Below are 57671 nucleotides of genomic sequence, written 5' to 3' on the forward strand. Positions count from 1 at the left end.
GGTTCGGTGTGCCCCGTCGATCCGGTCCGCCCCGCCGGTGCGGTCCGAGCGGTCTTTCCAGCCGGCCTGGTGTACCCGGCTCGCGTGGTCTGTCTGATCGGTGGGCTCTGCTGTGTCGTCGGCCCGGCCCGCCCGCCCCAGCCCATCGGTTCGTTTCGTGCGGTTCGCCCGGTCGGTGTGGTGGGTTCGGTCCGCCTGCTTGTTTCGGTCGGTGTGGTGCGCTAGGTCGGCCCGGTCCACCCAGCCGGTTCGTTTCGTGCGGTCTGCCCGGTCGGTCCGGTCGGCCCTGTTCATCTCGTCGGTCCGGTCCGGCCGGTCCGACCGTCCCGCTCTGTCGGTTCGGTGCGTCTGGTCAGTTCGGTCGGTGTTGTTTATCCGGTCCGGCTGTCCCGGCCTGTCGGTTCGTTCCGTGCGGTCCGCCCGGCCGGTTCGGTGCACCTGGTCCGTGGAGTCTGTGTGGTGCGTCCGGTCGGTGCGGTCGGCCCGTTCCGCCCCGTCGATCCAGGGCGTCCGGTCGGTGGGGTGGGTTCGTTCCGCCTGGTTGGTGCGGTCCGTGCGGTCCGTGCGGTCCGCCCAGCCGGTTCGGTGCGCCTTGTCCATCGGGTCTGTGTGGTGCGCATGGTTGGTGAGGTTGGTGAGGTTGGTGAGGTTGGTGTCTACCTGGTCGGCTCGGTCCGACCTGTCGGTCCGGGGTGCCTCATTGCTGCGGTAGGGCCGGTTCGTATGGTTGGTGTGGCCGGTTCGTCCCGCCCGGCCGGTTCGGGGTGTCTGGTCAGTTCGGTCGGTGTCGCCTGTCCGGCCCGCCCCGTGCGTCTGGTGGGCTTGGCCGGTGTGGGCGCCCGCCCCACCGGCCCGGTCGGTGCGGTCCGCCCAGCCGGTCCGGTCCGCCCAGCCGGTGCGGTCCACCTCGTCGGTCCGGTGTGCCCGTCCTGTCTCGTCGGTCCGGTCCGTTCGTCCCGGCCTGTCGGTTCGTTCCGTGCGGTCTGCCCAGGCGGTGCGGTCTGCCCGGTCTGCCCGGTGGGTGGGGTCGGTTCTGTCTGCCCGGTCTGCGTGGTCTGCCTGGTGGGTGTGGTGGGTGTGGTGGGTGGGGATTCGTGGTGGGCGGGTCCGGACACGGAGGTGTGGTCTCCCGCGGCGGGCGGGCCGTTGTCGTTCCCATTCCTTCATCAGCGTGCCGCGCTCACCGTCATCGGGAGCCCGCCACGCATCCGTAGCGACAGCATGGGATCCGCGATCGCCCGGTGTCCGGGAACGGTACGTAGATCGAGGTCCCGGGTGATCAACGCGGTCACGAGGACCGCTTCCATCATGCCGAGGTTGCTGCCCACGCAGAAACGCGGTCCCGCACCGAACGGGATGTAGGCATACCGGGGGCGGCTGGCCACCGCGTGCGGAGCGAAACGTTCGGGATCGAAACGCCCGGGGTCCTGCCACAGCCCGGGATGCCGGTGCATGATGTACGGGCAGACCAGGACGTCGGCACCCGCCGATACGGTGTATCCGCCGACTTCGTCGGCCTGTTGCGCTACCCGGGGCAGGACCCATACCGGCGGGTAGAGCCGGATGGCTTCCTGGACGACCATGGTCGTCCAGGACAGCCGGTGCAGGTCCTCGGCGTCCGGGAGGCGGTCGCCCAGGACTTTTCTGGCTTCCTCGCGGACAGCGGCGCGGGCCTCGGGGTGACGTTCCAGCAGGTGGAGGGTCCAGCCGAGGGTGCTGGCCGTCGTCTCGTGCCCGGCCAGGAGCAGGGTGACCAGTTCCTGCCGGAGCCGGTCACGGGCCTGCCCGGGCGTGCTGCCCGCCCGGTCGGCCGCCTCGATGATCCGTGACAGGGCGTCATCACCCGGGCCCTCGGCGTGTATCCGGGCACGCCGGCCGGCGACCAGCACGTCCGCCACCCGGTACAGCTCACGGCGGGCCCGGCGGAAGCGGGCCTGCGCGGGCAGGGGGAGCCAGCTCGCCACGAGGCCCTGGGAGACCATCTCCAGCATCGCCTGGTCCTGGACCTGTTCGAAGGCGGGCGCGAGGGTGGTGTGGGGGGTGAGGTCGGAGTCGAGCAGGGTGCGGCCCAGTACTCCCAGGGTGAGGGTGGTGACTTCCTTCAGGACGTCGAGGGGGCCGCGTCCTTCCTGGGCGCCGAGGAGGGCGACCAGTTTGGCCGCTTCCTGCGCGACGGCGTGTGCCTGCCGGTTGATACGCCCGGGCTTGAACGCGGGCTGGACCGTCTGGCGCTGGGCCCGCCATACCTCGCCGTCGCTGGTCAGCAGGCCCTCGCCCAGGACCCGGCGGGACTGTACGAGGCCGATGCCTTTGTGGTAGTTGGTGCTGTTGTCGGCGAGGACGTGTTTGGCGTAGTCGGGCCGGTTGAAGATGTAGAGCTTCTTGGGCCCCAAAGAGACCCGTACGGCGTCGCCCAGAGCGGCCGCGTCCTTCATCATGCCCAGGCGGTCGACGGCGAACTTCCGCAGCAGCCCGGGCAGGGCACGGGCCGGCGGGCCCGGTGGGTCGGTCCTCATGCCGCTTCGCCTTCGCCGGGTTCGGGAGAAAGCCGCCGGAAACGGCCGCCGGAGAACAGCAGCGCTTCGCGGAAGGGCCAGCGCACCGCGCACATGACCTCGCCGAGGAAGATGGTGTGGTCGCCGCCTTCGTACAGTTTCTTCTTCCGGCATTCCAGATGGGCCACCGCGCCGGTGATCAGGGGTGACCCGGACTCGGGTCCGGGCTGCCAGCCGACGGTGTCGAACTGGCCGGCCCCTACGGGGCGCGAGTGGTCGGCGAAGTGGCGTGCCACGGTTTCCTGGCCGGCGTCCAGTATCGATACCGAGAACGTCTGTGAGCGGTCCAGGCTGTCGTGCATCAGCGCGTCCTTGCCGACGCAGATCAGTATCAGGGGCGGGGACAGGGACACGGAGGTGAAGGAGTTGGCCGTCATGCCGCGCGGGGAGGTCCCGCCGACGGTGACCACGGTGACTCCGGTGGGGAACGTGCCGAACGCGCCCCGTAGTTGCCTGCGGTCCTTCAGGTCGACGCGTTCCATGGACGGGACGGTTGCCGGGCTCATGTCTGCCTCCCTGTCGGCGGCCGGGTCCCGGCCGCGCAGGACGCCGACGCTCGTGCCGGCGTGTCGGGGATCGGTGCGGGGGGCCTGGCCGGTACCGGGGGCCCGGCCTGGGTGGTGGCCTGCCGGGCCGGTCACGGCCGGGTCCTTGCGGTGGCGTCCTCGCCGTCGACGAGGAAGGCGAACACCGCGGGTTCCAGCACGTCGCGCAGCGCCGTGACGAACGTCGCGATCCGTAGTGCGCCCATGCTCAGGACCACCCAGTTCTCCCTGTCCGGTGGCATCAGGGTCAGGGATGCCGGGGCCGTCAGCCCGGCCTTCTTGAGACATTCGACCGCACTCCACACACGCGTGGCCGCGGTGTCGGGGGCCTCGCCCGTCTCCTTGGCGACCAAAGCGGCCAGCTCCGCGTGCTCACCGAGGAGTTCCGCCCACCGGGTGGCCTCGCGTACGCTGACCGCCTCGATGTCGCAGGCCACCTTCTGCGCGGCGTGGACCCCCAGGGTCACGCCCAGGCCGTGCGCGGCCGAGATGTGCCGGCCGTCGGCGAGTTCGGGGCGCCCGTCGGGCCGGTAGCGCACCTTCACGCTCTCGCCCAGGGCCCGCTGCAGGGCCCGCCGGGTGGCCGCGCGCCGCTCGCGTGGGGACTTGCCCGCGCCGGGCAGGTCCGGTTCGACGGCGATGTCGAGGTGGGTGCCCAGTACCTCTTCCACCGTCCGCTCCAGGTAGGAGCCCAGCAGCGGGGCGACCCACGGCCCGGCGCCGTCCGTCTTGCGTACGGCGTGCAGGGTGAGCCCCTCCCACCGTTCCACGACGGTGCCCTCACCCGTGCGGACCACGATGTCGTACACGTAGGTGTCGCCGTCGCGGTGACGCTCGGTGGCGCAGTAGCGGACCTCCTGCGGCAGATCCGGTCCGGCGGCCATCGGGTACAGCCGCTCGATGCCGGAGGGCAGCAGGGTCGCGTCGGGGACGCATACCTGGTTGCCGTGCATCAGCGCGTCCCGCATCCCGGGATCGGCCAGCAGCAGCGTGTCCGGCAGGAAGCCGGCGAACCAGCCCGACGGTGCGCCGATCGCGACATCCGCGTCGACGTGGCGGGCTGCTGCCCGGTGGAAGTGGCGCAGCCGCTGGAAGCGCTCGCCCTGGAAGAGGACACCGCCGTACAGGTCGCTGGCCGGGTCCAGCGGTGCGGCCGGGACGTCCGGGCCGGTCCGGTGGGGTGGCCCGTCGGGGATCGTGGCCTGGCGGTAGACCAGCCGGGCCCGGAAGTGTTCGGCGGCGAAGCCGGTGTCCTGGGCGTGGATGGCCACGTCCACGGTGTCGGTGTCGGTGACGGTGGCCGCGATCCGGATACGGGTGGTGCCCGCGGGCGGTACCACGATCGGCCGCAGGAACCGGGCTTTCTCGATGACCGGTACGTCGCCGCGTCCGGTGAGCGCGGCCCCCACCTGGACCATGGCCTCCATCCCGATCACCGCGGGCAGCAGCAGGTTGCCGTCCAGGAGGTGGTCGGTGAGGTAGAGGTCGGTTCCGGCGTTCAGTTCGGTCTCGGTGACGAGTTCGACACCGTGGTAGCGCACCAGCGGGGTTCCGGTGAACCGCAGCAGCGGCATCGGCGGGAGGTCGCGGCGTACCGTCGCGATTCCTTCGGTGCGGGCGCTGACCACCGTGACCACCGGGGCGTCGGGGTCCGCGATCAGCCGCAGCAGGATCTCGACGCCCTGGTCGGGGGAGAGGGGGACGATGCCCTCGCGGGACAGGGACTCCACCACGGAGAGTTTCTCGCCCATCCCGACACCGGACCACACCGACCATTCCACGCACCGGGCGCGGCAGCCCGGATGGTCGCGGGCGACCTGTTCGGTGAGGTCGGCCAGCCATTCGTTGGCGGTGGCGTAGTGCGCCTCGCCCCGCAGTCCGGACCGGCCGATGATGCTGCCGAAGGTGACCAGGAGTTTCAGGTTCTGCGCGCCGACCGTCTCCAGCACGGTGCGCAGCCCCTCGACCTTGGGGGCGAACGTGGAGCGGAAGTCGTCCATGCCCAGGCCGGTGAGGGCGGCGGGCTCGTTACGGCCCGCCCCGTGGAGCACGGCGGTGACGGGGCCGAGCGCGGCGGTGAGTTCGCCGACGGCCGCCGCGACGGCTGCCGGGTCGGTGACGTCGGCGGCGGCGTAGCGCACCGTCGCCCCGCTGTCCGCCATCCGTTGCAGGTTCGCGGCCAGGTCCTCGTCGTGGGCCGGGTCCGAGCGGCCCAGGACGGCCAGCCGGACGCCGGTCTGCCGGGCCACGGCCAGGGCGCACTCGGCGGTGATGCCCTTGCCTCCGCCGGTCACGAGCAGGACGTCGCTGTCCTGCAGTACCTGCTCGGTGCGCTGGGCGCGTACCGGCAGGGCGCGCAGGGTCGGGACATGGCGGGTGCCGTCCTCGGTGAGATGGACCTCGCTGAACCGGGTGGTCGCCGCGACCTCGGCCGCCACGCGTGGGGGAGCGCCCTGGGTCACCGGGGTGTGGACGACGGTGGTCCGCAGGTGGGGTGCCTCCAGGTGGAGGGTCTTGGCGAGGCCGGCCGCGCCTGGGCCGTGCTGCACCAGGACGAAGCGGCGTTCGCGGTCGCCCGCGAGGGCGGCCCTGGCACCGTTCAGGGCGTGTTCGATCTCCCGTGGGGTGCAGTGGGGCGGCAGGCAGACCAGCACGCCCGGGCCCACCGCGGCGTTCTGAAGGGCGTTTCGCACGTCCTGGGCGAAGGGGTGGCCGGGGGTGGTGAACACCTCCCAGGGCCCGTCGGTGCCGCCCGGCAGGGGGGTGGGCGGCGGGGCCTCGTCCAGGTCCACGGCGAAGGGGCGGGCCCATGCGGCGGAGCCCGTCACCACGGGTGCGGGGCCGGGTGTGCTCTCGCCGGTCCCGGCGAGCGTGGTCAGTGCCTCGGCCAGTTCGGCCACCGTCGCGGTGGCGAAGTTGGTCGGTACGTGGGCGGCGGTGAGGCCGAGCTGGGCGGCGGCCTGGTTGACGATCTGGCCGACCGTGATCGAGCTCATGTGCAGGTCGTCCAGGAGACTGCTGTTCTCGTCGACGAGTTCGGGCGGCAGTTCCGCCCGTCCGGCGACCAGGGTGCGCAGCACGCCGAGCGCCGACTGCGGTGCCTGCCCGCCCGCCTGCGCGGTGGCGTCGTCGCCGTGGCCGTGGCCGTGGCCGTGGCCGTGGTCGTGGTCGTGGCCGCTGCGTGGTCCGCGGGGGGCGGGCAGGGTGATGTCGGGGGCCTGCTCGCAGGGGCTGGCCAGGAAGCTGAACTCGGTGCCGATCTCCAGCGGCCGGGTCAGGCGGTCGTTGAAGAGCCGCTCGTGGATGACCGGGGCGCCCAGCACGTAGGCGGTGCCGACGACCTGGAGCAGTGCGCGCAGGGACTCGTCGTCGGTGTTCAGGGCGACGGCCGGTACGTCGGCGGTGGCCCTCGCCATGGTGGTCAGGACCCGGCCGGGGCCGACCTCGACGAACAGGTCGGCGTGGGGGGCGGCCGACCGTACCGCCTGGGTGAACAGGACCGGTTCGGTGATCTGGCGTCGCAGCAGGCCGGGCAGGTCGGTGCCGTGTTCCAGTTCGCCGCCGGTGACGGTGGACACGACGCGGCGCTTGACCGGGCCCGTGCGGGCCGTGGCGAGCCAGGCGCCGAAAGCGTCGGCGGCGGGCGCGACCAGGGGGGAGTGGAAGGCGTGCGAGACCGCGAGGCTGGTGCAGGTGACACCGGCCCGCCCGGCTCGTTCGGTGACGGTGGCGACGGCGTCGGGGGTTCCGGCGACGACGGTCTGGTGGGGGCCGTTGTAGCCGGAGATGACCACGGGCAGGTCGTGGATGAGTTCCCCGGCCTGCTCGGGGGTCGCGGCCAGGGAGACCATGGTGCCCGGCGCGCTGTGCTCGGCCATGGCCGCTCCGCGGGCCCGGGCCGCCTCCAGGACCGTGGTGGAGTCCAGGGCGCCCGCCCAGTGCAGGGCGCCCAGTTCGCCCAGGCTGTGGCCGACGGCGATGCCGGCCTCGATGCCCAGCGCGTCCAGGACACGCAGTGCGGCGGTGGAGGCGGTGATGATGCGGGGCTGGGCCACGTCGGTGGCGACCATGTCGCCGGTGGTGGGCAGGCCGGCCTCGCGGTACACGTCGGCGGCCTCGGTGAAGCGGCGGGCGAGCGCCCCGCCGTCGGTCGAGGTGCCCGAGCCCTGGCCGGGGAAGAGGAAGCCGATCCGGGCATCGCCCGTCGCCCGGCCCAGGACGGCCCGGCCGTCGGCCAGGAGGGTGAGGCGTTCCCCGCCGTTCGGTGTGCCGGCTGTTTCGGCCAGCCGGTGCAGCCGCAGCTGCGCGTCCTGCGGTGAGGTGACGACGGCGGCCGCCCGGTGGGGCAGGTCGCGCAGTTCACGCTGGAGGGTGGCGGCCAGATCGGCGAGCTGGGCGTAGGAGAGTGTGCCGGCGAAGTCGGCGACCCGCAGGAGGCGTTCCTTGAGGGCCGTGGGTGATTCGGCGTCCACCAGCAGCAGTTCGGCGTCCTGGAGCGAGTTGGCCAGGGTGGTGGAGCGGCGGCTGGGGGCCCGGCGCCCGGCGGGGGAGGCCTTGTCGAGGACGACATGGGTGTTGATCCCGCCGAAGCCCATCGCGGTGATCCCGGCGCGCAGCGGTGCCTTTTGGGGCCAGGCCTCCGCCTTGCGCAGGACCCGTAGGTTGGCCGACTCCCCGGTGAGCAGCTCGTGGGGATCGACGCAGCCGATGGCGGGCGGCAGCGTCGCGGAGTCCAGCGCCATCGTCGCCTTGATCAGCCCGGCGATACCGGCGGCGGCCTTGGTGTGCCCGATCATGCCCTTGATGGAGCTGATGACGGCGCTGGGGGCGTGGGGATCGGCCTGGGCGCGGGCGCCCATGATCGCCCGGAGTTCGGTCGCGTCGCCCACGGCGGTACCGGTGCCGTGCCCCTCGAAGAGCGGCACCGTCTCGATGCCGAAGCCGGCCCGTTCGTAGGCGCGGGCCAGGGCGAGCTGATAACCGGCCACCTCGGGGCGGGTGATGCCACCCTGCCCGTCGGAGGAGATACCCCAGCCGGCGATGGAGGCGTAGATACGGTGCCCGCCGGCCAGGGCGTCCTCCTCACGCATCAGGACGACCATCCCGCAGCCCTCACCGGGCCAAAAACCGTTGGAACCACGGTCGTAGAGACGCATCTCGTTCCGGGCGAGCGCCCCGGTCTTGGCGAAGCCGATGATCTCGAACGGGTCGATGGACAGGTCCACACCCCCGGCGACCGCGACGTCGAGGTCGCCGTGCAGCAGCGACGTCGCGGCGGTGGTGACCGACAGGAGCGAGGACGAGCACGCACCGTCGACGGTGTATCCGCCGCCGTTGAGGTCGAAGTGGTTGCAGATCCGGCCCGCGATCGTGTTCGACAGACCGCCGGCCAGGGTGTCCTCGTCGACGGAGGGGAACGGCTTCTTGTAGGCGTCCTCCACCCCCTGGAGGAACTCACCCACACGCTCCTGGTCCCAGTCCTGCCCCTGGAGCGCCTGGGCCAGGACCCGGCGTACGTACGGCCAGCGCAGCCGCATCATGTTGGCGCGGGCGAACTCACCGGTCAGGGTGTTGCCGACGACGACGCCGGTGCGCTGCCGGGGCAGCCCCTGCCCGGCCGGGAACCCGGCGTCGGCCAGCGCCCGGGTGGCGGTGTCCAGCGCCAGCCAGTGCGTGAGGTCGGTGGAACGGTAGGTGCTGCCCGCGATGCGGTGGGCGACACGGTCGAACTCCCACCCCTCCAGCACAGCGGCGTTGGAGGCGTAGAACGTGTCGGGAACCGTGGGATCGGGGTCGTAGTAGTCCTCCAGACGCATCCGCACGTCGGGCAGCCGGCGAAACGCCCGCCGCCCGGCCACCGCGTTCTCCCACAGTTCCCGCGGCGTCGTGGCGTCGGGATACCTGCACGACACGCCGACGATCGCTATCCGGCTCATTCCGGCACCGCCATCTTCTTCTCCTGCGCCGCCGCCCGCAGCGACGCGCACTTGCCGTGGAAACAGGTACCGTCCTGGCACGGATCACCGGTAGGTGCCGCGGTGACCGCTCCCGCGCCCACAACAGCGGGAGCCGGGGCCGCGACAGCCCCCGAAGCCGCTACGGCGGCCACCTGCCCCACCGGCTGTACCGGGGACGGCTCCACCGGGGCCGCGGCCGCCTGAAGGTCCGCCGCCGCACGCTGCTTCGCCAGGAAGTGCAGGCCCCACAGGTAGCCGCCGCGGATCAGGCAGACCAGGGCGGTGGCGAAGAAGATGCCGTAGGCGATACCGAGCCCGGTCAGCACCCCGTACATCGCGGCGACCCCGGCACCGAAGGCGATCTGGGAGGAACGCTTGGAGGGGGAGGTGCCGGGGTCGGTGACCATGTAGTTCGTGAACAGGACGAACGCCACCCCCGTCATCATGCCCAGCGCCGCGGGGATGGAGGTCCCCGTCACCAGGCCACGGACGACCGCCTGCACGACGAACCCGACCAGCCAGGCGCCGATCAGCCACATACGGCCCGTCAGCTTCGCGTTCAGCATCGTGCCCAGGACCAGGATGATCGCCGGCAGGACCCAGTCGGCGGGCCCGTACAGGTACTCGGTGAAGTGGTAGGGCGGTGCGATGCTGGCCCACGGGAAGAGCAGCAGGATCACCGTGATGCCGAAGTTCGACGGGTTCATGAAGTGCCGCATACGCCCCTTGAGCGGGGCTCGCAGCACCCACTTGGTGCCGACGGCCACGATGACGCCGAACACCAGCACCCACACACGGTCGTTGACGTAGGTGAGCATGTTCACCGCGAGACCGGTGATGTGCGCGGGGAAGAGGAACTCCACCATCCCCTTGAGGCCCCCGCCCGCGAAGCGCGGTGCGCGCCCGTCACTTCGGGCACTGACCATCTCCAGCCCGATCTCCACCACGTAGGCGGTGAGGACCGCGACGAACGGCCACAGCCAGGGCTGCTCGAAACCGAGGAAGGTGTACCCGGCGATGTTGAGGACCGAGATCGAGATCGCGAACCGGCGCAGTGCGGTGATCACCTTCACGTCGTGCCGGGGGGCGGCAGACGTGTTCGCCTTGGATGGGGGCACGGTCACTTCTCCTTCACGTCGGCGCCGAGTTGAAGCGAGTGCCGGCCGGGAGCCAGCCTCAGGTCCTTGCTGTGCACCTGACCCTCGCGGTCACGCCAGGTCACCCGGGTCACGAGCGGGCCCCCGGCCTTCGCGCCGAGCCCGATGTGCACGTCCTGGCTGCGCTTGCCGGAGTGGCCGCTGCCCCCGTCGACACGGCCCATACGGGTACTGCCGTCGGCCAGGGTCACGGTGACCTGGGCGCCGATCACGGGCGAACCGGCCTCGTCGGTGAGATCGAGGTTCAGGTAGGCGCCGGTGCCCCGGCTCATGTTGCAGTAGAAGACCGGGTCCTCCCACTGGCGTGCCACGACCATGTCCAGGCGCCCGTCGCCGTCGGCGTCGCCGGTGGCGATGCCCCGGCTGGGCACCGGAACGGCCAGGCCGAGCCGCTCCGACAGGTCACTGTACGATTCGCCGTCCTTGTCCTGGACGTAGAAGCGCAGGTGCTGGTCACCGGCGAGGTCGTCGCCCTCCTCCACACGCGGCCAGAAACGGGGATGCCTGAGCAGCGAGTCGTTGGCGGTGGCGAGCTCCTGGAGCTGGACCCAGCGATTGCGCTTGCCCTTGACGAAGCCGACGGCCTGGGTGATCTCCTGGATCCCGTCGTTGTCGAAGTCACCCATCTTCACATCCCAGCCCCACCCCGACCACGCCAGATTCCGCGGTGCGCTCTCGTCCTTGTAGGGGGCGACGCCCTCCCGGAAACGGGCACGCAGCTGCGAGGTGTCACCGGCCGTCGCGACGAAGGCGAAGTTCGACTCCTGGATACCGAAGGACGTGGTGATGTTGGAGACGAACGCGTCGTACAGGCCGTCGTTGTCCAGATCACCGAAGTCGACGCCCATGCCCTTGAAGGAACTGCGCCCGATCTCCTTGGACTTCGGAGTGGTCGCCGTGTGCACGGCCTTGACCTGACTGAACCTGAACGTACCGGGGACCGACCTGTTGTACAGCAGGGCCGAGGTCCCGAAGTCGTGCGCCAGGTACAACTCCGGCCGCTGGTCCCCGTCCAGGTCGGTGGCCGAGACCGCCAGCGTCCAGCCCCGGTCGATGCCCTTGGGCAGCACGTCGTGGACCTGCTCGAAACCCGAGGGCGTCCAGCGCAGGAAGTGGCCGCCACCACCGTTCTGGGCGTGCGACAGCGAGTCGTTCATCGTCACACCGCCGTCCGCACTGTCGTCCAGCACGGGACTGTCGGGGAAGTAGTTCCCGATGAAGATGTCGTTGTGCCCGTCACCGTCGAAGTCCGCGACCGTCGCGGTGTTGGAGTTCCACAACGGGCCGGTGTACTCCTGGCCGCCCTCGCCCGGGACGAGCTCGACGGGCTCGAAACCCGTCCGGTCCATGGTCGTGGTGTCCCTGCCCGGCTCCCTCTTCGCCTGGAAGATCACCGGCGTACGGCCCCAGTAGTAGACCAGCAGGTCCATCGCACCGTCCTCGTTGAAGTCACCGGGGACGCAGCCCATCGGGGCCATGATGTCGCTCCTGGGCAGCGGCGCCACGTCGAGCGTGAACGGCGCGTACGACGCGCTCCTGCGGCCCGGCGCCGGCGCGGGGGTGACCACGGCCTGGTCGATCTGCGGGTCGCTGACGCACAGATCGTTGGGCAGCCCGTCACCGTCGACGTCGTTCATCGCGACGCCCGCACCGACCGAGGAGATCCACGCCTCGATATGCTTGTAAGCCTTGTTGACCTTGCGGACACTCTGCCTCGTGTATCCGCCCGGCATAGCTATCGCCATCGGCTCGAAGGCGAACTTCTTCGCCATCTCCGTTTTATCGGCAGCACTCGACTCATGCGGCTTCACCGCATAAAAGGTGCCCACCATGAGAATGAGTGCAAGGACTCCGGGCGCTTGCTTACGCAGCCAGGAAATCGGGTGTGTCATGCCGGCACCTCTCTACGCGTGCGGAACAGAAGTGATCTCTGCGGCGATGTGCTGCCGCCAGGTCTCGAATGCGGGAATATCGCCGCCGTCGCACCCCTCGGGCGCCGCGTCCGTACACACCCGGGCGGCCTCCCCCGGCGTCCGGCCCCCGCACAGCACACGGGCGGCGACATGCGTGTGCGCGATCGTCGTACCCGCCCGCTCCCGCGCCTCGCAGGCGAACGCGGAACCCTGCGCCAGGTTCGGCCGGTGCTCACCCGCGTGCTTGGCCAACCGCCGCAGCTCGTCCTCGTCGGCACTGCCCGCATAGGTGCAGGCGAGCCCCGCGCCGGCGTACATGTCACCGTGACGGTGGGCGGGAAAGGCATCGATGAGCTCGGCGACGACATCCGGATCGGTGCCGCCGACGAACCACAGGGCACGGCCGATGCCCTGGTCGATGACGCGGGCACTGTAGGCATCCGGCCCCCCCTTCCAGCTGAAAGGGTGTTCCAGGCCGGGATCACGGACGTAGGCGTCGGTCCTGAAGTACGCCTGGTGGAAGCCGTACCCGTCCAGGATCAGCCAGCGCAGCACCGGATCGAAACCACTCACGTCCGGCCACAGGAACCGCGGCAGCCTGGCCATCGCCCAGCCGACACCGACATGGACCATGTAGGTGTGGCGCCGGCCCCCGCCCTCCAGGATCCCCACCAGCCGCCGGCCCCCCGTCAGCGCATCCAGCATGACGGCCCCCATACCGGCACCCTCGTAGGCGAAACCCCGGAAAGCCACCGGCACCGTCTCCAGCCAGCCGGCCGCCTGCTCGGCCGAGCGCGCCTCGACCGCGTACGCATACCCCTGGAGAAAACTCACCCCGACCGTTTCCAGCTGCTGCTTCGCCTCCGCGTTCTTGACGTGGAACCCGCGTGTTTCCAGTTGCGTTTCCCGGACACTGGGCGTGAGGACTCGGCGCCTCAGCGCACGCATCATGGACACCTGAAATACCGCCCCTCGATCCGCTGCCTGAATTCCCGTTCGTAAGACGATATTCGACAGGCGCACCCGGACGGCTACTCCAGGAATGCTTGACGGGTATGCGGGAGAAGCCGTTCACGCACCGCACGGCGCCACAATTCATACGTCGGAACCCCACCGGCCCCACCCGAAACGGGAGCGGCCGCATCGGCGAGCGCGGCCGCCGCCTCGACGCTGATCCCGGCCAGCGCGTGCAACGCGGTCCGCGTGTGCTCGGGGACCGTCCCGGAGAAATGACGGGCCTTCGCCGCGAAGACGGCCCCCTGCGCCACATGCCCCCACAGCTCACCCGCCTCGGCCCGCAGCACGCCCAGTTCGGCGGCCGTGGAACACCCCGCGAACGTGGCGGCCAGCCCCACACCCGCCCACAGATCCGGCTCACGCTCCGAGGCGAACGCCCGCACCGCGGAACTGACCTGACCCACCCGCGCACCGTGGATGAACCACAGAGCACGCCCGACACCCTGGTCCACCGCCCGCCGGAAATAGTCCGCGTCCCCCTCCCACGCGTAAGGGGTCTCCCGCCGCTGCTCCTGGACCCGGCGCACCGGATCGAAATAAGCACGGTCGAAGCCGTACCCGTCGACGGCCAGCCAGCTCATCGGCGGATAGAACTCCTCACCCACCAGATCACCGGGCACGACCTTCTTCCACAGCACCCGGGGCAGCCTCGCCATCGCGAACCCGATACCGATGTAGTTCAAGAAGATGTGCCGCCGCCCCGCACCCTGCAGCAACTCCCGGGTGCGCCCACCACGGCCGGGCATCGCGTCCCGGATCACCGACGCCATCGTCGCCCCCTCGTACGCGAAGCCCCGCACCTGCGGGTCCACCAGCGCCAGCCGCCGCTCGATCTCCCACAGGTCCCTGGACCCCACACCCCATTCGAAGCCGGCCACCACCGCCTGCGGGATGGACTCCAACTGCCGGGTGGCAGCGGTCTCGGTCACCGGGAACCCACGCCCGGCGAAGCTCACGTCACGCAGCGACGGAGCCATCAGAAAACTACGCAAAGAGCCCATTGCCGTTGCCACGTGGCGCCTCCTCGGCCGGCCACCGAACGGAAGGGGTGGCGGGGGCCTCATCGTCGGCCGACGGCCAGGACCGGGGCATCTTCGGTCATGCGCACACCCCCTCCCGGCCCGCGACCACCCCCACCGCCGTGCGCCCAGCCCACCCACGACGCAACCGGGCACCAGACGACGGCCTCCACACCCGCAAGGACCCTGACACCCCCTACAGGGACGGTGAACAACCCGCAACGACCCCGGCCACCACACACGAACACCACCGGCCCGGCCGCCGCCCACCCCGACAGCCCGCCACCGGCCACGCCGCCCCCCCACACCCCTGCGCCGTCCCCGCACAAGGCACCCCGGCCCCCGAAACAGACGCCCGGCAACCGAACCGAACTCAGCACGACAGGAGTTGGCCACCGGCCACGGCCTCAGGAACATGGACGGGTCTACCGCCGCACGACAGACGAGGACGTGCCCATGCCCCACATCACGCTCGGCAACGACGAACCCGGCATCCGCGGCCTGATGGCCCACCGCCCCGACACCGCCGCACCGCTCAACCACCTCGCCAACACACTGCTGCGCGAACCGGCCTCCCTCAGCCGCGGCGAACGCGAGCTGATCGCGGCCTACGTCTCCCAGCTCAACAGCACCCCCTTCTGCGCCGGGACGCACGGCGCGGCCGCCGCCGCACAGCTCGACGGCGGCCCCGACACGGTCCGGGCCGTGCACGCCGGCCCGGACAGCGCACCGATCACCCCCCGGCTGCGCGCCCTGCTGCGGATCGCCGCCGAAGTGCGCCACCACGCCCGCCCCGTCTCCGACGACGCGATCACCGCGGCCCGCGCCGAAGGCGCCCAGGACAGCGACATCCACGACACCGTGCTGATCGCCGCGGCCTTCTGCATGTACAACCGCTACGTCAGCTGCCTGGCCACCGACGTCCCGGCCGAGGAGGGCTACTACCGGCAAGCGGCCCACCGCATCGTCGCGCAGGGCTACGGCACCGGCCCGCACCCCGCCCACGTCCCGGACACGCCCCGTGCCACCTCAGCCCCCGCGAACGGCAGCTGACGCCGACACCTGCGCGGCGTACGGCTCCAGGGCCAGCCGCAAAGCCTCGGGCACCCTCGTGGGCCGGGTGTCGTTGTTGGGCCCGCGCATGCAGGCCACCCGCTGCCGGCCACGGGCCACCAGCTTCTCGGTGCCCTCGTGCAACCGCACGTAGTCGAAGGTGAAGACGATCTGCGTCTGGGTCAGCTCCTCCAGGCGCATCTGGATCGACAACTGGTCGAACGCGGTGATCTCGGCGAAGAACTCACAGCTCACCGAGACGGTGAACAGCTTCAGGTCCTCGCGGATGTCGTCGAGGACTTCGGGGGCCATCTCCAGCAGGAACATCTCCCGGCACCGGCCCTGCCAGCGCACGTAGTTGACGTAGTAGACGTTGCCGACCAGATTGGTCTCCTCGAATCCGACGAGATGGCGCAGTTCGTAGTAGGGCCGCACGTCGGCCATCAGCGTTCCTTTCCTTCGTCATCTCAGGGCAGGCGGCCACCGGCCACGCCTGTTCGTCCCAGCGCGGCATCCCCGCGGCGCCCCGTGCGGGCTCCGCCGGCAGCCCCCGCCGTCCCACCGGGCACGCTGACCGGCACGACACATCGCGAAGACCGGTGACGACACAAGCCGATCCATCACCAGGCTGGTTCGAATCATGGGAAGAGACCCCACAGATACGATTGAGGATCGCCCCACGCCCGGCATCTCCCCCCTTGCTGAGGGATCCCGGGCCCCGGCCACCGCCCCGCACCCCGTGCGGCCGGCGCGAGCCGCAGCACACCCCGAGCGCCCCCGTGCAAGGGAGAAGCGGCCGTGACACAGGAACACCACAGCCGCCCCGCGGCCACGCCGTCCCGGCACGCCCCGGGCACAGGGAACCACCACCACCGAGGAGAGGCAGCACATGCCGCGGATTCCCGCCCACACCGCCGACAGCGCGCCCGCAGCCGGAAGGCAGACCCTGCGCCGCCTGGAGAAGCGCTTCGGCAGAGTCCTCAACATCCACGCGGAGATGGCCCACGCCCCCGTGGTCCTGGAGGCCTACGCGGCGATCAGCACGGCCATCGCCGAACACGGCACCTTCGACGCCCGCACACGCGAGGCGATAGCCCTGACCGTCGGCGCGGTCGACGCGTGCGCCTACTGCCAGTCCGCCCACACGCTCTCGGCGAAGGCCGCAGGCCTCACCGAGGCCCAGACCGTGGCGATCCGCCGGGGAGAGACGGACCACGACACGAAACTCACCGCCCTGCTCCAGGTGGCCAGGCAGATCGCCGGCGAGGTCGGCGAGGTCTCCGACACGGCCTGGGACGAAGCCCTCACCCAGGGCTGGACGGACACCCAGCTGACCGAGCTGTTCGTCCACGTCGCCGTCAACCTCTACACCAACTACTTCAACCACTACGCCCGTACGGAACTCGACGTCCCGGCCGCACCCGCCCTCGACGGCTGACCCCACCCGCCGCCCGCCCCGCGGGCCCGGCAGGCCGCCTGCCCTGCGCGCCCGACCGGCGACACCACCCGTCCCACCAGCACAACCAGGTTCCACCCACCCGGCACACACCAGTCACCCGGCGTCGCCTCGGGCCACGCCGGGTCAGTCAGTACGCGACACCGGCCGGGGCGGCACCGCCCGCCCCGGCCGGCTGAGCGGGGAGGCTTCATGAGTCGAACGGGCGCGCGCCCCCGAGTCCTCGTCGTCGGGGCCGGCCTGGCCGGCACCGCAACGGCGATCCGACTGCTCCACTTCGCGCGAAGACCCCTGCAGATCGTCCTGCTGGAGCGGCGCCCCGACTACCGCGGCGCCGGAGTCGCCTACCACCGCGACGGCAACCCCTGGGACCACGTCTTCAACATCCAGGCCGGACGCATGTCCGTCTTCCGCGAGGACGTCCTCGACTTCATCCGCTGGGCCAACCACGAGGCCGACCGCCGCACCTGGCCGCCGTACTGGGCCGCACACCGCTTCACCGAGCAGGGCCCCGCACCCCGCCGGATCTTCCAGGACTACCTCCAGGACCGGCTGGCCGAAGCCGCAAGGGAGTCCTGCCCCGGCGTCGACCTCGTCGAAGCCGACGGTGAGGCACTCGACATGGACGCGTGCGACCGGGGCTTCGAGGTGACGGTGGGCCACCTGCGCGCGAACGGCCTCGACGGCCTGCGCCCCGGACCGCTCCCGCACACACAGCTGCTCGGCGCGGACCACGTCGTCCTGGCCACCGGCCTCGAACTCAAGGAGCCGCCCTTCGCCGCACAGGTCGCCACCCACCCCTCCTTCGTACGCAACCCCTACTCCGCCACCGCAGTGCGCACCCTCACCCATCTCCCCTCCCACGCCACCGTCGTCATCGTCGGATCCGCCCTGAGCGCCTACGACTCGGCAGGCCTGCTGCTGCGCAACGGCCACACCGGACCGATCCACCTCGTCTCCACCTCCGGAACGATCTTCCGCACCTACCCCGGCACCCACGAACACGCAGTGCTGCGCCTGCCCCGCCCCGACATCCTGCTGGAGCCCTACCGCAGCCGCGAGGAGTTCCTGGCCAGGGTCAGGACCGCATGGCGCACCGCATGCGCCACGGTTCGGGAGCATCACCCCGACATCGCCTCCGCCGTCGTCTCCGAACGCGTCGCCAAGGCGTGGGAGCCCTACCTCCCCGAGGCGATCGAACGCATCCCCACCGACGAACTGCGCAACCTGCTCGACGAGTTCGCCACGACCATCGCCGCGTCACGCGTCGGGGCCGTGGAGCACACGATGGGAGTCATCGCCCACGCGATGCGTTCCCCTGAAGGGCCGCTGGAACTGATCCGGGGAAAAGTGCGCGCCATCACGCCCGCACCGTCCGGACGGCTGCTCGTCTCGGTCACCGCACCGCAGGCGTCGCACAGCGTCGAAGCGGACCTGGTGATCTCCAACTTCGGCAGGGAGTCCGACTACGCCAAGGTCGGCCAGCCGCTCTGGCGAAACCTCCTGCGCAAGGGCATCGCGGCCCCCCACGAGCGCACCGGGCGCGGCCTGGAGGTCGACGCGTGCGGAACACTGCTGGGCGCCGACGGGCGGCCGGCCGGCCCGGTCTCCACCGTCGGCGCGCTGAGGGAGGGCGACGAGATCGTCCGGCACGGCCGGACCGGCGCGTTCACGTTCAACCTCGCCGCCATCAAGAACCACTCGGTATCCGTCGCGGCCCACGTGACCGGGCAGCTGGAACTGCGGCAGGACGGCCTCGACGACATCGCGGCCCAGCACCCCCACTACCGCAGCTATGCCAGCAATCCGGAGGAAGCGGCCCGCGCGGCCCTGGAGGAGTCTGTGGTACTGGAAGTGCGAAGGCTGGCCACGCGTGAACGCGAGCAGAGACAGGCACTCGACTCCCGCGTGCACGCGAGCCTTCGTTCCCTGGGCGGACTCGCGGCACTCCCGGCAGACGTCTCCCGGCCCGACCGCCTGATCAGAGCAGTCGTCAACCGGGTCGCCGTGGAACGCCTCAACGACGTCTCCATGACGCCACGGCAGCTACGCCGGCACCTGGGGATCGGGAACGTCGACAACCTGGAGGGCTAGTTGAACGGGAACGAGCGGCGGATCGTGGGATCCCTTCTGGCCGGCGGCACCGAGAGCGTGCTGCACGGCATCTGCAACCGGACGAGAAGCCCACGCGAAGGAACCATCCTCGTCGCCCCTTCCCTCGAAGCCGGGCTGTACGACGCCATCGTCGCCGCGCGCGCGGTGGTCTGCGGCTCCGGCGGACTGACCGGTCACATGCAGTCCCTGTGCCGCGGCAGAGGCATACCCGTGCTCCGCGTCGACGAGGCGGACCTGGCCGACCTGGTCGGCGAGGTGACGCTGTACCTGGAGAGCGCGTCGATCGTCGTGGGCGCGGAGCCGCCCGCCGAGTCCGGGGCCAGGAGCCCCACCCTGGACGACCTCGGCTCGGCGTGCGCGGTCATCGCGGACCTTCAGGACATCACCACCATCAACGCCTGCGGGCCGAACGCCGCACGGGTGGAGTCCTTCTTCATCCGCGAGGAGTTCCTGTGCCTCGCACTGGGCCTGAGCCCCCTCGACGCCATGGCCGGCGGCCCCGCCGCCGTCACCGCCTACGGGCAGGCCCTCGCAGACAGGCTCTGCGGGTTCGTCCAGGCGCTCCTGCCCGGCCAGCGACTGATCCTGCGGATGCTCGACCTGCGCTCCGACCATGCCGCCGACGTCACCGAGACCGCCCCGGTCGCGGTCGAGCCCAACCCCGAGATGGGCTTGCACGGCGCACGCTGGCTGCTGGGCTCCCTCGCCTACCGCGACGCACTGCACACCGTGCTCTCCACCCTGCGCACCCACCTCGGCGACGACGCCGGCCGGGTAGGGCTCTCGGTGCCCTTCGTCAGCGACGAGACGGAGTTCTCCCAGCTCAGATCCCATCTCGACCTACCGGACGGCGTTGCCCTGTCCGCGTTCGTCGAGACACCCTCCGCCGTCCACGCCACCCCCGCGATGTGCGCCGCGGGCGTCAGCGAACTCTTCGTCGGCATCAAGGACCTGGTGCAGTTCTATCTCGCGGCGGACCGGGGCAACCACCTGGTCGCCGACTCCTACCGCACCCGCCACCCGGCCGTCCTGGACGCAGTGCGCAGGGTCGTGGAGTCCGCCCGCGCAGCGGGCACCCCGGTACGGGTCTTCTCCCTGGCCTCCGATCTCGCCCACTACCTCGAGAACCTCCCGGCCCCCGACGGCTACATGATGTGCACCGCCGAACTGCGCCAGATGCTCCTGCAGCCGACCTCCCGGACCTGACCGCACCCGCGGCGATGCCGCTGCCCCGCACCGCCGACGGCGGTGCGGGGCAGCGGCATCCCGGCAGCAGTGGCCCCGGCCCGCCGAGCGAACCCGGCACAACGCCCTGTGCGCCCAGTCCACCCCCGGGCAGCTCCTCGGTGCCGGGCCACGCCGGGGAACCGGGGCGGAGCCCAGGACAGCGCGGCCGGGGAACGGCCGGAGCCGCCACGGCACTACGGGCCGGGCAGGGGCGGTCCGGGCCCTGCCCGGCCGGACGCCCCGGGGCAGTGCGCAACCACTGCCCCGGGGCGTCTGCCCCGGGACGGGAGCGGGGGAGCGCTGCCCGTCCCGGAAGCCTTCCAGCCCTCCTGCGGGCAGGCACCCCGGCCCGCCGTGACCGCAGCGCACCCGGGCTCCGCGGTCACGGGCGCGAGGTGCCCCGCCGGCGGTGTGCTGTGCGCTACTCCCGGGTGAGCAGGGGCAGCTGCCGGCGCACACCCGCCCGCCCGGAGGTACTGCCGTCGGGGGTGGGGGCACCGTAGGTGACGTCGACCCCACGCTCACGGGCCGCCCGGACGATCCCGGGAACGGCGCGCTCGGCGAGCGCGGAGATGGTGAGCGCGGGATTGACGGTGAGCGCCCCCGGCACCGCGGAGCCGTCCGTCACGAAGATGCCGGGATGGCCCCGCAGTTCGTGCCGGTCGTCCAGGGCGGAGGTGTGCGGGTCGTCGCCGATGCGGCACGAGGCGAGCGGGTGGACGGTGTAGGCGCCCACCACGTCGTTGGTCCAGGGCGTCACGCGCGCCAGCCCGTCACGTTCCAGGATGTCCTTGACGACCGCGTCGGACTCGTCCCAGCCGCGCAGCGTGTTGGCGCTGGGCCGGTAGGAGATCGGGCCACGGCCGAGCATCTGCTGCGAGATCCGCACGGCGTTCCCGGTCGGCGGGGGAGGCCCGAAGACTCCCTCGTTGTCGTCCTCGACCATCGTGAAGATGGTCAGCCACGAGCGCCAGCGCCGGACCATCTCGGTCTTCTCCGCACCGAACCAACTGGGTTTCCGCGCACCGGGGACCTGGGCGAGGATGGTGCCGAAGCCCGGCGGGAAGTAGAGCTGCTCCAGGGAGAAGCGGGAGTGCTCGGGAAGGTTGCCGTCGAGGTTGTCCCAGCTCGCCACGACCGGCCCCTTGCCGATCTGGTTGGCCAGGTAGGCGGTGCCGTCACCGCGGTCCAGCCCCAGCAGGTCGCGGGCGCGTTCCTCGTCGATCACCGCGTTGTTGAGCCGCTCGCCGTTACCGGAGAAGTAGCGTCCCACCGCATGCGGCATCCCGCCGAGATCGGCGGCCGAACGCTGCAGGATGACCGGGGTGGCGCCCGCCCCGGCGGCCAGGATGACGATCTTGGCCTCGATGACACCGCTGCCGTTGCTCAGACGGTAGTCCGTGTCGTCGATGGTGTTGTAGTGGACGCGGTAGCCGCCGCTGTCGGTACGGGTGAGCTTCTGCACCTCGTGCAGCGGCCGGATCTCGGCCCCGTGGGCGCGCGCGGCGGGAAGGTAGTTCAGCAGGAGTGAGCGCTTGGCGTCGAAGCGGCAGCCGGCCATCATCCAGTTGCAGTTCGTGCACTTGGAGTTGTCCACCGCGGTGGGCACAGGGTTGGCGGTCCGGCCGGCGTGGTCGCAGGCCGCGGCGAACAGACCGCCGGCGTAGCTGACGTCCTGCCAGCTCTGCGTGGTGATGGGAAGGGCCTCGCTCACCACGTCGTACCAGGGGTCGAGGACATCGCGGCTGATCGAGGCCGGCCACATGCGGCGCCCGATGCTTCCGGTGCGGTCGAAGACGAAGCGGGGCGCGCGGGGCATCGCGGCGAAGTAGACGACACTGCCTCCGCCGACACAGTTGCCTCCGAGCAGGCTCATGCCGTCGCCGACGGTGAAGTCGAAGATGCGGGTGTAGGAGGAACCGAGGAGGAAGTCGTGCTCGAAGTCGTTGGACTCCAGCCACGGGCCCCTCTCCAGCACCGTGACCTTCGCCCCGCCCGCGGCGAGGTGGTACGCGGTGATGGACCCGCCGAATCCGCTGCCCACGATCAGCACATCGGTCTGCTCGATCGCATTCACGCCAGGCTCCCGGAGGGTGTGGTGTCGGGGTGGAGACGGGCCAGGGGACGGCCGTAGGAGAACTCCGAGAAGCGCCATGTCCCGTCCTCGGAGGGCGGCGCGAAACCCAGGGCGGCCAGGCCCGGGTGCCCGGCGGCGATCGCGTCCGCGGTGTGCAGATGGGCACCGGTGTCGAAGGCCATGTTGCTGAACAGGGCGAGACTGACCCAGATGTCGCGCTCGGGGTGTCCGGGAGCGGTCAGGACGGTCACCAGGTGCGTGCGCTCGGCGTAGGACAGGGCCACGAAGGGCGGCACCGCGGCGTCCGCCTCGTCCGGTTCCGCGGCGCCGTACAGCCGCGCATGGGCGTTGAGCGCATCGGCGAAGTCCTCCAGGGCGTCCGACAACCCGGTGGCCTCGGTCCGCAGCAGTTCCAGGGCCCCCGCCGCCACCGCCCCGGGGCCCGCTACGACGCCGGCCACCGCCCGGTCCCCCTCATGCCGTTTCGCACCGGGGACTATGGTGTCGGCGAAGGCCTCCAGCGTGCTGACTGTGTCCTGATCCGGCAGCGGTTGAATGGACGGCATTCCTTCTCCATTTCGACGCAGGGGAGCGGCATGGAATCGGCTGCGACTCATCATGTCGAGAACCTCTCCGCACAGATCCTCCGCCGGGGAGATCGGCCGGGCATCTCCGCCGTTGCTGTCGTCGGCCCGCCGAAAATACCTGCGCGTGCCCAGAGACCACGCACGGCAAACATCGACACCGCGGCCGCCCCGGCCCTCATCCACCGCTAATGACGACCGGCAGCACCGGCCGATTTCACCTCGCGCGGACGTTCGGCATGCGGGCGTGACCGGCCGGTAACCTCCCAGGTGCCAGACTGGCAATGCACACAGTGCACAATGCACAGTGCACAACGGTGCAGACCCGATAGGACCGTCCGGCAGCCGATCCCCTCATACGGGACAAGCCCGGGGACCCGAGGAATGGAGACCGGACACAAGGGAACGATGCGCACGGCACGGCACCGCGCGCTTCTCCCCGCGAATTCCGCCGCACCACCGGGAGTTCACCCAAAAGCTTTCCCCTAAGCTCTGCCCGCGACAAGCCGGGCAGGTGAGCTGCAGGTTCTCCCGCCCGGCGCCGCCCAGCTCGCCGGCCCCACCCGCCGGCACGGACCGGAACCCGGAAGCAGAAGCAGAAGCCGCACCGCGGAAAAGGGAACCTCCCCCCGCGACGATGCGAACAGTGCCCACCCGGCCGGTCCATGAGTTCTCACCACCTGCCCCCCGAAAAGCCCAAGGCCCGGGATTTTGTCATCGAACCCGGGGGAGCGGTGCGCCATTTCCCCAATGACCGAACCGGCCGGCGGCCCGGGGCCGCCGCATCGTGTCCGGCGCCACGACCGAACTCCTGACCGCATGGCGGCGGACGACCCGCGCCGGATGGGCGCACATATGCGAACGGCCACGAGCGCGACCCCGCTCCGCCCCCCGGAGGCCACGCCCGCACACCCGGTGGCGGATCGCAAAGCCCGGCGCCCGCCGGCCGCCTGTTCCCATTCACCGCGCGGCAGAGAGAGAACGTGGAGCCGCGGTACTGCCGGTGGCCGGGAAAAGCCACCTCGGCCCCCCGGGCCTCACGGGAGTACGCCCTGTCTCACGCAATCCGGAGGAGATTCCCGCGGGCGAAAGGAGAATGCCGACCGGGGCGCACCCGGCGTACGGATACCGCGCGAAGACCCGCACGACCGCGCCGGCCCGCACCCACGCATCCCGGACATGCCGGCGCACCCACGCCCGCCACGGGGCACGCCGTGACCGCCCGGACCCGGTGCGCGCCCTCGACGGACGCCGGGCGCCGGCGCACGAGCGCGTACCCGCTCCCGGCCGGCGTCAGGACCGGCTCCGGCGGGAACCCGCCCGCTCTCCCGCCGGAGCCCTCCGTGCCGGGGAACCGTCGGTCGCCCACACCGCCCGGCACGCGGCGGGGACCCGCAGGGCCGCGGCGGGACGCGGCCCTGATCAGCGAGAGGCCGGGCCGCCTCCCCGGCGGACCGCCCGGCGGACGGGTCCCGTCGACGGGGAGGCGGCCGGACCGCGGCCCCGCGCCCCCACCGGGCGCGGGCCGGTGAACCGCAGCGCGGACCGAGAGCCCCGGGCCCGGCGCGCCGGACCGCACACGGCGGGCAGCGGCCCGGGGCCCACCAAGGCGGTGCTCACCCAGCCGCTGCTCCGGTGCGGGCGGCGCCCGCCCCGGGTGCCGGGCCCCCGGCCGGCGGCACAGCCGGTGCTCCCGCTCGGGGGAGGCGGGGCGGGGCGCCGGCGAGGGCCGTACGGGGCGCAGACCGCGGCGGCGGGGCCGTCGCCCCACCGCGGCGCCGGATCATCCGGCTGCCCGAACGGCGTCCGCCTCGAACGCCTCCGACCGCACACGCTGCAGTGCCACCAGGATCGGGGGATCGAGAATCCTCATCCCCCGCAGCCTGAAATCGGTCGGGCCGAGCGGTGCGTCCCGGCGTACTTCCAGAGGGCCGAGGGAACCGACATGGACCGCTTGTTCCTCCGTCAGGGCCTCGCAGGCATGCCCCGGAACGGAATGCCCAAGCAAAAACCATGTCCCCGCCGGAACATCTGTGATTTCGAACGGTCCGGGGAAAGGAAGAACGGTGCAACTCACCGGCTTGCCCTCGGGTACCCGCGTGGGGAAAATCCCAAGGAATATCAGCCCCAGGTCCGCGCCTTCGGGTGCGGTGACCGAACCGTATACCGTCCCCCCGGAGCCCCGCTTTCCGGCAACTTTTACCGAATGAACGAAACCATTTAATCTCCGATAGGTGGAGGGGGCTATTCCGACGCTGCCGGAAAATCGTGAGCTGAAGGTTCCCACACTGCTGTACCCGACCATATGACTGATGGCGGTGACAGTGAGATCGGTCGTCAGCAGCAGCCTCTTCGCCTCCCGGATGCGCATCGCGGACAGGAAACGACCTGGTGAGACGCCTGTCACCCTCTGAAATTCGCGGGAGAAATGAAACTTGCTGTACATGGCGAACCCGGCTATATCGTCGATGCTCAGCGGCTCCGAGAGGTTCTGTCGCATGGTCTCGATGGATCGCTCGACGGCCTCGACAATAGTGGGCACCGCGCTTGTTCCGCTCTCCATTTACCCTCCCAGGGCAGTGAGAAGGCGATCAGGCCGGTTGAATTCGGGGTCATGGGGCCACCGAACGGACGGACGGCCTGGAACGCTCACAGCGAAAAGAAACATTAGCAGTACGTCTCACATGCGAACAAGCATATGTTTTATGTTTCGAATGCATACGCCATGGGAATATTTACCCGCCCGCCGGAGTGCCTTGAAACAGCAACATCGGAGATGTTACGGGCGTCTGTGTCATGGACTATCGGCGCAGCTAATTTGCCTGCAGAACAATCCTTCCCGGCTTATCCGTCCGTTCAGAGGCAACCGCTATGACCGGACGGCGAGCACCGGCACCGTGCCGCCCAAGGCGACGAACAACGGCCTTACGGAGTAGCCGACTTGGGGCACACCACGTTGCACCGGGCGGACCAGTCACCACGTCAGATGCCCGCCCGTTGCCCGCCGTTGCCCGGTCGGTGCCCGCCGCCCGAACCCCGCGATCCCTTCCCTCTCCCACGGCGCCCCCGGTCCGCCGCCGGCCCCCGAGGACGTCCGGGTCCCTCCGGCCGCCCGGGCACCGCTCCACGCCGGCAGCCCGGGGCGCGGCGACCGGCCCGCGGCAGCCGGACGGGACGCCGGGAGCCGGCCGCCACGACCACCGACCCCGCCCGGCCCGGCGGCCCCGGCGCGGGTGACTCGGCCGCCCGCGCCGCCGGGCCCGAGGCCGCACACGCCGCAGCGCACCCTCCCGGCGCGGAGCTCCCGGCAGGCCGGGAAGGCCTTGTGGCCCGGGGCCGCGACAGCGCCGCTGCCCCGGGCGCCGAGGGGCGTCCCAGGAGGCGCCGGCGGACGGACCGACGCCCGTACACGGCTCCGGGCGCCCCGCTCCGGGACGGCGGCGTCCTCGACCCGGCCCCCCACCCCACGGGAGAAGACCGGGCACCCCAGGCGCGGGTGCCCCCGCACCACCGAACGAGCACCTTGCGGATCGGCGATCCCGCGCTCCTGGGCCCGGTGCCGGGACAGCGCCGGGCGGCGGGCCCGCCCGTGACCCGCCCCGGGGCCACACGCCCCGCCCGGGGCCCGACAGGCCGGCCGACGAACTTTGGCGCGTGGAGAGCCAGTAGGTGATCCCCGCGCACCCGTCACCGGCCGCGGGACCGAGGCGCGCCCCGGTCCCGCGACGGCGGATCCCGCACCGGCGCGCACCATTCCCCGGAGCGAACCGCGAGACGATTTCCAGGACGAGCACCCTGCGACAGCGCACACCGTTCACCCGCGGATCCCGTAGCGGGAACTCGAAGGGTGAACGGCTCCGGCGTGAACGGGACGGATTCGCCACGCCCTTCCCGGTCACCTCGACGGAGTTTCTGTAGTTCCACAGTGCACTCCGGGCGTTCCGTCATCCATGAACGCTGATGCTATGCGGCGCACCCAGCCTCCACTTCCTCCACGATGCGGTTCCTGGCCGGCTTCGAAACCGTCACCACGGCAGTCCTGGGTGAGCAGCGGGAGAGAAGGCCCGAACGGCGGCCTGCCACACACTGGGTGCCGGAGCATATCCGCAACGAGTGGAGGGAATTCCACATGGCGAACAACGGAAACGTCCTGGCAGATCTGGTCGATGAAGGGGAGGAGATCGATGCTCTGGTCGCGGAGTTGAGCGACGCCGAATGGGACACACCGACCCCCGCCGAAGGATGGACGATAGCCCACCAGATCGCCCATCTGGCCATGGTCTTCGAACTGGCGGAGAAAGCCGCCGCCGACGCCCCGGCCTTCGAGGCCAAGGTCGCCGGGCTCGGCCCGTCCTTCGACGCGGCGGTCCAGCAGGGACTGCGCCCCTACCTGGCCGAAGGCCCCGCCCGGCTGCTGGCCCGCTGGCGCGCCCAGCGTGCCGCCACCGAACAGGCGCTGTTCGCGGTCGGTCCGCAGCAGATCGTTCCGTGGCTGGTGCGTCCCATCCCCGCCGCGGTACTCACCGCGGCCGGAATGATGGAGACCTTCGCGCACGGCCAGGACGTGGCGGACGCCCTGGGTGTGCGGCGGACGTACACCGACCGGGTCCTCCACATCGCCCAGTTCGCGATCGCCACCTGGGATTTCGGCTACCAGTCGCGTGAGCTGACAGCACCGCCGACCGGTTTCCGCTTCCGCCTGACGGCGCCCTCGGGGGCCGTACGGGAGATGGGGCCCGAGGGAGCACGTGAACTCATCGAGGGCCCGGCGGTGGACCTGTGCCTGCTCACCACCCGGCGGCGCCACCGTGCGGACCTGGCACTGACCGCCGGCGGACCCGAGAGCGACCGGTGGCTCGACATCGCCCAGGCGTACCGCGGCCCGGCGGGCCCCGGCCGCCGTCCGGGACAGTTCACCGAGGTGCCCGGATGACCCGGCGGCGGCGGTGACGGGAAGGGCCGGGGGCCGGGGCTGTCCGCCCCGGCCCCCGGCCCTTCCCGTGGAGCGGACTCAGCCGACCGGAGTGTTCTGGTAGGCGGCGAGCCGCCACCCGGTTCCCTCCCTGACGACCACCCAGGTCGCCCGGACGGAGCGCTCCGCCGACACCTCCTCCTCGCCGGGCAGCAGAACACCTCCCGCCGTCACAAGGACCGCGGAATCCGGGCTGAGGAACTCGACCGAAATCGGCTCACCCGTCACGCGCGTCCCCTTGTAAGGGCCGGCGAATGCTTCCGTCATGAACTCCGCGACGGCCTCCCGGCCCTTCTTGAAAACCCCGGGCAGAATCATCGTGCCCTTCTCGGTGAACACCTCGGCGAACTTCCTCGCGTCATGACTCGCCCACGCCGCGACAATCCGCTGCGGAACTGCCGCCGCACCTGCCTGATCGGTAGAGGCGGAGCCACTCGTGTTCGGCATTGTCATCTCCCTCTGCTACGCGTGTTTCCCGGTCCGCGACAGCGTGGCAAATTTCTTCGCACCGGGACAACTCCCACGATGCCGTCGCACCGAGGGACAGAACCGGACCGGCGCTAAAAGGCGGACTGCGTACCGGAGAAGGAAAAGGGCGCGAAAAGAATCCGGGTGCGGATCGGCCCTTCTCGGAACGTGCTCCCACCGGACGGGCACCGGAGTCCCGCACCGCCTGCGGGCCCGCTCCCCGAGACGGGAAACCGGCAACCGGGCGGTGGAGGAACAGGAAGGTACGGAGCGGGCAGCCGAAGACCTGACCCGACGAGGGCACTGCACCCGGTCGTGGAACACGCCCCTCCGGTCCGCGAGCTCCCCGGACGGGGGCGGCCGGAGCGGCCCATGAAAAAACCTCACCCGGCAGACGAGGCCGCGGCCCTGCCTGCCGCCGTCCACCAGGAGCCCGCGCCCCGGCCGCTGCCACCGGTCCCTCGCCAGGTCGTCCGGAGCGGAGACGACCGGAACGGGCGCTTCCTGCCCGCGGCGCGCACCGGCCTTCCCACCCGCATTCCCGTGAACCTCGCCGGCGGCGACGTCCCGTCGCACCAACCGTGCGGACGACCCACCGCGACGCGAGGCCCACCACACATGTGCGCCGACACACCCGGGCGCCCTGCGTGGGCCACGGCCGTACGACGCCGGGGCCGGCCGGGGGACCGGCACACCCGGCACGAAGCGCCGGGGGCCGGAGCGCGGCAACAGCCACCGCCCCGGCCCCCGGCCCGCCCACCAGGAGCGGAACGCTCAGAGGTACTGGGTGTTGGGGGCCAGCCCGCACATGATGCGCCCGTACAGCTCCAGATTGGTGTTCGGATGCATGACGGCGTGGAGGTTCAGCGTCTGGACGTCGCGCTCGATGCGCTGGATGGGCACGTGGGTGTAGACCGAGGAGGCGCCACTGGCCGTGTTCAGGATGTCGACGGCCTCCTTCGCCCGCAGGCACGCCGCACCCGTGTCGAGCCGCACGCGGGCCCGTTCCTCCAGCGTCCACGGCTCGTCGGAGGCGTTCTTGGCGTCCACGAGGTCGGCGATGCGGTACACGTGGAACTCGGTCTCGTCGATCTTGACCGCCGCCTCGGCGACCTGGAGGTGGGTGAGCGGAGCCTGACTCTGGTCGGTGTACTCGGTGTACGTGATCTTCCGGCCGGGCAGCCGCTCGAAGAACACGTCCTTGGCGCCCTTGGCCAGACCCAGCGCGGTCGCGCTGACCGTGGCGCACGCCGTCGGCATGATCGGCGCCCGGTGGATCAGCGCGTCGGCGTTGCTGCCATGACCGCCGTGCCCCTCGAGGATGCCGCCCAACGGGATGTACCAGCCCTCCGGCACGAAGACCTCGTGGGCGACGGTACTGACACTGCCCGAACCACGCAGGCCGGCGGTGTGCCAGTCGTCGTCGATCTCCAGCGAAGCCAGCGGAATCAGGGTCATGACCGGCTGGAAACTGCCGTCCTCCATGGCCAGCACCGCCGCGTTGGTGTTCCACTTGCTGTGCTTGGCACCGCTGTTGAACGCCCACCTGCCGTTGACGACGATGCCGCCCTTCGCCGGCACCGCCATGGCCGTCGGGCTGATGATGCCGCTCACCAGGTCGTCCGGAGAGGCGAACACCTCGTCCTGCACCGCGTCGGGGAAGAGCCCGGCGACCCACGCGCTGATGGACCACACGCCGGCGGTCCACGACGCGGACCCGTCTCCCCGGGCCAGTTCCGCCAGCACCTCCACCTGAGTCCTCATATCGGACTCGTAACCGCCCAGGCGGGCAGGGAGCCGGGTGCGCAGCAGACCCGCCTCCGCCATCGCCTTGACGGTGCCCTCGTGCAACTGGCGGTTCTCCTCGGCCCAGAACGCGTTCTCGCGGAGCGTCGGCACCAACTGCGCCGCGCGGGCGACAAGATCGGCGCGGCTCGGCGAGGTCGCAAGCTCGGTGGTGTCCACAGATTCTCCTAGGGAAGCGACGACAGCGGGGATGCGCGGACGCCCGGTGACCGGAGTCCTGGATCACCGTCGCAGGCACCGGTGTGCGTGACATCTCCTGAATTGCGGGGCACGGACCCGTGCCCCCGCGACCCCGGACACGAGCAAGCACCTGTCCGCCCCGGCCACCCGGCCGTGCACGCACCCCCCGCACACCCACCGCGCGCCGCGGCCCCGGGCACGCCGGCGAACCGGACGCGGTCCACGACGACGGCCCCACGCGTCACACCGGATGCAACCCCGCGCGGCCCGACCCCCTGCCACCCCCGCCACGCCACACGGCCCCCGAAGCGCTCACCCCTCGCCCCCCGCAGCGGCCGGCCCCTCGCATCCTGCTCACGCACCGCCGGCCGCCGCACCCGCGGGCGTACGCCACCGGAAAAAGTCCTTCACCGACCACCCCCCACTGAAGCACCCGCGCGGACCCGGAACAGGCGCACCGCGTCAAGAGCAATCCGGAAGATGCCGCACACCTGACCGGCTGTGAGGCTGACGCCGGGCCGAACTCACCGGACACGCAAGCACTTCACGCCCCCGCACACCCGACGGCTGCCCCGTGCCAGGAGCCCGCCCCGCCCGCCCGACGGCATCAACCCGGCCGGAGCAGACACAGCCCCCGCCCGCCCAAGCCACAGCGGCCACCACCGCATCACCCCCGGCGCGGCAGGAAGCCCGGACCACACTCCGCACCCCCTCATCCGCACCCCACCGACAGCGATCCCGGCGGCAACGAGCCCCAGGACCCCTTCCACCCGGAACGGCCCACGCAGCCTTCCCGAACGTCCGAAGCCGGAGAGTGCACGCCATGAAAGCAGCCGTCATCCCCGCGATCAACGCCCGGTGGGAGATCCAGGAAGTCGCGACCCCCCGGCCGGGCCCCGGCGAAGTGCTCATCAAGGTGCACGCGTGCGGGCTCTGCCACAACGACATCTGGGTCTCCCAGGGCGTCTTCCCCTTCCCGGCATGCCGACCGGCGATCACCGGACACGAGGCAGCGGGCGAGGTGGTCGAACTGGGCCCCGGCACCACGACCCGCCAGGTGGGCGACCGGGTCGGCACCACCTGGGTCCAGGCCGCCTGCGGCCGATGCTCCTACTGCCGGCGCAACCTGCCGCTGACCGGCCAGTCCGGCATGATGTGCGCCGCACCGGTGATGACCGGTCTGACCGTCCAAGGAGGCCACGCCCAGTACCTCTGCGTCGCCGCCGCGAGCACCGTGCTGCTCCCCGACGCGATCGACTACACGACAGCCGCACCCGTTCTCTGCGCCGGCTACACGGCCTGGAGCGCGCTGCGCGTGAGCGAACCGCAGCCGCACGAGCGGATCGCCGTCCTCGGCATCGGGGGGCTGGGGCACATGGCGGTGCAGTACTCCCGGGCCTGCGGGTTCGAGACCGTCGCCATCACCCGCTCGCCGGACAAGCACGAACTCTCCGCGCGCCTGGGCGCCGACCTCGTCGTCCGTGACGGGGAGGAACTGCGTGAGGCCGGCGGCGCCGACGTCGTCCTGGTGACCGGCACGTCCTACGAGGCCGCCACCGACGCACTCCAGGGACTGCGGGCCGGCGGGCGGATCGTGCTGGCCACCATCGACCCGTCGGGTTCGTTCGCCATCGGCCCCACCACACCGTTCTGGGCGCGGGGCCAGCGCGTGCTGGGCGCCACCCACCACGGGCTGCGGTATCTGACCGAGGCCCTCGACCTGGTCGCCCAGGGCGCGGTGACCCCGATGACCGAGATCTTCCCGATGGACAGGGTCGCGGACGCCGTCGACAAGGCGGCCAGGGGAGACGTCCGCTTCCGGGCCGTCGTGACGTACTGACCGGCGCCCGGACCCCGCCCGCCCCCCGGGCACCCGCCACCGGGCCGATCGCCGCCCGGCCGGCCCGACTTCGCCGCCCCGGGCGGACCGCAGCGACCCGGCACGCGGGAAGAACGGGCAGGGCAACACCGCACTCTGGAAGACGCCGTACCGTGGCGCAGCCCGGACAATCCACTTCCGGGACCGGTCGGGGCTCTCTCCCGGCCCTTGCGACGACGAGGCAGGTACGTATGACAGAGGCAACGGCAGCCAGAGCGGGCAGACTTCCTTCCCTGACCGCGTTACGGTTCGTCGCCGCGCTCCTGGTCTTCGTCTTCCACGCGCACTACCTGGGCATATTCAACGACACCTCGGTGCAGGAGGCGTACACCTTCGTCACCAGCAGTGCCGGCGGAGTCGGCGTCTCGTTCTTCTTCGTACTCAGCGGGTTCGTCCTGACCTGGGCGGTGAAGCCGGCCGACACGATGGGCAGGTTCTGGCGCCGGCGATTCGTCAAGATCTTCCCGAACCACGCCGTGGTCTGGCTGATCGTCGTCGCCATGCTGGCCGTATCCGGTACCACGATCGCGGCCGGGCCCGCCACGGCCAACCTCTTCCTGGTGAACGCCTGGGTGCCGGACATGGACAACCTCATCTTCGCGGTCAACGGGGTGACGTGGTCGCTGTCCGCGGAGATCGCCTTCTACCTGCTGTTCCCGTTCCTGATCCTCGGAATCGACAGGATCCGGGCCGACCGCCTCTGGTACTGGGCCATCGCCGTGTCGGCGCTGGCCCTGTCGGTCCCGCTGCTGTCGAAGGCCTTCCTGCCCGACACCCCCGTGTTCCCCGGCTACGACCAGTTCTCCTGGCCGCAGATGTGGTTCGCCTACCAGTTCCCGCTGGTGCGCTGCCTGGAGTTCATCGTCGGTATCCTCTTCGCCCGCATCGTCCTGAACGGGCGGTGGATCCGCCTCGGCCTGGGCCCGGCCGCGCTCGGCGTCCTCGCGGTGTACGTGGGAGCGCTGTGGCTGCCCCAGCTCTGGTCGTTCGCCGCGCCCTACGCGTTTCCGCTCGGGCTGCTCGTCGCGGCGGCCGCCGCCGACGACCTCGCCGGCCGGGGAACACCACTGGCCCGCCGTCCGCTGGTCTGGCTGGGCGAGATCTCCTACGCGTTCTTCCTGATCCACCTCAACGTGCTGAACTCGGCGCAGGCGGCGTTCAAGGGAGAGTGGATGGGGTACGGCGCCTTCGACCGGACGTCGTTGAGTACACCGGCGGCGGTGCTGTTCCTGCTGGGCTGCCTGGCCGTCAGCATCGTCCTGGCCTGGCTGCTCCACCGGTTCGTCGAGATGCCTGTCATGCGCCGGTGGTCCGGCCCCCGGCCGCACCGGCCGCCGGTGCCCGCGGCCGGCACCGGTGAGGTCAACACCCCCACGACCACGGGCTGAAGCGATCCGGAGCTCCGCCCGGTGGGGCCGCTGCGGCGGACACCGGGCGGAGCGCTCACCGGGATCAGGCCGCCTGGGGGCGTTCGACCGGATCCACGTCCTCGGACGGCGCCGCCTTCTGGCCCAGCGTCATCCACGCGAGGACGAAGATGACCGCGATGACCACGATGCCGGTGACGGCCACCACGTTCAGCCCGTCGGTGAAGGCGTTGCGGGCCATGTCCAGCAGCGACCGGGCCTGGGCGGCCGGGAGTCCGGCGGCGGCGGAGACCGCTTCGGCCAGCGTCTGCCGGGCCTCGGCGACCGGAGCGCCGGCCATCCCGGACTGGTAGACCGCGCCGCCGACGCTGCCGAGCAGGGCCAGTCCCAGGGTCGAGCCGAGGAGGTTGCTGGTCTCCGACATCGACGCCGCCGACCCTGCCTTCTCGGGCGGGGCCGCCCCGACGACCAGACTGGTGCCGAGCATGAACATCGGCGCGATACCCAAGGCCACCAGCGCCACGCTCAGTGAGACCAGGGCGGCGCTGCTGGTCGTGGTCACCGTGGTGAGCACGGCCAGGCCGACGGCACACAGCACGAGCCCGCCGAGAATCGCGGTGCGCGACTGGATCCGCCGGACGATCACCGGTGTGACCAGGACTCCGACCGCGATGCCCACGCCGGTCGGGGCCTGCCACAGTCCGGCCTCGGTCGGCTCCAGCCCGAGCACGCTCTGGATGAACTGGCTGGTCAGCAGGCCCAGTCCGGCCAGTGTTCCCGAGGCGAGCAACATGGCCAGCAGGGAGCTGCTGAACCTGATGTTGCGGAACAGCCGCAGGTCGAGCAACGGGTTGGGCAGGCGCAGCTGCCGGCGGGTGAACAGGACACCGAACGCGACGCCGACGGCGATGGCCACGAACGCCCCCACCGGGGAGCTGTCGTCACCGGCGGCCAGCTGCTTGACGCCGTAGACCGCCGGCAGGATCGCGGCCAGCGACAGCACCACGCTGACCAGGTCGAGGCGCTTGGCATCGGCGTCGCGGTACTCGGGCAGCAGGACCGGACCGGCGACCAGCAGGAGCAGCATGACCGGGATGCTGATCAGGAACACCGACCCCCACCAGAAGTGCTGCAGCAGGACCCCGCCGATGACGGGGCCCAGGGCGGCACCACTGAAGTTGCAGAAGGCCCACAGCGAGATGGCCGTGCCCATCTGCTTGGGGTTGCGGAACATGTTGCTGATCAGGGCGAGTGTCGAGGGCGACAGCGTGGCCGCGGCGATGCCCAGCAGGGCACGGGCGATGATCAACATGAGTGGGCTGGTCGAGAACGCCGCGAGCAGCGAGGCGGCGGAAAAGGCGCTCGCGCCGATCATGAGGAGCTTGCGGCGGCCGATCCGGTCGCCGAGCGTACCCATGGTGATCAGGAAGCCGGCGAGCATGAAACCGTAGATATCGGTGATCCACAGTTGCTGGGTGCCGGTCGCACCCAGATCGGCGCTCAGATGGGGCAGTGCGAGGAACAGGACACCGATGTCGAAGGCGACCAGCAGCGTCGGCAGGGACAGGGCGGCCAGGCCCAGCCACTGCCGGCGCCCGGCCAGTGGGGCCGTGTCCTGAGTCGTGTCACTCATGTAGATCCTTTCTCGTTCGCCACCGCGGGGGGCACCCGCGCATGGCGCCGTCACCCGGTAGTCGGAGCGGGCTTCGGGAATCCGACACGGGAGCCGTGCGAAGCGGCGAGCGATTCGGGGTCGAGCAGGGGCGATCGTGCCGCAGCCCCGGCGGCGTCGCGGTGGTGGTGACGGCGTGGCCCCCAGGGGGCTCTGCTTCCGCCCTCTTCGGTGCTGCCCCGCACAAGCCCGGGAGAAGGCGGGGGGCCGGGGGAGCCGGCTGCCGGCCCGGAAGGTGGCAGGCCCCGTGCGAGGCGCTTCCCGATGAGCCGAAGTGCAGCCCGGTGGGCGGGAGACGGCCCGTGTCCTCCCGGCCGGCCCGGCAGGGGCAGCGCACCCGGACCGGGCGACGCCGGTGACGTAACGTACGGGCGGCACAGCGCCGGCGCCCCCTCCCGCCCGGCGGTTCCCCGCCACGTGCGCGACGGAGGAAGGGCCCGCACCGGGGCCGGCGTTTCCCGGCGCGGGCGCACGGACGGTGGCGCAGGTCGCCCGCCGCGGGCCCCGGGCTGATCTTCCGGCACGGGCCCTCCTGCTGCTTCGCTCTCCACGTACCCCGTGATCACCGTGGCCGGGCGGGGGAGTGCGGCGGCCTTCTGCAAGCCGGCCCTCCCGGCAGAACGCTTCGGGCCGGCCCCGGCCCCCGGTGCCGGCCCGCGGCGATGCCTGACCTTGTCCGGCCCTCAGACCCCTCCGTGCCCGGGGCCGGACGAACAGCGTGTCCCCCGGCCCCGCGCAGCCCGCCCCGGCAGCCCGCGCGGCCACCGCCGTGGTGGTCCGCACCGGTCGCACGCAGGTGTTCGGACAGTGGGGCGGGAAGCCCCGGCGGCCGGCCAGGCCGACGAGCGGGACGAGCCCGGCGTCGGCCAGGGGCCCTGCGCGAGGGCCCGCCGAGGACGGCCCGGACCCCGCAGGAGCCGCAGGAGGGATGCCCTGACGAGAGGCCCTGCCGATCGCGCACCGCCCTGTCCCGCCCAGGTCCGCCCTCGGGGACCGGCCCGGCAGGGGCACCCCTTCGTACAGGGTCCGGCCGGCCACCCTCGACGGCCGGGGATCCGGGCACGGGCCTCTTACTGCCGGATCGCCCCGGTCGCCGGGTCCAGCCGCCCGGCGTGCGGCGTCCTGTCACGCCGGCGCGCCGTGAACTCCAGGTACGCCTGCGCGATCAGCAGGTGCATGATCCACACGCCCCAGCTGGTGGCCTCGATCAGGATCTGGATGTTCACCTGCAGGCCCCAGTTCAGCATCATCCAGGCGACGATGCGGCCGTAGGTCGTGAACAGCGCGAGCGAGAAGCTGTAGACCATCCAGCGCCGGTGCTCGGCGTAGCGGCCCTGACGGGCCTTGCGCCAGGCGTACAGCGTCGTCCCCAGCCACAGGACCGCTCCGCAGGCCAGGCCGGTGCTCCCTTGGTTCGCGCGGTGCGGGACCAGCACGAACAGCACGATGAGCGTCGTCGGGATCACCGCGCCGAACACGTACACCCGGCCCACCGTGCGGTGGACCGCGGGGCGCCTGCGGCGCAGGTCGGGCCAGGCCTGGAGCATCATCGTCACCAGCGCCAGGTTGCCGGTGACCACGTGCGCGACCAGGAACGCGAAATGCGGATGGAAGCCCGGGTCGAGCTGGCTCCGGGAGACGGCGGGGTCCGTGGCGAAGTAGTGGGGGAAGGAGTAGAGCAGGTTGAACAGGACGGTCCCGCCCACGACGGCGTACCACGGGTAGTACTTCTTCCACCAAGGCCGTTCCGCACGGGCCGCGGGCCGCTGGTCGGTGTCGGGGTCCTCCGGAGGGGTCATCTGGAGGCCTGCCTGCTGGCTGTTCTGAGACATGCCTGTCCTCGGCTCTCTCACGGCTGGGGTGGAACGCAGCTAGAGCATCGGACCTGCGGGCCCCGGCGGGCATCTTCGTAAATGCTGTGTCACGGGTCGTCCGGGCACACCGGGCCCGGTCCACCGCCACCGAGCTCGGGGCCCGCCCACCGCACGAGGACGGTCCAGCGGCTCCACTCCTGCTCACTCCACGCGTTCGGGACACACACCGGCCGGCCCCGGCCGCGACCGGCCCGCAATCCAGGAGATGCCCCACCCCGGCCCCAGACCACATCGTGAAGCCCAGGGGCGATGCCGGTGACGCGGCACCGGCCTGGCGACGGCACGGAACGGCCGGACCGGGGGCGAGGGGTGCCGGCCGTGCCGGCCGTCGTGTCCGTCACCGGCACGAGGGCCCGGAGGGGAGCGGCCGGGGCCGCCGGTTCGACCGCCCCGGCCCCCCCGGTGCGGTGCCGTGACCCGAAGGCCGTACCCGCCGAGACACCCGACGCGAACACCTGCGCGTAGCAGGTCCGGGAGCTCTTCCGCTCCGGCACCCCGCCCACCCGCCCGGCCCCCCTTTCCCCCTGGGCGGCCCGTCCCGTACCCCACGACCCCGGACACCCCGCAACCGCAGACTCCCGACATCCCCAGCACGATTCCCAGGAGGTGGGCAAGATGCCCCAGGAAACCCCCCCGCCGGCGGCCGACGGCGACCCGACCCGCGCCGTCGTGCTGGGCGGCAGCATCGCCGGGCTGTTCGCGGCCCGGGTGCTCGCCGAGGCCTACGACGAGGTCGTGGTCATCGACCGGGACACGGTCACCGGCATCGACGGACCGCGCCGCGGACGCCCCCAGGGCAAGCACATCAACGCCATGCACGTGCGCGGCCGGGTGGTGATGGAAGAGCTCTACCCCGGCATCACCGACCGCCTCATCGCGGACGGCACCCCCGTCGGCGACTACTCCGGATCGGTCCGCTGGTACTTCCGCGGCCGCCCGGTCAAGCGCGCCGACATCGGCTACATCGCGCTGCCGGCTTCGGCGCCGCTGATGGAGCGCCGGATCCGCGAACGCACCGCCGAGCTCGCCAACGTCCGCTTCCTCGAACGCTGCGACATCCTGGGCCTGACCGCCACCACCGACCACGCGCGGGTGACCGGGGTCACCGTCCAAAGGAGCGGCACACCCGGCGAGACGATCCCGGCCGACCTCGTGGTCGACGCGACCGGGCGCGGCTCACGCACTCCGGTATGGCTCGAGGAGATGGGCTACCCGCGCGTCGAGGAGGAGCGGACCCACATCGGGCTGGGCTACGTCACCCAGAACTACAAGATGAAGGCCGACCCCTACGACGGCGACCTCGCGATCATCGCCGTCGCCTCACCCGACGTCCCACGCGGCGTCATCTTCACCAAGACCGAGGGCGACACGACCCTGATGACCGTCTACGGCATCCTCGGCGACCACCCGCCCACAGACCAGCAAGGGCTCTACGAGTTCGTCAAGGGCCTGCCGGTCCCCGACATCCACGAGGCGCTGCAACACGCCGAGCCGCTGGACGAACCGGTCGCCTTCCGCTTCCCCACCACACAACGCCGCCGGTACGAGCGGATGGGCCGGTTCCCGGCCGGCCTGCTGGTCATCGGCGACGCGGTGTCCTGCTTCAACCCCGTCTACGCGCAGGGCATGACGGTCGCGGCGCTGTCCGCCCTCACCCTGCGCAGCCACCTGCACTCCGGCGCCACCCCGGACGCGCGCCAGTACTTCCGCGACCTGGCACGCGACGTCATCGACCCGCCCTGGGAGATGACGCGCACCGTCGACCTCGGCTTCGACGGCGTCAAGGGCAAGCGCGACCTCAAGCTGCGCATAGGCCAGCGCTACCTGGCCATGGTCCAGGTGGCGGCGACCCGCGACCGCTCGGTGACCCGCGGATACATGCGCGCCGCCGGGATGCTCGACCGGCCCGAACAGCTGATGCGCCCCTCCATGATCGTCCGGGTCCTGCTGAACGCACTGCGCGGCCCGGCCGGGCCGGCCGCCGTGCCCCCGGCCGTGGCCGCCGCCCCCCGAACCGGCCACCACCCCGCCGACCGGGTCCCGGCCACCGGACCGGCCGGGCAGACCCCGGCCCCGGCGGGCACGCAGGACAAGAGCCCGTGACCCCCCTGAGGACCGGGACACCGGCCGGCACGCAGGTGGGGGACGCCGACGCGCCGGACCCGCACGCGATCACGCACCAGGCACGAACACCGAACCGTACGGGCGGGTGGCCTACGGGCACACCCCACCCCCTACCCCACGCAGTGAGGAGCAGTGACATGACCACTCAGCAGCCGTCGGCCACCGCGGACATCGCCCAGCAGGTCGCCACCATCTGGACCGAAGTCCTGGGCCCGGGCTCCGACCGGCCCGGCGCCACGTTCGTCGAACTCAACGGACAGTCCATCGCCGCGGTGCGGATCGCCGCGAGGGTCGAGGAACAACTGGGCATCACGCTCGACATCGGCGACCTGTTCGAGGACCCGGACCTGCAGACCCTCACCCGGGGCATACTGGCCCGTATCGAGGGGTGAGCCCGATGGCCGAACTGACCCACGTCAGCCCGGACACACCGCTCGACGAAGTCGTCGAGATCCTGGAACGCGACGGAGCGGTGATCGTCGAGAACTTCGTCGATTCCCGGACACTCGCCGCGCTCCGGGCAGACCTCGGACTCGGCCTCGAGGCGGCCGGCTACAGCGAGAGCGGCTACGACGGCAAGAAGACCAAACGGCTGTCCAGCCTCTTCCAGCGGTCGCCGGGCCCCATGACACGCGTGGTCCTCCAACCGCAGTTCCTCGGCGCGGCCCGGCGCCTGCTGCAGCGGACCACACACATGTGGATCGGCAAACTCCGCATGGAGGTGACTCCGAGCATCCAGATCAGCTTCACCCAGGCGATACGCATCGACCCCGGCCAGGGCCGCCAGCCCCTGCACCGCGACGACGCGATGCACCTGTGGCGGCATCCCGGGCCACCGTGCCGGCTCCAGCTGATGCTGGCCATGACCGACTTCACCAGCGCCAACGGCGCGACCCTCGTCATCCCCGGCAGCCACCGATGGGACGACGAACGGGCCCCCGCCTACGCCGAGGCGGTTCCGGCGGTCATGCCCGCCGGTTCCGCCCTGCTCTGGCCGGGCGGCGTCTACCACGGCGGCGGAGCCAACACCACCGACTCCCCGCGCTACAGCCTCTCCGTCGCCCTCGACCTGGGCAACCTGCGACAGGAGGAGAACCAGTACCTCGCAGTCTCCCGGGAAACCGTCCTGACCCTGCCCGAGGAGGTGCAACGGCTGCTCGGCTGGGACCGCTGCCCGCCCGGCCTCGGCCAGGTCGAGACGCAGGACCCGCACCTGCTGCTCGAACAGACACAGCAGGAACTCGCCACCAGGCCACGCGGCGCCAACCCGCTGGCCTGAAGGGCTGCCCCGCACGCACGGCGGGCGCGCGACGCAGGCGACTGCACCTCACCGCGGTGCCGGAACGTCCCCCCGCACCCCGTAGGCGGACGCCCCTCCGCCGCGCGGTGCACCGCACCCCACACCGCGCACCGACCCACCGGGAACCGCGGGACACCCCTGAACGACCAGAACCGGACGCAGCCGGTGCGCACCGCGAACAGCGGGCGCACCGGCTGCGCGTTCACGGGCGGCGCGCCCGCCGCACCCCCGGCGCGGGCACCCCTGGACGGCCCGCCCCCGGGCGCGGCCACCAAACCCCGAGAGCGCCGCCTCTCGTGCCGCAGAGCCGCCGCCTCCTCACACCGCAACACCCCCCCCCGCACCGCAGGCCGCCGGCGCACCCCCCCACGACCTCCCTGGACAACACCGCCGACCTGCCCGAACAAGCCCCCCACCAGCGGCACATGACACCACGTCAGAACTGGCAGGGGGCCTGCCGCCCTCTCAGGGCAGACGCACGGACAACCCGTGACGGAACACGTCGAGCGGGTCGTAGACCTGCTTCGCACGTTGCAACCGGGCGTAGTTGTCCTTGAAATACAGCACCGACCAGTCGACCCCCGACGTGTTCCACTCCGGATCGGCCAGGTCGGTGTCCGGATAGCCGATGTAGGAACCGTCATGGGTGCCGTCCGGGACCGGCACCCCACCCGAATGCGCGTAGACGTCCCGGTAGTACGCCCGCACCCAGGCCAGATGACGCTCGTCGTCGGCCGGATCGGTCCACGCACCGGTGCTGTAGGACGCCTTGAGGACGCAGTCGCGCTGCGCCACCGCGGTGGCGTCCGGGGCGACGGCGTTCACCTTGCCACCGAAACCGGTCAGAACGAGACAGCCCATGGGGTTCTCGTAGTCCGGCGACGACAGATGCCGGTGGATCGCTGCGATCTGCGCGTCGGAGAACCCGCGCCGCAGATAGGCCGCCTTGTTCTTGTACCGGCCCCGCGGATCACTGGGCCAGCTGTAGGACGGCAGCCAGGTCTCCAGCCACGGGAAGGTCCCCGAGGCCGCCGACACCGGCTCGGCGCCGATCCCGCGGGTGACCGCCGCGGTATGGGCTGCGAGGACCCCCGCCGCATCCGGGGCGTCGTCGGGAATCACCGAGGTCAGGCTCACCATGTTGCCGGAACGGTGCGTGACGATCAGATTGCTCCACAACGCCGCGGCCGGTGCGCCCGGCCGGCTGTTCTCCTCGTACCAGACACAGTAGTTGCGCAGCAGGGTACGGAAATCGGCGTCCGAGACCGCGTCCCAGGACCACACCGTGTCGCGGCGCAGCACCGCTCGCGGCGCGCGGGGCAGCTGCCGGGCCGGGTCACCGTCCGGCGTCCCCGGCGTACGCAGCCAGTACTTCGTCACCACGCCGAAGCTGCCGCCCCCGCCGCCGGTGTGCGCCCACCACAGGTCGTGGTGCGGGTCGTCGGGCCGGTCGGTGCCCACCACGGTCCGGGCCCGGCCGTCCGCGCCCACGACGACCGCCTCGACCGCCGAGACATGGTCCACCACCAAGCCGTCGCGCCGGGACAACGGACCGTAGCCACCGGCCGCGATGTGCCCGCCGACGGCCACCTCGAAGCAGGTACCGGCCGGGATGGTCACACCCCAGCCGTCGTGCAGCGTGCGGTAGACGTGGTCCAGCCGCGCTCCGGGCTCCACCACGAAGGCGTCGCGCCCGGCGTCGTGGCCGACGTGATCGAGCGCGGACAGGTCGAGGAGCACCTTCACGTCCCGATGCGCGGTGAAGTCCTCGAAACAGTGGCCTCCGCTGCGCACCGCGATCCGACGGCCGGCGTCCACGGCCGCCTGGACCGCACCCTGCACGCCGGCGGCATCGGTGACGAGCCGGACCTCCTCGGGCCGGCCCACGAAACGATGGTTGTAGCCCTCGACGAGGGCGGGGTAGCGGGGGTCGTCGCGGGTGACGACGGCAGCGGTCGTGTCCGTCATGGCGGCCTTCCTCACAGGTTCGCGGTCTCTGCCCCGACCGTGCCACCGCCGGCGGGCACCGGGCATCTCAACGTGTGCGCACTTGCCCGGGCACCCGGATGACCCGCATATAGAATGAGCCGGTGCGTTCCGATCAACGCCTGGAAAACCTCCTCGCGGAACTGCGGCCCTCGGTCCTCGGCGCCCTGGTCCGGCGCCACGGGCAGTTCGACGGCTGCGAAGACGCGGTCCAGGAAGCACTCGTGGCCGCTGCCACCCAGTGGCCGGCCCAAGGCGTCCCGGACAACCCGCGAGCCTGGCTCCTGACCGTCGCCGGACGCCGCCTCACCGACCACCTGCGCAGCGACCGGGCCCGCCGCACCCGCGAGGTCACCGTCGCCTCGATGGCGCTGCCCCAGGCATCGGTGACCCCACCCCCCGACGAAGACCTGGTCTCCGTCGACGACGACACCCTGATGCTCCTGTTCCTGTGCTGCCACCCGGCGCTGACCCCGCCCTCACAAGTAGCACTGACCCTGCGCGCCGTCGGCGGCCTGACCACCGAGGAGATCGCCCGCGCCTTCATGGTCCCGCAGGCCTCCATGAGCCGCCGCATCTCCCGCGCCAAACAGCAGATCAAGGACGCCGGCATGACCTTCCGCATGCCGCCGGAACCCGAACGCCCCGACCGCACCCGCGCGGTCCTGCACGTCCTCTACCTCATCTTCAACGAGGGGTACACCGCCACCACCGGACCCGACCTGCTGCGCCCGGACCTGACCGCCGAAGCCATCCGGCTCACCCGCCAGGCCCACCGCGTCCTGCCGGACAACGGCGAGGTCACCGGCCTGCTGGCGCTGATGCTCCTCACCGAAGCACGCCGCCCGGCCCGCACCCTGGCCGACGGCACCCTCGTCCCGATGGCCGAGCAGGACCGCTCCCGGTGGAACGGCGACCTCGCCGAGGAGGGCCTGGCCCTGGTCGTCGAAGCACTGGCCCGCCCCGGCATCGGCCTCTACCGCCTGCAGGCCGCCATCGCCGCGGTGCACGTCGAGACACCGGAAGGCGGCGAGACCGACTGGCTGCAGATCCTGGCCCTGTACGACCTGCTGGAGCAGATCGCGCCCGGCTCCGCGGTGCGCCTGAACCGCGCGGTGGCGATGGCGATGGTCAAGGGCCCCCGCGAGGGCCTGCGACTGCTGGAACCGCTGGAACAGGACCGCTGGATGACCGCCAGCCACCGGCTCAGCGCGGTGCGGGCGTACCTCCTGGAGATGGACGGCGGCCTGGACAGGGCACGAGAGGAGTACCGGACCGCGGCACGGCAGGCCGCAAGCGGACCGGAGCAGCGGTTCCTCATGGAACAGGCGCAGCGGGTGGGGGCGGCACTGGAGAACGGGGCGGGGCGGGGGAGCGCGGCCGGCCGGGTGCCGGCGGACGGCGACCGGGGCTGACACCACGTCACCCAAGGGGCCACGGGCCCACGACCGGCAGCAGGCGAGCGGTTGCGGTCCGACCGCCACCGGGGCGGTCCGGGGCCGGGCGTCTTCGAGCGTGCGCCGCTGCGGCCGAGCACTCTGAACGATGCCCGGGCGACCGCCCGGCTCGCACCCTGAGAGGCAGAACCGCAACGGACCATCACAAGGGGAGTCCATGCCCGACACCGCGCCCCTCGCCTTCCCGGGCGACCCCGCCTACGACGCCGCCACCCACGTGTTCAACCTCGCCGGCCCCGCACGCCCCGCCGCCGCGCTCACCGCCACCGGCCCGGACGACGTGCGGGCCGCCATCCGCCATGCGTCGGCGCACGGCCGGGGCGTCCGCCTCCACACCACGGGCCACTCCGCCGGCGCAGCCACCCCGATGACCGGCGCCCTGCTGATCCGCCCCCTCCTGTCCGGCGGCGTCGAGATCGACCCCGACCGCCGTCTGGCCCGCATCCCCGCGGGCACGCCCTGGAGCGCCGTCGTCCACGCCGCCGCACCCCACGGCCTCGCCGCACCCCACGGCACCTCGGGCACCGTCGGCGCCATCGGCTACCTGCTGCACGGAGGGGTGAGCCTCTACGGCCGCACACTCGGCCTGGCCGCCAACCACATCCGCAGCATCGAGCTCATCACCGCAGACGGAGACACGCGCCGCGTCAGCGCCGGCGAGGACCCCGAACTCTTCTGGGCCCTACGCGGCGGAGGAGGCGGCTTCGGCGTCGTCACCGCCGTCGAGATCGAGCTCTTCCCGGTACCCGAACTCGTCGCCGGAGCCGCCTTCTGGCGCTGGGAGCACGCCGAGGCCGTGGTCGGCACCTGGTACGACTGGACACTGCACGCACCCCAGGAGGTCTCCACCTCCCTGCGCGTGATGAACCTGCCGGACCTGCCGGAGATCCCGCCGATGCTCAAGGGCGGACCGGTGGTGTGCGTCGCCGGCGTCGCCCTGGCGGCCGCCCCCGCACGCGACCTGCTGGACCCACTGCGCAAGACCGGCGAACCGGTGCTCGACACCTGGCAGGACTGCGGTCCCGAACTGGTCCCGGACGTCCACATGGACCCCGACGAACCCGGCACCTTCATCGGCGACCACCTCCTGCTCGCCGAGCCGGGCCGCGAAGGAATCGCCGCGTTCCTGCGGATGACCGGCGAAGGCTCAGGCTCCCCCCTGATCGCCGCCGAACTGCGCCAGCTCGGCGGACGCATGGCCGTCGCCGCCCCGGACGGCGGCGCGCTGAACCGCCTGGACGCGCGCCTGGCCTACATGGGCGCCGGCGTCCCCGAACTGCGCGGCACACCGCAGGAGATCGTCGAACACTGCGACCGGGTACGCGCCGCCCTGGGCCCGTGGGACACGGGCCGCACCGCGCCCGGTTTCGTGAAGGGCCTGGACCGCCCACGCGGGCACCTGTCCGAAGCCGATGTCCGGGCGGTCGAGCGGATCCGGGCGCGCGTGGACCCCGACGGCCTGTTCCGGGGCGACGCGATGCCGGAGACCCTGATCGCGCCCTGACATCGGCACGCACGAAGACGCCCGGAGCCTCGCCCCCTGCGATCGTCGAAGACATGCCCCAGGTGATCGCGGACATCTCCGCCTCCCCGACGGCTTCATCGCCGGCCCCGACGACAACCCCGGCCGCCGCCACGCACCGGGCGCCGGCGGCGAACGCCCCCACCGATGACTCCGCGCGCTCGGCACCGGCGCTCCCGAGCCGGGCACCAGGGCGGCGACCGGGCGTGGCCGCCTGCCGCACGGGCGAGCTCTTCACCCGCACCGGGCCCGCCGTCGTCGGCCGGCGCAGGTTCGACGACGACGAGCAGGCGTGGGACGACGAACCACCCTTCCACGCACCGGTCCTCCTCGCCTCACACCGGCCGCTGCCGCCGCGCCCGATGCCCGGCGCCACCCACTTCGCGCTCGTCACCGGCGGCGTCACGAAGGCCGTCGGGCGGACCGCCGGGGCAGGCCGTCGCAGCGGCCGGAGCCCAGGGCGAGGACCTGGCGGTGAGAGGCGGCGGACCGGTGACCGCCGCCCCGGCCGCCGCTGCGCCGGACGAACCACGCCCGCCCGTCGTGCCGGTGCCGCCCGGTGGCGGCGGCCCACTGCCGGAGACGCACGTGGAGCTGCCGTGCGACGAGACCCATGTATTCCCTCGCGTTCTCCCACAGGAAGGAAGGCACAGATGCTCTCCGACAAGGTGATGCTGGTGACCGGCGTCGGCCCCGGACTCGGCCGCGAGATCGCGGTCCGCGGCGCCGCGGCCGGAGCCGACGTGGTCCTGGCTGCCCGCACCGGGACGGTCCTGACATCGGTGGCCGCCGAGGTCGAGTCCCACGGCCGCCGGGCACTGGCGGTCCCCACCGACATCCTCGACCCCGGCGCCTGCCGAGCCCTGACCGAGCGTGCCCTGGACACCTTCGGCCGGGTGGACGTGTTCGTCAGCAACGCCTTCGCACCCCCGGCGATGGGCGACCTGGCGACGATGGACCTGGACGCCGTGCGCGCCTCGCTGGAGACCGACGCCCTGGCCGCCCTGCGCATGGTCCAGCTCCTCGCGCCGACCCTCGGCGCACACGCGGGTTCGGTCGTGATGGTCAGCTCGGCGGTGGTCCACCACTCCCGCCCCCACTTCGGCGCCTACAAGGCCTCGAAATCGGCGCTGCACTCCCTGGCCGGCAGCCTGGCCACCGAGCTCGGCCCGAGCGGCGTCCGGGTCAACACCGTGGTGCCCAACTACATCTGGACCCAAGGACTCAAGGACTGGTTCGCGATGCAGGCCGCCGAACAGGGGGTGACGCTGCAGGACGTCTACGCCCGGACCGCGGCCGCCTCCGACCTGCGCCGGCTGCCCGACCCGGGCGACGTCGCCAACGCGGTGCTCTACCTGGCCTCGGACCTGGCCAGGGCGATCACCGGACAGAGCCTCAACGTCGACGCGGGCGAATTCCACTCCTGACAACGCCTCACACCATCCCGCCGAAAACACCCCGGAAGACCGTGAGGTGACGGTCCGGCCCGCCCCAGCGGGCCGGACCACTCGGCCATGGAACGCGGACGACGAACCCTGCACGCCCCGCGCACCGTTGCCACCGCCGCGACCGGAGCTGCCGCCCGGGGCCGGTGACGGGCGGGCCGGCCCCCGGCACCGGCGGGGTCCACGTGACGGCACAGGCCGTTCCAGGCCCGGCCTTCGAAAGGCCCGGCCCCCGGCCCCCGGCCCCCCACCACCCGGGCCCCCGGCCGAGGGCCGTGCCCGCACCGCCCGTACCGCCCACCCCGACCTCACGGACACCGCCCACTCCGCCCGGACCGGCCGGCGGTACGGGACCCCGGCGAACACCGCCCGGACCCCGCACCCCCCTCCTCGCACGGGAAGCGGCGCAACGGCTCCCCCCACCGCCCGGGCACGGGCAAAGGACTACGCGTCCGGTGCGGCCCGGCCACGCAAGCTCGCCAGCCTCAGCTGGGCGAACCCACGGTTGGCCACCGTCGTGAGCAGCACCGCGGAGCTGGCATGCGTACGCCCGGTGGACAGGTCGCGCCAGACCCGCTCCAAACGGGTCCCCTCACGTACCGCAGGGCTGCCGGCCGTCGGCTGGAGAATCTCGTCGACCGCCCGCCAGGCCAGATCCGTGGCCTCCCGGCAGGTGATCGCGATCCGCACGTCCTCCTCGGCAGTGAACGCCCCGACCGGCAGCCCGGACAGCTCGTGCCAGCGCCGCGACGCCGCGAGAACCAGCGTCTCGGCAGCGTCGATCATGCCGCTGGCCTTCCCGTACCAGAGCTGGAAATCGGGATCCTCCGCCCGGGGCAGGAACGGCGGGACGATCGTCGTGCGGGAGAACATCAGCTCCGTGTACGCGTCGAGCGCGCCCTGGCACATGCCGACCGCGATGTGCGCACCCTCCAGAGCCATCGAACTCGCCGGTGCGCCCCCGTACTGCGGATGCGCGTGCAACGCGCGCCCCGGGGTGCCCTCGGTCACCGAGATCTCCTCGAAATTGACCTCGATGCCGAAGTGATCGGGAATGCGCCCCCCGCGGATCCGGATGCTGTGCGAACCGCTGCCCTTGAGACCCAGCTGCCCGCCCCAGTCGTCGAGCATCTCCCACTGGTCGCGTGGCGCGATGAACAGCAGCCGGCGCGGCGGATTCGCATCGTCCCCGGCGATCACGGTGTTACCGATCAGGTGGGTCGCGTACGGCGCCCCGGAGCAGTACCTCCACACACCGTCCAGGATCCAGCCGCCGTCCTGCGCACGCGTGGCCGTCCCGTACGGGGCATTGACGAGCGGCGCGATGAAGTCGCCACCGGCGAAGATCTCCTCCTGCGCCTTCTCCTCGAACATGCTGGCCGCGAACAGCGAGTGCGCGGCCCCCAGGCAGAACATCCAGCCCGTGGACGGGCAGGCCCGGCACAGGACCATCGCCACCTGCAGCAACGTGTCGAAGCCGAACTCGTGACCGCCGTACCGCTTGGGCACCGTGATGCGGTAGAAACCGGCGTCCCGGAACGCCCGATGGGTGTCCTCGGCGTAGAAGGTACGCTGCTCCGTCTCCTGCTGGCGCGCCACCAGGGCGGGCACCATCGCCTTGGCCCGCTCGATCAGCACCGCCGGGGTGACGTCGGCATCGGACAGCACGGCCGCGCCCCGCGCGGTGTTCTCGTCGTCGGTCATGGCGCCGGCCCTCAGAGCGCCGCGTCCGGACCGGCGAGCATGTCGCCGATCACCTCGAGGAACCCGGCAGCCTGATCGCCGACCTCGGCCTGCTCGAAGAGATGACGGCTGAAGCTGAGCCCGCCGACCACCTCGGAATCGCTCAGGTGCATCGACCAGATCATGCCGTCCGGAGTGTCGGAGCCGAGCGGCTGCGGGATGACCCGCCGCCAGATCGCCGTGTACTCGAGGTCCCCGATCCGCTCACCCTGCGTCAGATAGGGCGGCTGAACGGCCTGGAACAGGGTCGGCACCGCATCCGGACCGGCCGACGACATCAGCTCGGGCGCCTCGGCCAGGATGTGCAGCAACGGCAGCTCGTGCGAGAACGCGCCGACGCAGGCCTTCCTGGTACGGGCGACGACATCACGGAAGGTCCGGCACCCCTCCAGATCCACCCGCAGCGGGGTGAAGTTGAAGAACGACCCGACCGTGGACTGGAAGCGGTGCTCGCGCCCCGGCGTGAACGTGGGCACCACGAGGTCCGTCGCCCCGGTACGGCGGTTCACGAAGACGGCGAACGCCGCGAGCAGCACCATGAACGGCGAGCTGCGCGTCTCCTTGGCCAGCCGGGACACCTGCGCCCCCAGATCCGCGTCGGTGGCGAACCGGTGATAACTCGTCGCGGGCGACTGCCCGGTGGGATGCACCGGCGCGACCAGGATCCGGGCGCCCTCCAGCGTCTCGCGCCAGTACGCCCGTGAAGCGGCCACCGCCGCCCCCCCGGCCTCCTCCTGCTGCGCGACGACGTAGTCCCGGTACTGGGCCACCTCCGGCAGCCGCGGCTCCTCACCGGCCGCGCGAGCCGTGTAGCACTGCGCCAGATCCCGCAGGATCACCTGGATCGACCAGACGTCGGCCGCGCTGTGGTGGGCGCACAGCACCAGAACGGAGTCCTGCTCGTCGAAGCGGCCCAGAACCGCCCGCAGCAACGGCACCCGGTCGGCCGGGAACGACCGGGTCTCCGCCTGGATCATGAGCTGCTCGGCCCGCCGGTCCCGGTCCGCGCCCGGCGGCTCCTCCAGGTCCACCAGCTCCAGCTCCGGCTGCACGGCGGGCAGCACACTCTGCGCACCCCCGTCCTCCAGACGCACCACGGTGCGCAGCGCCTCATGCCGCTCGACCACATCGGCCAACGCCGCACGCATGGCCTCCACGTCGACGTGGCCCTGGACCCGCCACGCGAAGACCTCCGTGTAGTGCGGCCCGAACGGCCCGGTCCTGAACCCCTGGGCGAACATGCAGAGAAACTGCTGCTGCAGTGAGAGCGCCGTGGTTGCCTGCGGGGACTGCGAAGTCGTGGTCATGGGATCTCTCCTCAGAAAAGGCGGACGCTGCCGTTGTTCGAGGGCGTCGATCAGCGTGTCGGGTAACGAGTTCGGCGGCGACCGGGGCCATACCGACCACACCCCGCCGACCGCGGCCGGCCGGCACACCGTGCATGCCAGGCCGGGAGGACCATCGGGTTCCTCGCGACCGGCGAGAGGGCCGGGCACTGCGCACGTCCGTCACGAACGCAACGGCCGGCCCCAGCAGTTCGCACCGTGGACGACACCGGCACGACCAGGCGCGACGGCTGGTCCGGCGCACGGCCACCTGGCCGCGTCTCGATTCTCATCACCGCTTCGAGTGCCGCGCATCTTCGTGATTGCGCCCCGGCCCACCGCCACGGCCGGCAGCCGCGACCGCAGGAGGACCACTGCCCCCGCGCACACCCTGACCGACCTGCGCCACACCGGCACCGACTGCCTCAGCCCGAGGAGTACGCACGCGACACCGTCGGCTCACAGGGCCTGCGGGCGGTGAAGGACCGAGGGCCGGGCGCCGGGGCGGAACCCCCACGCGCACACCGCCGCGCCGGAGCCGGCCCCACCCCGCGGCGAGCTGCCCGCCACCGGGGCCGGCGACCCGCCGCACGCCGGCCCCCCACCCCGCCCGGCCCGCACACCCCTGCCGCGTCCCGGCAGGTCAGTTCCCGGGTTTCCGGACGGTGATCACCGCATAGCCGATCCGGTCGGCCCCCGGCGCGAAGAAATCCTCCAGCGTCTGCCGGAGCCCGTCCACGGCCACCTCACCGAACCGGCCGGCCAGCTCCTCACGCCGCGTATCCACGGCATGCAGGTACTTGGGGCCCATCCCGAACACCCGCGGCCCGCACTGCAGGTACTCCGCCGGCTCGAACCCGGCCTCCCGCAACGTCTGAAGCCACTCGGCCACCGACAGCATCCGCCTCGCCCCGAAGCCGGCCGCGAACCGGCCGGCCTCCTCGGCACCGAGCCCCTCCCGGGTGGGCTCCGTCAAGGACAGCAGCCCGCCGGGGCGCATCGCCCGGTACAGGCCGGCGAGCGTACGCCCGAGGTCATCGACGTAGACGAGGGACTCCATCGCCACGACCGCGTCGAAGGCGCCCTCCGGGAAGTCCAGCGCACCGTAGTCCCCGACCCGGAACGTGACCTGGCCGGCCAGCCCCGCCGCCCGGACCCGGGCCCGCGCCTCGGCCACCTGGCGGGTGCTGATGTTGACGCCGGTGACCCGCACCCCGTACTCGGTGGCCAGCTGGATGGCCGGCGCCCCCAGACCACACCCGACGTCCAGGACCTGGTCACCCTCGCGCAGCCACAGCGAATCCGCCACTTTGCGGGTCAGCCGCTGCGCCGCCTCGATCAGCGGAGCCTCGTCCTCCTCGCCGTACCAGTACGCCAGATGCACCTGGCCGTCGTTGAACACATTCGACATGTCGGACGACTCGTCGAACATCTCCGCGATCTCGTCCGTCCCCGGCGTCCGGCCGGCGGTCGTCGCGCTCTCCATGGCGTCTCCTCTCCCGCGGGGACCAGATCCACCGAGCCCTGCCCCAGAGTCGCAGCGGCCACCGGGGCAGGCATCTTCCTGCGTGCGCGCCCACCGCGACGACGACACCGGCCACCCGCCCCGTCCCGTGCCGGTGGCACGCCCACGGCACGGGACGGGGCACCCGGCGGGGCCGGGCCGCCGCCCCGGCCGTGTCACAGCGCGCCGCCCCCGGCTCCGGACGGGAGCCGGGGGCGGCGCGCACCCCGTTCAGGCGCCGCCGTCGGGCTTCGGCGCGAATCCGTCATGCGCGACCGGCCACATCTCGACCGGACTCCCGCTCGCCCACGGCATGTCCGCCGCGATCTCGCGGGCCCGCTCGGCCGACTCCACCTCCAGGAGGTAGAGGCTGCAGACGAACTCCTTGGCCTCCAGATACGGGCCGTCGGTGGAGAACGGGGCACCGTCCTTGTTCCGCACCAGCGACGCCTCGCTCCTGTCCCCGAGGCCATAGGCCGCGAGCAGCTCCCCGGTAGCCCGGTAGCGGGAGTTCCAGGCGTCCTGCGCCGCGATCTCCTTGTCCATGACCTCGGCCGGGATCGACGCCCACTTCTCCTCGTTGCCGTAGATCATGAGCAGGTACTTCATGTCAGCCCTCAGCCTCCTCGGGCCCCACGCGCGACGACCCGGACGAATATGTGAAGTCCGGTGGAAGTTGATCGGCCGGATCACGCTACTCACCGTACGAAAGGCCACTGTACGAGATCCGGCCACCACACCCGGGGTCCGCGCAGGGCGTGCCGGTACACCGTGCGCACCCCGGCAACCTGCGGCTTGAACGTGACCCCGGCACGGCCGGAGACCGGTCGCGGCGACGAGCCGGCCACGACACGCTCCGCCCGGGACCCACACACCGGGACGACGCCCCCCACCGGAGCCACCGCGACCGGCCCGCCCGGCGGGAACCCGGGTCCGCACCGTGGAAGACGCCCGCCACGACGCCCACGGACACCATAGGAGCCACCGGTACCAACCCGCGCTCACAGGAGGCAGATGTGGACGACGAGCCGCTCATCGTCATCGATCCGGCCGGCACCGACATCCACGGCGAGGCGACCCGGATCCGGGCCCGCGGGCCGGTCACCCGGGTACTGCTGCCAGGCGGAGTCGAGGCCTGGTCGGTGACCGGCTACCACGCCGCCCGGCAGGTCCTGGCGGACGAGCGGTTCGCCAAGAACGCCCGCCGGCACTGGCCGGCCTACACCGAAGGCACCCTCGGCCCGGACTTCCCCCTGATCGTCTGGGCCCGGATGGACAACATGTCCACCGCCGACGGCGAGCCCCACGCCCGCCAACGCCGCCTCGTCGCCGGGGCGTTCAGCCCAGGGCGGATCGCCATGCTCCGACCGCGGGTCCAGCGGATCGTCACACGCGCGCTGGACGAACTGGCCGACCACGCGGCCGACCGGCCGGGCCGGCCGGTCGACCTCAAGACGCAGTACGCACACCCGGTGGCGGCACGGGTGATCGGCGAACTGCTCGGTGTGCCCGAAGGCGACCCCGACGGCATCCTGGATCGCGCCGGGTACGTCGAGCCGAACCCGCAGAAGGCGGCCGTGGAGTTCGCCTCCCTGCGCAGCAAGATCGAGGCCCTGGTCGCGCACAAACGCCGGGAACCGGGGGAGGACCTGATCAGCGACCTGGTCGCCGCCCAGCCCAGCGGGTGCCCGGTGACCGGGGCGGACAGCGGGTCCGACGCCGAACTGGTCGGCCTGGCACAGCTGATGCTCAACACCGGCGCCGAACCGGCCAGAAACCTCATCACGAACGCCGCGCTCGCGCTCCTGACCCGGCCCGGCCAGCGCACCCTGGCAGAGAGCGGCGAAGTGGACTGGGACGACGTCGTGGAGGAGACCCTGCGCACCGACGCCCCGGTCGCACACCTGCCGTTCCGGTTCGCGACGCAGGACGTCACGATCGGCGGCGTGACCATCTCCCGGGGCGACCCGGTGGTGGTCGGGTACGCCGCGACCGGCCGCGACCCCGAGCTGCACGGCGACGCAGCGGGGGAGTTCGACGCCCGGCACACGGACAAACGGCACGTGGCGTTCGGCCACGGCGTCCACCGGTGCGTCGGCCCGGCACTGACCCGGATGGAGGTGCGCATCGCGATCGAGGAGCTGTTCACACGCTTCTCCCGGCTGCGCCTCGCGGTGGACCCCGGCGAACTCGCCGGCCAGGGCACCTTCATCATGAACGGCCGACGCGAGCTGCCGGTCCACCTCCGATGAGCCCCGCCCCCAGCTGACACAGCGCCACAACCGGCCGCCCCCACCACCCCGGCAACACGGCGGAAGAGGCCGCCGCCGGGCAGGTGAACAGGGCCGGCCGGAACCCCCGGGCCCGCGATCACACCCGCACTCCAGGAGATGCCGCCGGTGGACGCGGATCGCCATTGTGGAGGCAGCAAGCCGCTCGCCGCGCACCGGAGCCCCGACGCGACAGGGCCTGCGGCCCCTTTGAAACCCCCGCACTGCCGAGCGACCGATGGAGGCTGTCCATGACCGACCCCGCGTACCGGCATGCGCCGGCGACCGACGTACAGCAAGGCCTGTGGCTGCTGCGTGCGCTCGGTCAGGAGCCGGCACCGCGAAGCCGGACCTACCGGGTGGTCGGCGACCTGGACGTGACGGCGCTGGCCGCGGCATGGCGGTCCCTCGCGGACCGGCACCCGCAACTGCGGTCGGCACTGGTGCTGCGGGACGGCAAGCCGGCACAAAGGATCTGGACCCGTCCCGGGACGCGGACCTTCCAGCTCCGCGAGGCGGACAGCGCACCCGCCGGCCAGGAGGAGCCACAGCCGGCCGGCAGCGGATCCGACCCGGCCGGCGTGCCGGAAGCACGGATGACGGTCACCCACCGCGGACCGAAGGAGCACCACGTCCGGCTGGAAGTCCCCACCGCCTTCGCCGACGAGGACTTCCTGGACACGCTGATCGAAGAACTGACCGAACTGTGCACCACAGAAACACGACGGACCCCCCACAGCGGAGAAACACCCGCGGAACCCGAACCCCCCGACGCACTGGCCTGGTGGGTCCACACACTGACCCCGCTGCCGAGCGAACTTCCGCTGCCCGCGGACCGTCCACGTCCGGACCGCCCCTCGGGGCGCTGGGGCACGGTCAGCGCCCCGGCCGACCCGGAACTCGGCCACGCCGTCACACACCGCGCCCGAGCCGGCCGCAGCAGCCCGCACATCGTGATGCTCACCGCCTTCCAGATCCTCCTGCACCGCTACACCGGAGGCGACCGGGTCGCAGTCGCCGTACCGGTCCCGCAGGGCAGGACGGGCACAGCCACGAACGTCCTGATCCTGCCGGCCGACATCGAGCCCGGGCACAGCTTCCACGACATCCTCGAGCGCGGCACGGCACTGGCCGCCCAGGCGATGGCCCGGCGAACCGTACCGCTGGCACGCGTCCTCGGAGCGCTGCCGGTCGTCCGCGACGCACGACGCGTCCCCCTGGGCGATGTCGTGTTCGACTACCGGCGAGGGCCCCGGCCGCTCCTGACGATCCCCGGCGCCGTCGTCGAACCCTGCCCCGAACACCGCGGGCCCGCACCGGCCGACCTGGTCCTGCGCATCGACGACAGCGCCGACGGACCGGCCACCACCCTGCTGTACGACGCGGACCAGTTCGAACCGCGGACCGCGCGGATGATCCTGCGCCAGTTCCGTACCCTGCTCCGGCACGCCGCCCGGGCCCCGGACACCACCGTCGGTGAACTGGCCCTCGACAGCCCCGGCGAAACGGCACGCGCCGCCGACGAGAGCGACCGAAGAGCCGACGACGGCGCACCCGGACACACGATCGTCGACACGATCAGCAGCCGCGCCTCGCAGGACCCGGACGCGACAGCCGTCGACGGCCCCGACGGCACGCTCACCTACCGCGCCTTGTACACCACCGCGACACAGGTCGCCCACGACCTGCGGGCCGCCGGGGTACGGGCCGGTGATCCGGTCGTGGTCCGGCTGCCCGTAGGAGTGCGCCAGTACGCCGCCCTGCTCGGCGTGCTGGCGGCCGGCGCACACCTGTGCTGGCTCGGGACCGCCGACAACGGAGACCGCGGCCGGGCCGTCCTCGACGCGCTGAAACCGGCCGCGATCCTGACACCCCCGGGAACGGGAACGACCACGACCCCACAAGCCGCCACCCCGGGCCCCGACCCGCTCCTGGACCACTACCGCACGACCGGCGGCCACCTCGTCACCGTGGCAGAACCCCACCCGGCACCCCACGCCGGCACCCCCGCCCCGCCCCCACCGCCGAACCTCACCGACCGCGCCTACGTCGCCTTCACCTCCGGCACCACCGGCACCCCCAAAGGCATCGCGCACACGCACGCCGCCCTCGCACAGTTCACCGCGTGGATGGCCACCGAGTTCGGCCTCGGCCCCGGCGTACGCGTCGCCCAATGGGTGGCCGCCGAACACGACCCCGCCCTGGCCGAGACGTTCGCAGCGCTCGGATCGGGCGCCACCCTGTGCCCGGTCCCCGAAAAGATCCGCGCCCACCCCGAACGCCTCCTGGACTGGCTGGCCACCGAACGCATCGGCGTACTCCAGACCGTACCCAGCTTCGCCCGCGAACTGCTCCGCGTCCTCACCGAGCGCCGCTCCGCCGAAGAACTGGGCACACTCAGCACCCTGCTGCTGATGGGCGAGGCACTGCCCGGCGAACTCGCCGACGGACTGCTGGCCGCGCTGCCCCTGGTACGCATCGCCAACCTCTACGGCCCCACCGAGACCGTCGCCGCGACCTGGCACCCGGTCCACCGGCGCCCCGCCCACGGCACCGGCGCCCCCCACACCACCCCAGCCGGCACATCGGCGAAACCCGCCACCGCCCCGGTCCCCATCGGCCGCCCCATCCCCGGCCGCGGCATCCTCGTCGTCGACGAAGCGGACCGCCTCTGCCCCGCCGGCGTCACCGGCGAACTGGTCGTCACCGGCCCCTACGTCGCCGACGGCTACCTCGCCGACCACGACCACCCCGCCTTCACCCGCCTCCCGTCCCTCGACACCCCCTGCTACCGCACCGGCGACCTCGCCCGCCGCCGCCCCGACGGCACCCTCGAATACCGCGGCCGCAAGGACAGCCAGATCAAGCTCTACGGCAGCCGACTGGAACTCACCGACGTCGAAGCGGCCCTGGCCGGCCACCCCACCGTCGCCGACTGCGCCGTCGTCGCCGGCGCCGACCGCGACGGCCTGGCCGCCCGCCTGGTGATCTGCGTCGTCCCCCACCACTCACCCGACGGCACACCCCACGGCTCACCCGGCGAGTGGCGCACCCACCTGCGCCGGCGCTTCGGCCACTCGCTGCTCCCGGCCCTGTACCGCACCCTGGACCGTCTCCCGCGCACCGTCACCGGCAAGGTCGACCGCCCCCGACTGGCGCGCACTGTTGCCGCCGCCGAACGCGACGCGGCGGCCCGGCGCCCCGCGACCGGAACCGAGACGGACCTCGCCGCGATCTGGGCGGACCTGCTCGGCACGCCGCCGGCCCACGCCGACCAGAGCTTCTTCGCCCTCGGCGGCACCTCCCTGCTGGTCCCGCCCATGCTGCACCAGGTGCACCGGCGCCTCGCGGCCGACGTGACCGTCCCCCAGTTCTACGCACATCAGAGCCTGGCGGCTCTGGCAGCCCTGGTCGACCGAACCCGATGAACTCCGGTCGACCGAACCCGATGAAGGAGTACCCCGTGCCCACCACCCCCATCAGCGATCCGGCCGTCCTGGACGGCGAGACGCTCGACATCCCTGCCGTGCGCCGCGTGGCCGAACAGCACGCCGAGGTGACACTGACACCCCAGTCGCTGGCCAAGGCCGGCAAGAGCCGCGCCGTGTTCGAGGACGTGGTCCGCGCCGGCACCCCCGTCTACGGCGTCACCACCGGCTACGGCGAGATGATCTACATGCTCGTCGACCCCTCGCGGGAGACCGAACTGCAGACCAACCTCGTCCGCAGCCACAGCGCCGGCGTCGGCCCCTTCTTCCCCCACGACCAGGCACGCGCGATCCTCACCGCACGCCTCAACGCCCTGGCGAAAGGCTACTCGGCGGTCCGGCCGGAGATCCTGGAACGACTGGCCCTGTACCTGAACTCCGACCTGATACCGGCGATCCCGGAGATCGGCTCACTGGGCGCCAGCGGAGACCTGGCCCCGCTGGCGCACGTCGCCTCCACCGTCATCGGTGAGGGCTACTTCCTCGGCCCCGACGGCCCACGGCCGGTGGCCCCGGTGCTCCGCTCGCTCGGGATCACACCGCTGGAACTGAAGTTCAAGGAAGGCCTGGCACTGATCAACGGCACCTCGGCGATGACCGGGCTGGGCGCGCTG

General features: G+C 72.0%; 36 protein-coding genes and 1 pseudogene (1 of these 37 only partly in view). 16 read left to right on the forward strand and 21 right to left on the reverse strand.

The features are described 5' to 3' along the window. From BA175_RS31405 to BA175_RS06405, 8 genes and pseudogenes are all read right to left on the reverse strand, one after another. Positions 1–294 (reverse strand): annotated as a pseudogene (locus tag BA175_RS31405) (hypothetical protein); the annotation flags it as partial. Between the two features lie 872 nt (positions 295–1166). Continuing rightward, on the reverse strand, positions 1167–2516 hold the full coding sequence (locus BA175_RS06375; protein ID WP_069170203.1) for a cytochrome P450: 1350 nt from the start codon (positions 2514–2516) through the stop codon (positions 1167–1169). Then, the gene (gene sgcE6, locus BA175_RS06380; protein ID WP_069170367.1) at positions 2513–3061 is read right to left on the reverse strand and encodes an NADH-dependent FAD reductase SgcE6; all 549 of its coding nucleotides are present in this window, start codon (positions 3059–3061) and stop codon (positions 2513–2515) included. Before sgcE6 ends, BA175_RS06375 begins: the two co-directional genes overlap by 4 nt. A gap of 131 nt (positions 3062–3192) precedes the next feature. Then, positions 3193–9036 carry a type I polyketide synthase gene (locus tag BA175_RS06385; RefSeq protein ID WP_069170204.1) on the reverse strand — a complete coding sequence of 1948 codons (5844 nt, stop codon included), beginning with the start codon at positions 9034–9036 and terminating at the stop codon, positions 3193–3195. Continuing rightward, a complete protein-coding gene (locus BA175_RS06390) occupies positions 9033–10181 on the reverse strand; it encodes an enediyne biosynthesis protein (protein ID WP_069170205.1) in 1149 nt (382 codons plus the stop codon). Before BA175_RS06390 ends, BA175_RS06385 begins: the two co-directional genes overlap by 4 nt. Then, positions 10178–12106, reverse strand: a complete 1929-nt coding sequence (locus BA175_RS06395) for a CRTAC1 family protein (protein WP_079159394.1) — start codon at positions 12104–12106, stop codon at positions 10178–10180. The genes BA175_RS06390 and BA175_RS06395 overlap by 4 nt, the downstream gene beginning before the upstream one ends. A 12-nt stretch (positions 12107–12118) precedes the next feature. Next, entirely contained in the window at positions 12119–13078 is a 960-nt protein-coding gene (locus BA175_RS06400; protein WP_217493215.1) for a DUF1702 family protein, read from the reverse strand. Between the two features lie 80 nt (positions 13079–13158). Then, complete coding sequence (locus BA175_RS06405; RefSeq protein ID WP_175420751.1) at positions 13159–14157, reverse strand: DUF1702 family protein; 999 nt, start codon at positions 14155–14157, stop codon at positions 13159–13161. Positions 14158–14619: 462 nt separating this feature from the next. Here BA175_RS06405 and BA175_RS06410 point away from each other — a divergent pair, with 462 nt between their 5' ends. Then, a complete protein-coding gene (locus BA175_RS06410; RefSeq protein ID WP_079159396.1) occupies positions 14620–15216 on the forward strand; it encodes a carboxymuconolactone decarboxylase family protein in 597 nt (198 codons plus the stop codon). On the opposite strand, the gene BA175_RS06415 is transcribed toward BA175_RS06410, so the two are convergent. Then, a complete protein-coding gene (locus BA175_RS06415; protein WP_217493212.1) occupies positions 15193–15660 on the reverse strand; it encodes an acyl-CoA thioesterase in 468 nt (155 codons plus the stop codon). The genes BA175_RS06410 and BA175_RS06415 overlap by 24 nt on opposite strands. 445 nt (positions 15661–16105) lie before the next feature. Here BA175_RS06415 and BA175_RS06420 point away from each other — a divergent pair, with 445 nt between their 5' ends. The 3 genes from BA175_RS06420 (at position 16106) to BA175_RS06430 (ending at position 19993) form a co-directional block, all read left to right on the forward strand. Beyond that, positions 16106–16654, forward strand: coding sequence for a carboxymuconolactone decarboxylase family protein (locus tag BA175_RS06420; RefSeq protein WP_069170208.1), 549 nt, complete (start codon positions 16106–16108; stop codon positions 16652–16654). 210 nt (positions 16655–16864) lie between these two features. After that, positions 16865–18766 (forward strand): FAD/NAD(P)-binding protein, encoded by a 1902-nt coding sequence (locus BA175_RS06425; protein WP_069170209.1) that lies wholly within the window; start codon positions 16865–16867, stop codon positions 18764–18766. Beyond that, positions 18767–19993: a putative PEP-binding protein gene (locus BA175_RS06430; RefSeq protein WP_069170210.1), complete on the forward strand. Its 1227-nt coding sequence runs from the start codon at positions 18767–18769 to the stop codon at positions 19991–19993. A gap of 442 nt (positions 19994–20435) precedes the next feature. On the opposite strand, the gene BA175_RS06435 is transcribed toward BA175_RS06430, so the two are convergent. The 3 genes from BA175_RS06435 to BA175_RS06445 all read right to left on the reverse strand — a co-directional run bounded on the left by BA175_RS06435 (position 20436) and on the right by BA175_RS06445 (position 25175). Continuing rightward, positions 20436–22091, reverse strand: a complete 1656-nt coding sequence (locus tag BA175_RS06435) for an FAD-dependent oxidoreductase (RefSeq protein ID WP_069170211.1) — start codon at positions 22089–22091, stop codon at positions 20436–20438. Further along, positions 22088–22657 carry a DUF5987 family protein gene (locus tag BA175_RS06440; protein ID WP_069170212.1) on the reverse strand — a complete coding sequence of 190 codons (570 nt, stop codon included), beginning with the start codon at positions 22655–22657 and terminating at the stop codon, positions 22088–22090. The genes BA175_RS06435 and BA175_RS06440 overlap by 4 nt, the downstream gene beginning before the upstream one ends. A 1801-nt stretch (positions 22658–24458) precedes the next feature. Continuing rightward, positions 24459–25175 (reverse strand): helix-turn-helix domain-containing protein, encoded by a 717-nt coding sequence (locus BA175_RS06445; protein ID WP_069170369.1) that lies wholly within the window; start codon positions 25173–25175, stop codon positions 24459–24461. A gap of 1629 nt (positions 25176–26804) precedes the next feature. On the opposite strand from BA175_RS06445, the gene BA175_RS06450 reads away from it, so the two are divergent. Then, positions 26805–27608: a TIGR03084 family metal-binding protein gene (locus BA175_RS06450; protein WP_069170213.1), complete on the forward strand. Its 804-nt coding sequence runs from the start codon at positions 26805–26807 to the stop codon at positions 27606–27608. A gap of 78 nt (positions 27609–27686) precedes the next feature. On the opposite strand, the gene BA175_RS06455 is transcribed toward BA175_RS06450, so the two are convergent. Further along, positions 27687–28094 carry an SgcJ/EcaC family oxidoreductase gene (locus BA175_RS06455; protein ID WP_069170214.1) on the reverse strand — a complete coding sequence of 136 codons (408 nt, stop codon included), beginning with the start codon at positions 28092–28094 and terminating at the stop codon, positions 27687–27689. Between the two features lie 795 nt (positions 28095–28889). Beyond that, a complete protein-coding gene (locus BA175_RS06460; RefSeq protein WP_069170215.1) occupies positions 28890–30080 on the reverse strand; it encodes an acyl-CoA dehydrogenase family protein in 1191 nt (396 codons plus the stop codon). A gap of 844 nt (positions 30081–30924) precedes the next feature. On the opposite strand from BA175_RS06460, the gene BA175_RS06465 reads away from it, so the two are divergent. Both BA175_RS06465 and BA175_RS06470 read left to right on the forward strand, forming a co-directional pair. After that, entirely contained in the window at positions 30925–31941 is a 1017-nt protein-coding gene (locus tag BA175_RS06465) for an alcohol dehydrogenase catalytic domain-containing protein (protein ID WP_069170216.1), read from the forward strand. Between the two features lie 230 nt (positions 31942–32171). Then, entirely contained in the window at positions 32172–33368 is a 1197-nt protein-coding gene (locus tag BA175_RS06470) for an acyltransferase family protein (RefSeq protein WP_069170217.1), read from the forward strand. 64 nt (positions 33369–33432) lie between these two features. Here BA175_RS06470 and BA175_RS06475 read toward each other — a convergent pair whose 3' ends face one another. After that, positions 33433–34980: an MFS transporter gene (locus BA175_RS06475; RefSeq protein ID WP_069170218.1), complete on the reverse strand. Its 1548-nt coding sequence runs from the start codon at positions 34978–34980 to the stop codon at positions 33433–33435. A gap of 1109 nt (positions 34981–36089) precedes the next feature. Beyond that, positions 36090–36851, reverse strand: a complete 762-nt coding sequence (locus BA175_RS06480) for a DUF2306 domain-containing protein (RefSeq protein ID WP_069170219.1) — start codon at positions 36849–36851, stop codon at positions 36090–36092. A 657-nt stretch (positions 36852–37508) separates the two neighbouring features. Between BA175_RS06480 and BA175_RS06485 the strand changes: the two genes are divergently transcribed. From BA175_RS06485 to BA175_RS06495, 3 genes are all read left to right on the forward strand, one after another. Continuing rightward, positions 37509–38996, forward strand: coding sequence for an FAD-dependent oxidoreductase (locus BA175_RS06485; protein WP_107407542.1), 1488 nt, complete (start codon positions 37509–37511; stop codon positions 38994–38996). Between the two features lie 158 nt (positions 38997–39154). After that, positions 39155–39409, forward strand: coding sequence for a phosphopantetheine-binding protein (locus BA175_RS06490; protein ID WP_069170220.1), 255 nt, complete (start codon positions 39155–39157; stop codon positions 39407–39409). A 5-nt stretch (positions 39410–39414) separates the two neighbouring features. Beyond that, complete coding sequence (locus tag BA175_RS06495) at positions 39415–40296, forward strand: phytanoyl-CoA dioxygenase family protein (protein ID WP_069170221.1); 882 nt, start codon at positions 39415–39417, stop codon at positions 40294–40296. Positions 40297–40782: 486 nt separating this feature from the next. Here BA175_RS06495 and BA175_RS06500 read toward each other — a convergent pair whose 3' ends face one another. Beyond that, entirely contained in the window at positions 40783–42285 is a 1503-nt protein-coding gene (locus BA175_RS06500) for an FAD-binding oxidoreductase (RefSeq protein ID WP_069170222.1), read from the reverse strand. 122 nt (positions 42286–42407) lie between these two features. Here BA175_RS06500 and BA175_RS06505 point away from each other — a divergent pair, with 122 nt between their 5' ends. The 3 genes from BA175_RS06505 to BA175_RS06520 all read left to right on the forward strand — a co-directional run bounded on the left by BA175_RS06505 (position 42408) and on the right by BA175_RS06520 (position 46709). Next, entirely contained in the window at positions 42408–43718 is a 1311-nt protein-coding gene (locus BA175_RS06505) for an RNA polymerase sigma factor (protein ID WP_079159397.1), read from the forward strand. 199 nt (positions 43719–43917) lie between these two features. Continuing rightward, on the forward strand, positions 43918–45264 hold the full coding sequence (locus BA175_RS06510) for an FAD-binding oxidoreductase (protein WP_069170223.1): 1347 nt from the start codon (positions 43918–43920) through the stop codon (positions 45262–45264). Positions 45265–45935: 671 nt separating this feature from the next. Next, positions 45936–46709: an SDR family oxidoreductase gene (locus tag BA175_RS06520; protein WP_069170225.1), complete on the forward strand. Its 774-nt coding sequence runs from the start codon at positions 45936–45938 to the stop codon at positions 46707–46709. Positions 46710–47171: 462 nt separating this feature from the next. Here the strand turns inward: BA175_RS06520 and BA175_RS06525 are convergent, their stop codons facing one another. The 4 genes from BA175_RS06525 to BA175_RS06540 form a co-directional block, all read right to left on the reverse strand. Beyond that, positions 47172–48431, reverse strand: a complete 1260-nt coding sequence (locus BA175_RS06525) for an acyl-CoA dehydrogenase family protein (protein ID WP_069170226.1) — start codon at positions 48429–48431, stop codon at positions 47172–47174. 11 nt (positions 48432–48442) lie between these two features. After that, entirely contained in the window at positions 48443–49777 is a 1335-nt protein-coding gene (locus BA175_RS06530; protein ID WP_069170227.1) for a condensation domain-containing protein, read from the reverse strand. Positions 49778–50438: 661 nt separating this feature from the next. Beyond that, positions 50439–51281: an SAM-dependent methyltransferase gene (locus tag BA175_RS06535; protein WP_069170228.1), complete on the reverse strand. Its 843-nt coding sequence runs from the start codon at positions 51279–51281 to the stop codon at positions 50439–50441. Between the two features lie 249 nt (positions 51282–51530). Then, the gene (locus BA175_RS06540; RefSeq protein ID WP_069170229.1) at positions 51531–51908 is read right to left on the reverse strand and encodes a YciI family protein; all 378 of its coding nucleotides are present in this window, start codon (positions 51906–51908) and stop codon (positions 51531–51533) included. Positions 51909–52315: 407 nt separating this feature from the next. Between BA175_RS06540 and BA175_RS06545 the strand changes: the two genes are divergently transcribed. The 3 genes from BA175_RS06545 to cmdF all read left to right on the forward strand — a co-directional run. After that, the gene (locus BA175_RS06545) at positions 52316–53551 is read left to right on the forward strand and encodes a cytochrome P450 family protein (RefSeq protein WP_069170230.1); all 1236 of its coding nucleotides are present in this window, start codon (positions 52316–52318) and stop codon (positions 53549–53551) included. Between the two features lie 269 nt (positions 53552–53820). After that, positions 53821–56997 carry a non-ribosomal peptide synthetase gene (locus tag BA175_RS06550; RefSeq protein WP_069170231.1) on the forward strand — a complete coding sequence of 1059 codons (3177 nt, stop codon included), beginning with the start codon at positions 53821–53823 and terminating at the stop codon, positions 56995–56997. A 20-nt stretch (positions 56998–57017) separates the two neighbouring features. Then, positions 57018–57671, forward strand: the start of a protein-coding gene (gene cmdF, locus BA175_RS06555) for a tyrosine 2,3-aminomutase (protein WP_069170232.1). 966 nt of this gene lie beyond the right edge of the window; the window shows 654 of its 1620 coding nt (coding positions 1–654); it begins with the start codon at positions 57018–57020; its stop codon lies beyond the right edge, outside the window.

Origin of the sequence: Streptomyces griseus (assembly GCF_001715295.1) — a bacterium.
Lineage (GTDB): Bacteria > Actinomycetota > Actinomycetes > Streptomycetales > Streptomycetaceae > Streptomyces > Streptomyces griseus_G.

Bases quoted from the DNA above. Each gene is read 5' to 3' on its own strand.
- BA175_RS06375 (WP_069170203.1), bottom strand. From the start codon at position 2,516: ATGAGGACCGACCCACCGGGCCCGCCGGCCCGTGCCCTGCCCGGGCTG.
- sgcE6 (WP_069170367.1), bottom strand. From the start codon at position 3,061: ATGAGCCCGGCAACCGTCCCGTCCATGGAACGCGTCGACCTGAAGGAC.
- BA175_RS06385 (WP_069170204.1), bottom strand. From the start codon at position 9,036: ATGAGCCGGATAGCGATCGTCGGCGTGTCGTGCAGGTATCCCGACGCC.
- BA175_RS06395 (WP_079159394.1), bottom strand. From the start codon at position 12,106: ATGACACACCCGATTTCCTGGCTGCGTAAGCAAGCGCCCGGAGTCCTT.
- BA175_RS06400 (WP_217493215.1), bottom strand. From the start codon at position 13,078: ATGATGCGTGCGCTGAGGCGCCGAGTCCTCACGCCCAGTGTCCGGGAA.
- BA175_RS06410 (WP_079159396.1), top strand. From the start codon at position 14,620: ATGCCCCACATCACGCTCGGCAACGACGAACCCGGCATCCGCGGCCTG.
- BA175_RS06415 (WP_217493212.1), bottom strand. From the start codon at position 15,660: ATGGCCGACGTGCGGCCCTACTACGAACTGCGCCATCTCGTCGGATTC.
- BA175_RS06420 (WP_069170208.1), top strand. From the start codon at position 16,106: ATGCCGCGGATTCCCGCCCACACCGCCGACAGCGCGCCCGCAGCCGGA.
- BA175_RS06425 (WP_069170209.1), top strand. From the start codon at position 16,865: ATGAGTCGAACGGGCGCGCGCCCCCGAGTCCTCGTCGTCGGGGCCGGC.
- BA175_RS06440 (WP_069170212.1), bottom strand. From the start codon at position 22,657: ATGCCGTCCATTCAACCGCTGCCGGATCAGGACACAGTCAGCACGCTG.
- BA175_RS06445 (WP_069170369.1), bottom strand. From the start codon at position 25,175: ATGCGACAGAACCTCTCGGAGCCGCTGAGCATCGACGATATAGCCGGG.
- BA175_RS06450 (WP_069170213.1), top strand. From the start codon at position 26,805: ATGGCGAACAACGGAAACGTCCTGGCAGATCTGGTCGATGAAGGGGAG.
- BA175_RS06455 (WP_069170214.1), bottom strand. From the start codon at position 28,094: ATGCCGAACACGAGTGGCTCCGCCTCTACCGATCAGGCAGGTGCGGCG.
- BA175_RS06465 (WP_069170216.1), top strand. From the start codon at position 30,925: ATGAAAGCAGCCGTCATCCCCGCGATCAACGCCCGGTGGGAGATCCAG.
- BA175_RS06470 (WP_069170217.1), top strand. From the start codon at position 32,172: ATGACAGAGGCAACGGCAGCCAGAGCGGGCAGACTTCCTTCCCTGACC.
- BA175_RS06475 (WP_069170218.1), bottom strand. From the start codon at position 34,980: ATGAGTGACACGACTCAGGACACGGCCCCACTGGCCGGGCGCCGGCAG.
- BA175_RS06480 (WP_069170219.1), bottom strand. From the start codon at position 36,851: ATGTCTCAGAACAGCCAGCAGGCAGGCCTCCAGATGACCCCTCCGGAG.
- BA175_RS06485 (WP_107407542.1), top strand. From the start codon at position 37,509: ATGCCCCAGGAAACCCCCCCGCCGGCGGCCGACGGCGACCCGACCCGC.
- BA175_RS06490 (WP_069170220.1), top strand. From the start codon at position 39,155: ATGACCACTCAGCAGCCGTCGGCCACCGCGGACATCGCCCAGCAGGTC.
- BA175_RS06495 (WP_069170221.1), top strand. From the start codon at position 39,415: ATGGCCGAACTGACCCACGTCAGCCCGGACACACCGCTCGACGAAGTC.
- BA175_RS06500 (WP_069170222.1), bottom strand. From the start codon at position 42,285: ATGACGGACACGACCGCTGCCGTCGTCACCCGCGACGACCCCCGCTAC.
- BA175_RS06510 (WP_069170223.1), top strand. From the start codon at position 43,918: ATGCCCGACACCGCGCCCCTCGCCTTCCCGGGCGACCCCGCCTACGAC.
- BA175_RS06520 (WP_069170225.1), top strand. From the start codon at position 45,936: ATGCTCTCCGACAAGGTGATGCTGGTGACCGGCGTCGGCCCCGGACTC.
- BA175_RS06525 (WP_069170226.1), bottom strand. From the start codon at position 48,431: ATGACCGACGACGAGAACACCGCGCGGGGCGCGGCCGTGCTGTCCGAT.
- BA175_RS06530 (WP_069170227.1), bottom strand. From the start codon at position 49,777: ATGACCACGACTTCGCAGTCCCCGCAGGCAACCACGGCGCTCTCACTG.
- BA175_RS06535 (WP_069170228.1), bottom strand. From the start codon at position 51,281: ATGGAGAGCGCGACGACCGCCGGCCGGACGCCGGGGACGGACGAGATC.
- BA175_RS06540 (WP_069170229.1), bottom strand. From the start codon at position 51,908: ATGAAGTACCTGCTCATGATCTACGGCAACGAGGAGAAGTGGGCGTCG.
- BA175_RS06550 (WP_069170231.1), top strand. From the start codon at position 53,821: ATGACCGACCCCGCGTACCGGCATGCGCCGGCGACCGACGTACAGCAA.